Here is a 56379-nt window from a genome sequence, read left to right as displayed (position 1 = left end):
GCAGCTAGGAGCGGATATCACTCGCATAGTTCAAACGAAGACCCTCACTTACGAGGAATCAGACGCTTCTCCAGCAGTCGTGTGGGTGTCGCCCGGGGACCAGGTAGTCGTGCGTCGTGCGATCGCGGAGGAAGTCGGCGAAGAATAACTCCAAACGAGAGTGGAATTCTGAATTTCACGATTGGAATTTCACGATTGGTAGGTGGTTGCTACGACGCGTCCGCAACCCGAAATCTCAATCACGCAGTACCGTAGCTTGATCAGTTTCCAAGTCAGCCAACCCGCGACGCGAACCAACGGAAGGAAGTGTCATGGCCCGCAGAGGCACTGACAAGAAATCCGTCGCGCTCGATGACCCGGTGACGCCGGCGGGCGGTTGGCTCCGCGGCATCCGTTCGTCGGGATTCTCGCTGGTCATGATGGCCATCCTGATCCTGGCCGTCGTTGTGCTGGCACCCAGTCTGCGCATCTACGCTGAGCAGCGTCAAGAAATTGACCGGCTGAGCGCCGCCGTCGCCGAACAGAAGGCGGCGGTCGACCAGCTGAAGACCGAGCGCGAGCGCTGGAATGACCGCACCTTCGTCACCACCCAGGCACGCGACCGGTTGTCCTATGTGCTTCCAGGAGATATCAATTTTCTGGTGATCAACGACCTTCCGCTGCCCGCAGCCGGTACCCCCGGTATTGCTCCGGTCAGCGCCGAAATACAAGACACGGATGTCGACTGGCTGGCGTCGGTTTTCGCCTCAGTCATGACCGCCGGTCTCGCCCCAGAGGAACCTTCACCCAAATGAGCCGTCCCCCCTTCGAGCCCTTCACCGCGCAGGACATCGACACCGTTTCCGCGCAGCTCGGCCGCCAGGCCCGCGACGTCGTCGGCATTGCCGCGCGTTGCGTCTGCGGAGCTCCGACCGTCGTCGCCACCGCGCCCCGCCTCGCCGACGGCACGCCGTTCCCGACCACCTACTACCTCTGCCACCCCGGTGCCACTGCAGCGATCTCGTTTCTCGAAGCGAACCAGGTGATGAACGAGTACAACCAGCTTCTCGCCGACGACGAAGAGGTGCGTGCTGCGTACGCTCGCGCCCACGAGAGCTTTCTCGCCGACCGCGCCCTGCTCGGTGACGTGCCGGAAATCGCCGGAATCTCTTCGGGTGGCATGCCGGAGCGGGTGAAGTGCCTGCACGCGCTGGCCGGGCACGCCTTGGCCGCCGGCCCCGGTGTCAACCCGATCGGCGACCTCGCGCTCGCCCGGGCCGCCTGGAGCCCCGACGTCTGCGTCTGCATTGACTACAGCGCCGGCGACGACGCATCGAACGCCTCCGCCACGGACACCACGACCGCATGAGACGGCCGGGGCGCCGACTCGGCGCGGCGCTGACCCTGGGACTGGCCTCTGTGCTGGCCATGGGCAGCGTCGTCGTCGACGCGCACCCCGCCCACGCCGACCAGGTGCGCGACCTGCAGTACTGGCTGAACGACTACGGCTTCACCCAGGCGTGGAAAACCACCAAGGGCAAGGGCATTACCATCGCCGTCATCGACACCGGTGTCGATGCCAGCGTGCCCGAGCTCGCCGGGGTGGTCGTCGGTGGCACGGATGTCTCCGGCATCGGCTCGTCCAATGGTCAGACTCCCGTCGGTGAAGGAAGTGAGCACGGCACCCTCGTGTCGTCGCTCCTCGCCGGACGCGGCACCGGGCCCGGTGCCGGCGTGATCGGTGTGGCCCCTGAGGCCTCGATTTTGGCCGTGTCCGTCGCGTTCGGCGCCACCTCCTCACCCGTGAGCAACGACGACCAAATCGCCGAGGCCATCCGCTGGGCTGTCGACAACGGCGCCAGCGTGATCAACATGTCGCTCACCCGCAACACGCTCGACTGGCCGGAAAGCTGGGACGACGCATTTCTCTACGCTTTTGAACACGATGTGGTCGTCGTCGCCGCGGCCGGAAACCGGGGGAGTGGCACGACGGAAGTCGGAGCCCCCGCGACAATTCCGGGCGTGCTCACGGTGGCCGGTGTCGACCGCACCAAGAAGGCAAGTTTCGACGCGTCGTCGCAGGGCATCACGATCTCCGTCGCCGCTCCGAGTGAGAAGCTGGTCGGAGTGGTGCCGGGTGGCGGTCACGTTCAGTGGGACGGCACGAGTGCCGCGGCGCCCATCGTCACCGGGCTCGTCGCCCTCGTGCGGGCGGCCTATCCAAAGCTGGATGCAGCCGGCGTGATGGACCGGGTGATCGCGACGGCCAACGCGAACGGGCACGAAGTGCCGAGCCCGATCTACGGAAACGGCCTGATCAACGCTGCCGCGGCGGTGACCGCGAAGGTGCCGGATTCCACGTCGGAAACGCCGACCGAACTGCTCAAGGCCTGGATTCATCTGCACCGCAGGGTCAATTCGGTGGCCGAGCCGGAGCCGGACCCGAGCCTCGAAACGCCGATTCCGGCCATCGCCGACCCGGTACCGCCCGGCCCCGATCTGTCGGCCGCCTGGCTCCCGAATCCGCTCACACTGACGTATGTGACGGTGCCGCTCGCCGTGCTTGCAGGGTTTGGTATCCTAGTGATGCTGTTCGCCATTGGGGTCGCACGGTATTTCAAGCGAATTCGGCGCAAGTCGTAGAATCTCGCGTATCCGTAATCATGTAGGAGGCCTTTTCATCGTGCCCAAAATTCTCATCGTCGGTGGTGGCTACGCCGGTTTCTACACCGCCTGGAAGCTTGAGAAGTGGTTGCGGTCCGGAGAAGCAGAGGTCACCGTTGTTGACCCACTTCCGTACATGACCTACCAGCCGTTCCTTCCCGAGGTTGCTGCAGCCTCGATCGAGGCTCGCCACGCTGTCGTCGCACACCGTCGCCACCTCAAGAAGACCAACATCATCACGGCCAAGGTCACGAATGTGAACCACGCCGAGAAGACGGCAACGATCACGCCGCCGACCGGTGAGCCGTACGAATTCAAGTACGACATCGTCGTGGTCACCGCCGGTGCCGTGTCGCGCACGTTCCCGATCCCGGGTGTCGCCGACCAGGCCATCGGCCTCAAGACGATTGAAGAAGCCGTCGCCATCCGCGACCGCGTTCTGACCAACTTCGACAAGGCCTCCCAGCTTCCGGCCGGCCCCGAGCGCACCCGTCTGCTCACCTTCGTGGTCGTCGGCGGCGGCTTCGCCGGCATCGAGGTCTTCGCCGAACTGCGTTCGTTCGCCAGCAGCCTGCTGAAGAACTACCCGCAGATCACCTTCGAAGAGACTCATTTCCACCTCATCGAGGCCATGGGTCGCATCATGCCCGAGGTGTCGCTCGAGACCAGCAAGTGGGTCATCAAGAACCTCGACCAGCGCGGCGCGACCATCCACCTCGACACGCAGCTTACGAGCGCTGTCGACGGCAAGATCGAGCTGTCGACCGGTGAGACCTTCGACACCGACCTGATCGTCTGGACTGCCGGCGTCATGGCGAACCCGACGATCGTGCGCAACACCGACCTTCCGATCGAAGAGCGCGGACGTCTCCGTGTTCGCGCCGACCTGCGCGTGGGCACCGAAGACGACATCGTCGTCGACGCCTGGGGCGCCGGCGACATCACGGCTGTTCCCGACCTCAGCGGTGGCGGAGTGGGCGGCAACTGCGTACCGAACGCTCAGCACGCAGTGCGCCAGGGCAAGCTGCTCGCGAAGAACATCGTCGCCGTGCTGCGTGGCGAGGGTCCGAAGGATTACTTCCACAAGAACATGGGCGCCGTCGCCGGCCTCGGCGTGGGCACCGGTGTGTTCCAGTCGGGAAACTTCGCCATCAAGGGCTTCTTCGCCTGGGTTGCACACCGTGGCTACCACGGCCTCGCCATGCCGAGCTGGGAGCGCAAGTTCCGCGTTGTCGGCGACTGGATCGGCGACCTGTTCCTCGGTCGCGACATCGTGTCGATCGCCGCGCTGGAGACCCCGCGCGCTGTCTTCGAAGAGTTCGCCTCACGCCCGAAGCCGCCGGCTGTAGCCGCTCCGGCTCCGGCGCCAGCCGCTGAGATTGCTGCTCCGGCGAAGGCGCCGCGTGCACCGCGTGCGCCGCGCAAGACGGCCGTCACGGGCACGGAGACCACTGTTGCTGAGCCGAAGGCTGCCGCGACGAAGGCTGCTCCGAAGGCTGCCGCGTCGAAGGCTCCTGCGTCGAAGGCTGCTGCTGACTCGGCAAAGACTGCAGAGGCCGTCGCCGCGAAGTAACACCCCGCGGATGCTGCAGCCCGCTGCAGCATCCGCATCTACGCTTGAAGCGTCCGAGACTCTCGGGCGCGCCCCCGTAGCCCAATTGGCAGAGGCAGACGACTTAAAATCGTCACAGTCTGGGTTCGAACCCCAGCGGGGGCACCACTTCATCACGCTTTTGCAGAGCCTCGTACCTCGCGCCCGCCGTGGTCATACCCTTCGTACCTCGCCGAACTGTGAGTTTGTGTGGGTCTCAGGGCGATTTTCGCGCACAAGCTCACAGTTCGACGACGAGGGCTCTGTGCGGCTAGGACCGCACGTCGAGCGCCGCCCGCACGATGGCGTCGGCGTCGATGCCGTGATAGCGGTAGACCGACTCCAGGTCGCCCGCCTGGCCGAAGCGGGAGACGCCGAGGTTGCGGCTGGCCACCCGGTTGATGCCGCTGAGGAACGACAGCGTGTGCGGATGCCCGTCGAGCACCGTCACCATGGGCACCGCGCGCTCGCTGGGGAAGACCTGGTCGAGAATCCACGACGGCGCATCCCCTTGACCCTGCCGCGCCTGCACGGCCTCGAACAGCAGGCCGGGGCTTGTGATGCAGATCACCTCGACGCGCACTCCCTGGCCGGTCAGACGTTCGGCCGCAGCCAGCGCCTCCGGCACCATCGCACCCATCGTCACGATCGACAGTTCCGGCGATTCGATGGCACGCAGCACGTAGGCCCCGGCGACGACCTGCCGACGACGCCGTTCGCGCGCGGCCGGATCGGCGGGAATCTGCGCCAGCTTCTGATCCACCGGACGGGTGGACAAGCGCAGGTAGGCCGACTTGCCGCCTGGGCGGCCGAGCTGACCCATCGAAGCGAGCAGGGCCCACTCCGTGTCGACGACGAACGCCGGCTCGTAGCTGATGCACTCCGGCTGCTCGAGACCGATCGACGGGGTCTTGATCGACTGGTGCGCCCCGCCCTCTGAGGCGAGGGTGACGCCCGACGGCGTGCCGACCAGGATCGACTGCCCGCCCGCGTACATGCCGAACGACCACGGTTCCAGCGCGCGTTCGACGAAGGGGTCGTAGATCGTGCCGATCGGGAACAGGGTCTCGCCCCAGCGACTCCAGGTCGAACCGAGCTCGCTGATCAGTCCGACGAGGTTGACCTCGGCGATGCCGAGCTCGATGTGCTGACCGGATGGCCGCTGCCGCCAGTGCATGATCGTCTCGGCGTCGTCGTCGAACCAGTCGTGGCGCTCCTCGGTCGACCAGACGCCGACCTTGTTGATCCAGCCGGCGAGGTTGGTGCTCGAGCTGACGTCGGGGCTGACCGTGACCACGCGACGCGCGGCGTCCGGTGCCACCCGGGTGAGGTCGAGCAGGGCGCGGCCGAGCGCGGCCTGTGTGGTTCCGGTGCCGGTCGGGGTGTGGCCGAGGTCGTTCGGAACCGCCGGCGGGGTCGCCACCGGAACGGCCGCGCGGGCGAGACGAGCCGCGGCAGCACTGCACACCTGTCCGGCGTTCGTGCCGATGTCGAACCGTGACCAGGGGGCATCCGCCCGCTCGCCCATCGACGCGGCGAGCTGCTCGTACTGCTCGACTGTCAGGAGCGACGAGTGGTTCTGCGGGTGGCCCTCGATGGGCAGGCCATGGCCCTTCACCGTGTAGGCCAGGATGACCGTCGGCCGGGTGTCGTCGATCTCGGCGTACGCGGCGCGGAGGGCGTCGAGATCGTGGCCACCGAGGTTGCGGATGGCGGCGAGCAGCGTGGCGTCGTCGACCTCGGCAATAAGGGCTGCGATCAGCTGGCCGTCGTCGCCGACCCCGGGGAGGCGCAAGCGCAGCTCGTCGGCGTTACAGCGCAGGAGACGCTGGTATTCGGGGTTCTGCATGTCGACGATCCGGCGGCGCAGGGCGTCGCCGCCCGCCCGGTTCATCAAGCTTTCGAGCAATCGACCGAACCGCACGGTGATGACCTGCCAGCCCGCCGCGTCGAAAAGCTTCTCGATCTTGCCGGCCGCGATGTTCGGCACGACGCGGTCGAGCGACTGACGGTTGAGGTCGACAATCCAGACGACCTCGCCGAGGTCCTGCACGGCCGAGTCGAGCACGGCCTCCCAGATGGCGCCCTCGTCGAGCTCCGCATCGCCGAGCAGCGAATACTGACGCCCCCGGCTCGGCACCCCGGTCAGCGTCTCGGTGTAGCGGCGCGACATCGCGCCCCAGAGCGGTGCGGTCGCGCCGATGCCGACGGAACCCGTCGAGTAGTCGGCCGGGTCGGGATCCTTCGACCGGCTCGGGTAGCTCTGCAGCCCGCCGAACTCGCGCAGGGTCGTGAGGTATTTCTCGTCGAGCGTGCCGAGCAGGTAGTTGATCGCATGCAGCACGGGGGAGGCGTGCGGCTTGACCGAGACGCGGTCCTCGGCACGCAACTGCTCGAACCAGAGCGAGGTCATGATCGTCGCCAGCGACGCGCTCGACGCCTGGTGGCCGCCGACCTTCACTCCCGAGGTGTTCGGGCGCACCCGGTTGGCGTGGTGCACGATCGAGGTGGCGAGCCAGAGCACGCGCTGTTCGATCTCGCGAAGCGTCACGACGAGGTCGGCGGATGCCGGGGTGGCGGTCGACTGCGCGACGTGGGTGGCCAGGGCATCCGCGGCGGCCGGGGTTACCGAGAGTGAATCAAACATGAGTGTCCTTCGCGCGAGAGGGGATGCGTGCCGCAGCGCGGGAACGACTGGTCGTGTTCCGCAGCTCTGCGATGCCTCTCTTGTGAAGAAGGACGCTCGGCACGCTGCCGCGACAGGGTTTCTAAATCGGTCGGCAATTTATGCAGTGCTTGCAGATATCTGAACAGCAGCGGCCGGGATGCGCAATACGCGCTCGCCAAACTGCGCATAATGGTCAGATGGGGCCATGAGGGACCCGAGAATGGTGAGCACTATGGAGACTTCGCGTACCGCCGACTCGATCGATGCGGCCCTGCTCAAAGCCCTCGTCGCGAATCCCGATGCCACGAACCTCGCGATCTCCGAGTCGACCGGGCTCGCCCGCAACACCGTGCGTGCTCGCCTGGCCCGGTACTCCGCCGAGAAGGCGCTGCGCTCCTTCGAGCGGAGGATCGACCCGGCATTCCTCGGCTATCCGTTGCGCGCATTCATCGTCACAACGGTGAAGCAACGGAAGCTCGGCGCCGTCGCGTCCACGCTCGCCGACGTGCCGGAGGTGCTGCAGGTGCACGGCCTGTCCGGGGTGGCCGATCTGCTCGTTCACGTGGTCGCGCGCGACGCCGACGATCTCTATCGCATTGCCGGACGCATCCTGGCCATTGACGGCGTCAAACGCACCTCGACCGGTCTGGTGATGGGCGAACTCGTCGAGTACCGAGTCGCGCAGCTGATCGGCACCAACCCATAAGACACGGGCGACGGGGATCGGCCCGGAGCCCCGGAGCGTGTAGCCTCAGGGGCTGTGAACGACATCGTGATTACCCTGACCGTGCTTCTGGTGGCGGTGGTCGTTTTCGTGTGGAACAAGCTCCCCGTCGGCGTGGTCGCCATCGGCGTCGCACTGGTGCTCTACGCCACCGGCGTTTTGTCTTTCGAACAGGCGCTTGCCGGATTCGGCGACCCGGTCGTCGTCTTCATCGCCGCACTCTTCGTCGTCAGTGAGGGCCTGGACGCCACGGGCGTGACGACGTGGGCCGGCTCCCAACTCATCGATAAGGCCGGCACCAGCCGGCGCCGCATCATCACCTTCATCATGATCCTCGTCGCGATCGTCGCCGCCTTGATCAGCGTCAACGGCGCCGTCGCCGCCCTGCTGCCGATGGTCGTGGTGATGGCGATCCGCACCTCGCAGTCGCCGTCACAGCTGCTGATGCCCCTCGCATTCGGCGCCCATGCCGGATCCCTGTTGGTGATGACAGGCACCCCGGTCAACGTTCTCGTCTCCGAACTCGCCGTCAACGCCGGTGCGCGGCCGATCGGCTTCTTCGAGTTCGGGCTGGTCGGCATCCCGCTCGTTCTCGGCACGATGCTCATCGTCGTGTTCCTCGGCCCGAAGCTGCTTCCGAAGCGCAGCGCCGACTTCATGCCCCGCGACCTAAGCGATCACGCTCGCGTGCTCGCCCACCAGTACTCGCTTCCGCCCGAGGACCTGATCAGCAAGCGCTACGGTCTGACCGAGGTCGTCATCCCGCCCCGTTCTGAGTTCGTCGGCGACCGGGCGTTTCCCGGCATGGTCACCGCGAGCGGCGACCTGGTGATCGTCGCCATCCAGCGTTCAGGCGAAGACCTCGGCGAGACCCAGCTCGCCGAGGGTGATGTTCTGCTTCTCCGCGGCCCCTGGGATGCCCTCGACGTGAACACGACCGACCCCAACGTCGTGGTGATCGACGCGCCTCAGACGGTGCGCCGCCAGGCCGTTCCGATGGGCCCTCGCGCCAAGTCGGCACTCGTCGTGCTCGCCGGAATGGTCATTCTTCTCGCCACCGGGCTCGTGCCGCCCGCCGTCGCCGCGCTGCTCGCCGCCTGCGCGATGGTGCTGCTGCGGGTGCTGAGCGTGCAGCAGGCGCACCGTTCGATCTCCTGGACCACCCTGCTGCTCGTCGGCGGCATGATCCCGCTGTCCACGGCCATCCAGTCGAGCGGTTTGGCCGACCTGCTCGCCAACGGCCTGGTCGACGTGGTGGGTGCGTCGAGCCCCTACCTCCTCATTCTCGGCATCGCCGGGGTGACCCTGGTGCTCGGCCAGCTGATCAGCAACATGGCCACCGCCCTCATCGTGGCGCCGATCGCGGTCGCCATCTCGGTGGAAACCGGGATCTCGCTGATGCCGCTGCTGATGGCCGTTGCTGTGGCAGGCGCCGCATCCTTCCTCACCCCGGTGGCGACACCGGCGAACACCATGGTGATGGGGCCGGGCGGCTATCGTTTCGGCGACTACTGGAAACTGGGGCTGCCGCTGATGGCCCTGTTCCTGCTCGTCGCCGTGTTTCTCGTGCCATTCATCTGGCCGTTCTAACGCATGAACGACACTTTCGACCTCGTCACATACCTCCTGCTCGCACTGCACGTTGTCATCATCTTCGTCGCGGCAGTCTTCATCTCAGCGAACCGACGGCCGTCGACCGCCATCGCCTGGATCCTCGCCATCATCTTCATTCCCTTCGTCGGCGCAGCCGTCTTCCTGCTGATCGGGCTGAACAAGCTGCCCAAGCACCGCCGTGACAAGCAGCGCGAGGTGAACGAGCTCATGCTCGCGCGCACCCAGGGCCTCGAGCTGGTCAGCCACGGCGACGACTGGCCCGACTGGCTGCGCTCCGCGGTGCGCCTGAATCAGAAGCTCGGCGCGCTCCCGATGCTCGGCGGCAACACCGCAGAGCTCATCGACGACTACCAGGGCTCCTTCGACGCGATGAGTCGCGAGATCGACGGCGCGACCCGCTTCGTGCACGTCGAGTTCTATGTGCTCGTGCGCGACGCATCCACCGCCGGTTTCTTCGACGCCCTCGCCCGGGCCGCAGCCCGCGGCGTCACCGTGCGGGTGCTCTCCGACCACCTGTCCGGCTTGATGTATCCCAACCGAAAAGAGACCCAGAAGTTTCTGGCGGATGCCGGAATCGAGTGGTACGCGATGCTTCCGTTGCGACCGCTCCGCGGGCAGTGGCAACGGCCGGATCTGCGCAACCACCGCAAACTCGTCGTCGTCGACGGCCGCGCCGGGTTCACCGGCTCGCAGAACCTGATCGACTCGACCTACCTGAAGAAGAAGAACATCGCCCGCGGGCTGCACTGGCATGAGCTGATGGTGCGGGTCGAAGGGCCGGTCGTGCGGGAGCTCGACGCCGTCTTCGTCACCGATTGGTACAGCGAATCGGGCGTGCTCCTGCCGCTCGACACCAGCCCGGTCGTGCTGGGCGATAGTCCCGCACTGCTCGACGCGCAGGTGTTGCCGAGCGGCCCCAGCTTTGACAACGACAACAACCTCAAGCTCTACGCGATGATGATCCACAATGCGAAAACCCGGGTCAGCATCACCAGCCCGTACTTCGTCCCCGAGGAGTCGACGCTTCTGGCGATCGTGACGGCGGCGAACCGCGGCGTGGATGTCGAACTGTTCGTCTCGGAGATCGGTGACCAGGCGTTGGTCTACCACGCCCAGCGCTCCTACTATCAGGCCTTGCTCGATGCCGGGGTGAAGATCTACCTCTACCGGGCCCCGACCGTGCTGCACTCGAAGCATTTCACCGTTGACGATGACGTCGCGGTCGTCGGGTCCAGCAACATGGACATCCGCTCATTCAGCCTCAACATGGAGGTCTCGGTGCTCGTGCACGGTCGCGACTTCGTCGACCGGATGCGAGTGGTCGAGAACAGCTACCGGGCCAACAGCCGACTGCTTGACCCCGTTGCCTGGGAGCAGCGCTCGGTCGCCGGGAAGATCGGTGACAGTCTCGCGCGGCTGACGTCGGCGTTGCAGTAGACCTTCGTTGGTCGAGCTTGTCGAGACCTCGCGAGCCGATCTCGAGACCGGGTCACCGGATCTCGACAGGCTCGATCACCGGTTCGGCTCGATCACCGGTTCGGCTTGATCGCCGGTTCGGCTTGATCGCCGGTCGCTCAGAGCCGGTCGAGGTACCGCAGGATGATGCCCTCACGCAACGCCCAGGGCGACACCTCGAGCGCGGTCGCGTCGAAGGCGGCCATCGCCTCGCCGAGCACGATTCCGCCTGCCACGATCTGAAAGGTGCGATCGGCCGTGATGCCGGGCAGAGCCGGACGGGCGTCGGCGGGAATCCGGGCCAGACGCGGCACCCAGTCATTGAGCTGTGAGCGGCGCAGCAGGATGCGATCGAGCGAGCCGACTCCATCCTGGGTCGAACCGGCGAGCCGCGCCAGCGACCGGATCGTTTTCGACGAACCGACGATGTGATGTGGCTCCGGCTGGCCGGCGAACGCGCTGACGGCGTCCGTCAGCACCTGGGCGGCGTGCTCACGAAGCGCGGTCACCTCTTCGGGCAGGGGAGGGTCGTTGTGCAAGAAGCCGACGGTCGAACGGCCGGCACCGAGCGGAAGTGACACCGCCACGTCGGGAATCTCGTTCGCGCCGCTGGCGATCTCCAGCGAGCCACCGCCGATGTCGAAGAGCAGGATGTTACCGGCCGACCAGCCGTACCAGCGCCGAACGGCCAGGAAGGTGAGTCTCGACTCGTCTTCACCCGACAGAACCTGCAGGGCGACGCCGGTCTCGCGTTCCACCCGCGCCAGCAACTCGGGACCGTTCGTCGCGTCACGCAGCGCCGAGGTCGCGAACGGGAGAAGCTCGTCGATGTTGTGCTGTTTGGCGACATTCGCCGCATTCTGCACGGCGGCGATAATGGCCAGCACGCCTTCTTCGGTGATGGCGCCGTCGGGGGTGAGATAGCGCATCAAGCGCAGCACCGCCTTGTCGGACACCTGCGGCAACGGCACGGCGCCCTCATGAGCATCGACCACCAAAAGGTGAACGGTGTTGGATCCGACGTCGAGAACTCCTAAGCGCACGGTACGACGATAGTGCCGGATGGGCGGTTCATGGTGCATACTTGCGACTGGGTCATTTGACCCACTTCTTACCCGTCGGAGTGTGAGGGGGCCTCGTGCCACGCATCCCTACTGCTGAGCGCCGAGATGCGCTGATTCAGGCGGCGCTGCGCGTCGTTGCCCAGCGCGGCGTCACCGCTGCGACCACCCGCGCCATCGTGGCCGAGGCGGGAATGTCGCTCGCCAGTTTCCACTACGCGTTCGCGTCACACGACGAGCTCATGGCCGAACTGATCCGCGAGGTCGTCAGGCAAGAAGAGCAGTCCGTCGCCTTGCCAGAGACCCCGGCGGGAGCGACAGTGCGCGATGTACTGCGCGCCGGAATCCAGAGCTACCTCGATTCGATGCACGCCGACCCGCAGCGCGAGAAGGCCATGTTCGAGCTGACGCACTATGCGTTGCGCACCCCGGCGGGGGAGCACCTCGCCCGCATGCAGTACGAGCACTACTACGCCCTTGCATCGACGGCACTCGCTGCCGGCGCTGAGGCGACAAACGTGGTCTGGGATCGACCGGTCGAGGAGGTGGCGCGCATCCTCATTGCGCTCACCGACGGGCTGACCCTGGCCTGGTTGGTGAATCGGGATGACGCAGCCGCGGCATCCATCATGGATTTTGCGGCGGATGCCGTCGCAGGATTGGCGAGGCCGGCATGAGCAACAGCGACAGCATGGGTACCAGTCAGCACTCCGGCTCCGGCCACGGCACGCACGGCTCCGGTCATGACACAGCCCTCGTCGGCGTCTTCGCCGAACCGACCCGGCGCGTGCCGGGCCGCTGGATCGCCGCCTTCGCGACGGCCTGGCTCGGCATCTGGATGGCCCAGCTCACGCCGGTGCAGCTGCTGCTGCCCGCGCAGATCGATAAACAACTGCATCCCGAAAACTGGGTCGACAGCGTTGTCGCCTTCGGCATCATCTCGGGCATCGCGGGTCTCTGCGCGATCGTCGCCTATCCGCTGACCGGAGCCCTCTCCGACCGCACCACCTCGCGATTCGGCCGCCGCCGGCCGTGGATCGCGGGCGGATCCGTGCTGTTCGCGGCGGCGCTGCTGCTGCTCGGCGTGCAGCAGAGCCTGGTCGGGATCGGCGTGTTCTGGGCGCTCGCCCTCACCGGCTTCTGCGTGTTGACCGCGGCCCTGACCGCCACCATCTCCGACCAGGTTCCAGTGAACCAGCGCGGCTACGTGTCGGGGTGGCTATCCGCGCCGCAAGCCGTCGGCATCATCTTGGGGCTGTTGCTCGTGACCATGCTGTTCACCGGTACCTTCGCCGGCTACGCGGTCGTCGCCATCCTGCTGCTGCTCCTGGTCGTTCCGTTCCTGTTCCTGCCCGACGCAGTGCTGACCCCCGAGCAGCGCGAACCGATGACGCGTCGCGCCATCATCGAGAGCCTGTGGATCAGCCCGCGGGAGCACCCTGACTTCGGCTGGACGCTGCTCAGCCGGGTGCTGGTGAACTTCGGCAACGCCCTCGGCACCACCCTGCTGTTGTATTTTTTGATGTTCGGTCTGAACGACAAGAACGCCGAAGACGACTTGATCCTGCTCACCTTGATCTACATGGTGTTCGTGATCATCGCGTCGATCTTTCTCGGCCAGCTCAGCGACAAACTCGGTCGCCGCAAGGTGTTCGTCTTTGTGGCATCCGCTTTGCAGGGCGTCGCGGCGCTCATGCTGGCGTTCATTCCCGACTTGACCGCCGCCATGGTCGCGGCGGGGCTGCTGGGCCTCGGCTACGGATGCTTCCTCTCGGTCGACCAGGCGCTCGCCACCCAGGTGCTGCCCGACCCGGCCTCGCGCGGCAAGGATCTCGGGATCATGAACATCGCCACCGCCGTTCCGCAGGCCGTCGCGCCATTGCTCGGCGCGGCCGCCGTTGCCGCACTCGGCGGATTCTTCGGATTGTTCATCCTGTCGGGGGTCTTCGCATTCGCGGGTGCCCTGGCCGTAGCGAAAGTGAAGTCGGTGCGATGACCGTGACCGTGGACCTCTCCCAACGCGCGGCATCGGCCCCCTGGCTTGCCCCGGCCCGGTACTGGCCCGAGCTGACGGCTGCGACCGCGCACCTCGACGCCCCGGTCGCGGCCATCCATCTCGACGCGCTGCGGCACAACAGCCACGACATGCTGGCGCGGGCGCAGGGCACCCCGATCCGGGTCGCCACCAAGTCGATCCGGGTGCGCAGCGTGATCGAGGCGATCCTGGCCACGCCCGGCTATCAGGGCGTGCTCGCCTATACGCTCGCCGAAGCGCTCTGGCTCTCCGACACCGTCGACGACATCGTGGTCGGCTACCCGACCGCCGACCGCGCGGCGATTGAACGCCTCGGTCGCTCGGCGCAGTACGCGGCGAAGGTCACCGTGATGGTCGATTCGATTGCGCAGCTCGACTTCATCGACTCCGTGATCGCACCGGACCAGCGCGAGACGATCCGGGTCTGCCTCGAGCTTGACTCCTCATGGGATGCCCCGGTGCTCGGTCACCTCGGCGTCTGGCGTTCGCCGGTGCACACGGCGAAAGCAGCCCATGCCCTGGCCATCGCCATCGTCTCCCGTCCGGGTTTCGCCCTCGTCGGAATGATGGGCTACGAGGCCCAGATCGCCGGAGTCGGCGACAAGCCGGCCGGTAAGCCGGTCGGCGGCCGGATCAACAGTTGGATGCGCAAGCAGTCAATCCCCGAGCTCGCCGAGCGTCGCGCGGCGGCCGTCGCCGCGGTGCGCCTCGTCGCCGACCTCGAGTTCGTCAACGGCGGCGGAACCGGGTCACTGGAGAGCACCCACGACGACACGTCGGTGACCGACATCGCCGCCGGTAGCGGTTTCTTCGGCGGACACCTCTTCGACAACTACTCCGGCTTCCAGCCCGCACCTGCCGCGGCATTCGCGCTCTCGGTCGTGCGGAAGCCCACCCCGGAGATGGCGACACTTCTCGGCGGCGGCTGGATCGCATCCGGCCCGCCCGGCGTCGACCGGATGCCGCGCATCGTCTGGCCGGAACGGCTGCAGATGGTGCCCCGCGAGATGGCGGGCGAGGTGCAATCCCCGTTGACCGGGCCCGATGCCGCGCGGCTGGCGGTCGGCGACCGCGTCTGGTTGCGTCACACCAAATCCGGCGAACTCAGCGAGCACGTCAACGAGTTCGCGCTGGTCGACAACGGCACCGTCGTCGACATGATCCCCACTTATCGAGGCGAAGGAAAGGCATTTCTATGACGGCGAGCGGAGCTGTGTGGCACAACTGGGCACGCACCGAGAAGGTGCGCCCGAAACGTGTCGAACGGCCCACGAGCGCTGAGGCGGTACAACGCGCCGTCATCGCCGCCGGCAAGGCAGGAATGCGGATCAAAGCGGTCGGCGCCGGGCACAGCTTCACCGGCATTGCCGTGGCAACCGGCGTGCAACTCGACCTGAACGACATCAGCGGCGTCATCGCCGTCGACGAAGCGGCCGGACGAGTGACCCTGGCGGCCGGAACCCGTCTGCATCAGCTGCCCGCGCTGCTCGCCCCCTATGGGCTGGCTCTGGCGAACATGGGCGACATCGACCGGCAGAGCATCTCGGGCGCCACCTCCACCGGCACGCACGGCACCGGGGGAGCATTCGGCGGCCTGGCCACCCAGATCGTCGCCCTCACCCTCATCACCGGCGACGGCAGCGTGCTGCATGTGAGCGAAACCGAAAATTCCGAGCTGCTGCCCGCGGCCCGTCTCGGACTCGGCGCCCTCGGCATCCTCGTCGACGTGACCATTCAATGCGTACCGGCTTTCCTGCTTCACGCTGTCGAAATCGCCGAGCCGCTCGACGCGGTGATCGACGGCTTTCTCGAACGCTCGGCCGCCGTCGACCACTTCGAGTTCTACTGGTTTCCGCACACCCAGACCGCGCTGACGAAAACCAACACCCGGCTCCCCACGGATGCCGCCCGCGCACCGCTGCCTCGGTTCGGGCGGTGGGTCGATGACGAGCTGCTCGCCAACGGGCTGTACCGGGTGACCTGCGGGCTTGGCGCCGCGATCCCGCCGCTGGTGCCGAGCTTCAGCCGGATGGCCGAGAAGGTCTCGGGCCGCCGCGACTTCACCGATCTGTCACCGAGCGTGTTCGTGACCAACCGCACCGTGAGGTTTCGGGAGATGGAATACGCGATCCCGCTCGAGGCGGTGCCCGACGCCCTGCGCGAGGTGCGTGCGCTGATTGAGAAGCGTGGCTGGAAGATCTCCTTCCCGATCGAGGTGCGCTCCGCCGCTGCCGACGACCTCTGGATGTCGACCGCGGGCGGCCGGGCCACCGGCTACATCGCCGTGCACCGGTATTTTCGGGAGAACCCCACCGAGTACTTCATGGCGGTCGAGGCGATCATGCGTGGCCACGGCGGGCGCCCGCACTGGGGCAAGATGCACTTTCAAAACGCGGAGTCGTTGCGCACCGTGTACCCGCATTTCGACGAGTTCGTCGCGGTGCGCAACCGGCTCGACCCGGAACGCCGCTTCACCAATGTCTATCTCGACAGAGTGCTCGGACGATAAATCGGACGATAAGCAGAACGGCAGATCTCGCCGACGGCCTCGATTGTTGCCCGTCTTCTCGTCATAGTGGTTCTAACTGAGATGGAGGTCGGCCATGCCGATGATCGATGTGTATGCCACTGCCGGTACGTTCAGCGACCCGCACGCGCTTGCGGTGAAGCTCGCAGATACCCTCAAGGCGATTGAACAAGTTCCTGACATCCCGATGTTCCGGCAGAACACGGCCGGGTTCATTCATGACATGGCGCCCGGCACGATCGCCAACGTCGACGGCGAGAGCAACTACGTGCGGGTACAGGTGCTGACCAATGCCGGCGCTCTCGACCGCGACAAACAGCTCGCCGTCGTCGCGCAGTTCGTCCAGATCGTCGCCGACGCGGCGGGCGATCCGAGTCTGTCGGAACGCACCTGGGTTCTCCTGACCGAAGCCACTCCAGGCGGCTGGGGTCTGTGGGGCCACGCGCATACCAACGACGAGCTCGTGAGTAAGGCTCGTGCAGAGATAGCGCGGCTCCAGGCGGGGTAGCGGTTTCGCCGGGACCGTCACACGTGACGGTGACGATCGCGTCGTGGTTCGTGTCAGGCTTGACCCCGAGCGCCGCTTCACGAACACCGACCCGAAAGACTCCTCGACGATGACACGCAACAGCCCGGCCACCCGCGAATGGCCCCGTCGGGCTTCGGAACTCGGGGATCGCCTACCGGCCGGATTCCAGGTCGGCACCGCGACATCCGCCTTTCAAATGGAGGGCGGCGCGCGTGACGGCGGGCGCGCCGAATCGGTCTGGGACTGGTTCACTACCCAGCCCGGACGCATCGTCGACGGCTCAAACGCCTCGGTTTCGGCCGACCACTTCCACCGGCTGAGCGAAGATGTGACGTTGTTGGCCGAACTCGGCGTCGACAGCTATCGGTTTTCCTTCGGCTGGCCTCGTCTGCAGCCCGATGGCCGCGGCGCACTCAATCGGGCCGGCATCGCCTTCTACGACCGTCTGCTCGACGAACTACTCGCGGCCGGCATCTCACCGATGGCGACCCTGTTCCACTGGGACACCCCGGCCACCCTCCGCGGCGGTTGGCGCAACCGCGACACAGCCGGCCGCTTCGGCGACTACGCCTATGAGGTCGGCGGAGTCTTCGGCGACCGCATCCACTCCTGGGTCACGCTCAACGAACCGTCGACCGTGATGCTGAACGGCTACCTGTTCGGCACCCAGGCGCCGGGCGACACCCTGCTTTTCGACGCCCTCCCGACCGCGCACCACCAGCTGCTCGGCCACGGCCTGGCCGTGCAGGGCCTGCGCGCCGCCGATGTGCGTGGCCAGATCGGGATTACCCACGCGCACTCCCCGGTGCAGCCGGCCACCGACCGTGAAGAAGACGGCATCTATGCCGATCTCTATGACCTGTTGCACAACTACCTCGTCGCCGATGCGGTGCTGCTCGGGCGCTACCCGACACCGCCGGAACCGTTCGCGTCAGACGCACGGATGCTCACGGAGACCGACCCGGACGACCTCCGGGTCATCCACCAGCCACTTGACTTCTATGGACTGAACTATGTCGGGCCGTCTCGGGTCGCTGCGGGGTCCGGAGCCGCCCCGGCCGGGTCGCGCCGGGCCGCGGAGATCGACGCCGAGGCCGCCGGTTCGGGAAGACCGGTGACCCGGCTGCCGTTCCATCTTCAAACCTTGCGTGAGCATCCTGTCACCGGTGCGGGGCGCCCGAACGCGCCCGAGTACCTGGGCGTCGCGCTGCAAGAGCTCCGCGATCGGTATGCCGAGGCGCTTCCACCGGTGGTGTTGACCGCGCTCGGAGCCGGCTACCCCGACGCCGCCGACATCTACGGAGAGGTCGACGATCCGCTCCGCATCGACTATCTCGCCGAGCACCTCAGTGTCGCGCTCGACGCGGTCGGAACCGGGGGAGTCGCGCACGGCGTCGACCTGCGCGGTTGTTTCGTCTGGTCGCTGCTCGACGGTTTCGAATGGGAGGCCGGCTACACCCAGCGACAGGGGCTCGTGCACGTCACGTTCGACGATCAGACGCGCACGCCCAAGTCGTCCTATCGCTGGTTGCAGGAGGTACTCGCCAACCGCGCCTAGGGTGCGAGCTGCGACCGCTCGCCCGTCGTTTCGACGGCGAATGGGTCGTCACCGAGGAAGAAACCTCGGTGACGACCCATTCTGTGCGTTGATGCCATTCTGTGCGTTGATGTCTACCGAAACGGGATCATCGCGAGAGCGAGATTGTGGTCCGTTTCTCTGCGACGTTCGAGCTCTTCGGCGTTGAAGCCTGGTCGCTCGCGTCGCGCCGCGGCCCGAGCGGGCCGGCGACTCCAGTGGATGAGCGCAACGCCGAGATACATGGCGGCACGATCGAGAGGGCCGACACGGCGCACGGGTGTGCGTCTCTCCGGAGCGCTCTCGGGTTGGGGCGGGTGGGGGTGGAGCCCGGGCAGGGGCGCCAGATGGGTATTCATGGTGGTTGATTCCTTTGATGACTCTGAGTCAGAGGTCAGCGAATTCGGGCGCTCTGCAGAGCGTCCGGGGTCGCCGAATAGCGGGGTGGCCGCTCAAAAGCGGCCGAGACGGCTGCGCGAAGACGCGCGCCGTGAGCGGGGGTGAATGACCTGAGGCAGGCGAGTGCACAGCAGTGCGGATGCTGCCTGGTCGAGCTTCGAAAGCGTCACCACCGTCTGGACCGGTGGGCTATCTACTGGCCGATCAGGCGGTGAAGACGCCGACGAAGCCGGCGGTGGTGCGAGATGCGAATGCTTGTGCTGAAGTAATCACGATGCGGCTCCTTTCGTCAGATGGCGTATGCAATAACGTAGCGGGATCTTTTGGTGGAGTGCAACCCACTGCGCCACATTTATTGGCGGCCGCGGCGATTACGGCGTGCGACGCCGCAGCGTCACCGAACCGACCACGATCGCTCCGACGATCCAGGCGCCGAGGATGAGCAGCTCGCCGCCGATGTAGGCGGCATCGTGCGAGTCGGTCGCCACCGCCTGCATTGCGTCGATCGCATGCGAGAGTGGCAGCCAATCGCTGATCTCTTGCAGTCCGGGGGGAAGGTCGGACCGGGCGATGAAAATGCCGCCGAGCAGAATCTGCGGGAACACGATCACCGGCATGAACTGCACAACCTGAAATTCGGTGTTCGCGAACGCGCTGGCGAGCAACCCGAGCGTGGTGCCGAGGATCGCGTCGGCGACGGCGACCGCGAGCAGCAGCCAGATCGATCCCTCGATGGTGAGTCCGCAGACCCAGACCGCGAAGCCGACGGCTATCGACGATTGCAACACGGCCAGCAGCCCGAAGGCCAGGGTGTAGCCGAGGATCAGGTCACCTTTGCCGAGCGGCATCGACAGCAGCCGCTCGAGGGTGCCGGTGCGGCGTTCCCTGAGTGTGGTGATGCTCGTGACCAGGAACATCACGATGAACGGGAACAGGGCGATCATCGACGGCCCGATCACCGAAAAGGTGTCGGTGTCCGAGAAGATCCAGGCGACGAGGCCGATCAAGAGGCTCGGCACGATGAGCAGCAGCCCGATCGTGCGCGGGTCATGACGAATCTGGCTGAGGATGCGGCCGGCGGTGGCGAGCGTGCGCTGCGGGTTCACGACGCATTCCTCTCGTCGGTCGTCGGCGGCTGCGTGGTCGACGTCGGGTCTGGCGTCGAAGCCTTCCGGGTCGCCGGCCCCTCGATCAGCGTCAGGAACGCGGTCTCGGTGTCGGCCGCGCCGGTTGACGCGAGGAGTCCCGCTGGGGTGTCGTCGGCCAGAATCTCACCGTCGCGCATCAGCAGCAGCCGGTCGCACCGGGTGGCTTCGTCCATGACGTGACTCGACACCAGCAATGTCACTCCCGCATCCGACAGGCGGTGAAAGAGAGCCCAGAGGTCGACACGCAGCACGGGGTCGAGGCCGACTGTTGGTTCATCGAGCACGAGGAGCTCTGGCGTGCCGAGCAGGGCGCCGGCCAACGAGACCCGGCTGCGCTGACCGCCGGAGAGCGACGAGACAAGCTGACCGGCCTGAGCGCGCAGATCGGTCTCGTCGAGCACCCGGTCGACGTCGGATTTCGGAACCTTCAGCACCGCACGAAAATACTGCAGGTTCTGTCGCACGGTGAGGTCGTCATAGACGCTCGATGACTGGGTGACGTAGCCGAAGCGATGGCGCAGAGCGGGCGATCCGGCGTTCTGACCGAGCACCGTGACGGTGCCCGACTTCACCACCTGCACCCCCACGATCGCGCGCATCAACGTGGTCTTGCCGCATCCGCTGGGGCCGAGCAGTCCGACCACGCCACCGCGCGCGATCTCCAGGTTCAACCCGTGAAGCACAGGGGTGCGACCTCGACGAACCACCAGGTTGTCGATGAGGATGGCCGGACCCTCGTTATTCACCATGTGATGAATTATTCGCTCGTGTTTCCGGGACTGTCAAGGGGCTAGCGCCTTCGTTCGATCGGGGCCCGGACGATGGCGTGTAGTCGATCAGATGCCACTGCAATACCGGCCCGATTCGCGCCACGACATCCTCGATCGGCGCACTGGCCAGCGGCTCGATTTTCAGGATGTGCCGGGCAACGATCGTGCCGACGACCTGCGAGGCAGCAAGCGCCGCCCGAAACTCTGCGTCAGGAGCGTCGACACCGGCAGCGATGCGGTGGAACACCTCGCGCACGAGAAACTCGCGGAGCATTCGGCTCGCCGCGTTGTGCCCGATGGCGGTGCGCAACACCAGAACAGCCTTGGCTTCCGCGGCGGGGGACGAGAGCGCGGTCAGCACGAATCGGGCGAGACTCTCGCCGACGCGATCCCGCGGACCGGCCAGGATGCGCGGCACGACGAGGTCTGGTCGGAACGGCGCCTGGATGGTCTCGGCGAAGAGATCGGCCTTGTCGGTGAAATAGTGATGCACCAGGGCGGGATCGACGCCGGCCCGGCGGGCAATCGCTCGAAGCGACGCCGCCTCGTAACCCTTGTCAGCAAATTCGACTCCGGCAGCGCGCAGAATGAGCGAACGAGTGTCAGTCTCCGCACCCGCTCGGGGGCGCCCTCTCGGACGCCCGCGACCCTGCGCGCTGACCTCCGGCGACTCACTCATGCAGTGAGCATACGGCCCGTTCGGCCGCCGGGGGAGTGGGAGCGCGCCGCCACTTACCTTGGAGAGTCATGGGAAGCGCATGGGAGCCCCTGGCGCCGCAGATAGTATGGATTTTGCACCATCTACGGGCGTGTCTGCCCGCACAATCACAAGGAGTCGCTGCCATGGAATGGCTCATCCCGGTTCTCATCGTCGTTGTACTTGCCCTCATTGTCGGCATTTACTTCTGGGCAACCTACAACTCGCTCATCACGCTGAAAGTTCGTGTTGATGAGGCCTGGAGCGACATCACGGTGCAGCTCAAGCGACGTGCCGATCTGATCCCCAACCTGATCGAATCGGTCAAGGGATATGCAGCACACGAGCGTGGCGTCTTCGAGAATGTGACCAAGGCACGCGCCGAAACTCTGTCCGCTCAGAGCCCAGCCGAGGCATCCGCTGCTGAGAACCACATGCAGACCGCCCTGAAGAGCATCTTCGCCGTGGCCGAGGCCTACCCGCAGCTGCAGGCGAGCCAGAACTACCTGCAGTTGCAGGGCGAACTGGTCGACACCGAAGACAAGATTCAGGCGTCGCGCCGTTTCTTCAACGGTGGCGTGCGCGAGTTCAACACGAAGATTCAGGTGTTCCCGAACAATATGATCGCCAAGAACCTCGGCTTCAGCCAGCGCGACTTCTTCGAGGTCGCCGACTCCGCAGCAATTGCGGAGCCGCCGCGCGTTCAGTTCTAACGGCAGGCGTCGATGTATAGCGCGATCGCGCGCAATAAGCGCAACACCGTTTTCATCATCCTGTTCTTTCTCGTCATCATCGGCGGGCTCGGCTGGTTGGCGAACTATGTCTACGGCCATGGCAGCTATTCGATCCTGATCTTCACGCTGGTTTTCGCGACGGCCTACGCCGTGTTCCAGTACTTCATGGCGGGTCGTCAGGCGATCTCGATGAGCGGTGGAATCAGGGTCAACAGCAAGGCCGACCACCCCCGCCTCTGGAACACGGTCGAGAATCTGTCGATCACCACCGGCACGCCCATGCCCGAGATTTACATCATCAACGACCCGGCGCCCAACGCCTTCGCCACCGGCCGTGATCCGGAGCATGCCATGGTCGCCGCAACGACCGGGCTGCTCGACATCATGGACGACTCGGAGCTCGAAGGCGTGATGGCCCACGAGCTCGGTCATGTGCAGAACTACGACATCCGCGTGTCGATGATCGTCTTCGGTCTTGTCGTCGCGGTCGGCTTCATTTCCGACATGTTCCTGCGCATGGCGTTCTTCGGCCGCAATAACAACAACAACGGCAACCCCGTGGTGATGGTGTTCGGTCTCGTCGCGATGCTGGTGGCGCCCCTGGTGGCCACCATGGTTCAGCTGGCCGTGTCACGTCAGCGTGAATACCTGGCGGATGCGACGAGCGCGATGACCACTCGGCACCCGGATGCGCTCGCCAGTGCGCTGTTGAAGCTCGAAGCCTATGGGCGTCCGATGAGGCGTCAGAACTCGTCGATGTCGCACCTGTGGATCTCGAACCCGCTGAAGCCGGGCATGATGAACAAGCTGTTCAGCACCCACCCGCCGATCGCGGACCGGGTCGCGCGTTTGGAAACGATGGGTCGCACCTTCTAGCTGATCAGCGCAACTCAGCGGCCAATGCCCCGGCGAGTGTGCCGGTCGGCGCCACGACGATCTCGCCGAGACCCTGCCACGCGGCCGCCTCGCGCAGCACCGGGGCGAGCCGGGCGGCGGCGTCGGCGGGTGCGCCCGGCTCGGCCCACGCGGCCTGCACGCGCAAAACACCGGCCTGCCGGTCGTTCTTCAGGTCAACCCGGCCGACGATTGTGTCGCCGAGCAGCACGGGGAGCACGTAGTAGCCGAATACGCGCTGCGGTTTCGGAGTGTAGATCTCGATGCGGTAGTGAAAGTCGAACAGCCGCAGGGCGCGAGCGCGTTCCCAGACCACCGGGTCGAACGGGGAGAGCACGGTTGCCGCATCGATGGAGCGCGGCAGTCGTGCATCGCGATGCAGCCAGGCGGCCCCGGCCGTGCTGGCTGAACCTCTACTGGCGCCCCAGCCGGGAACAGTGACCGGAATCAACTCGCCGGTTTCTTCCAGCTCCTGGATCGCCTGGCGGGTCGGGGCGGTCTTCAATCGAAAGTAATCCGCGAAGTCCTTCACTGTGCCGACCCCATGAGCGGCGGCCGACCGCGCGATCAACGCGCGGTGGGCATCCTCCCGGCTGACCTCCCGGTCGAGCAACTCCGTCGGCAGCACCTGCTCCGGCAGCGCATAAACGCGCTCGAATCGGTTGCGCCCGGCGCTGACCACTTCGCCCCACCGAAACAGCACCTCGAGGCCCGTCTTCACATCCGACCAGCCCCACCAGGGGCCGCTGCGCTTGTTCGCATCGTGCTCGATCTCGCTGGCGGGCAGTGGGCCCTTCTCAGCCAGCTCGGCACGCAGCCACTCGAGCATGGCCCGGTTCGCGTGCGACCAATGCGCGGCGTCACCGGCCGCATGGTCGCGGTAAGCCTGCATGCGCCAGCGAAACAGCGGCCAGGTGTCGAGCGGCAGAATTGATGCCTCATGCGCCCAATACTCGGTGTACCGCCCGGTCTTCGCCGCGGTGAGCCGGTCAAGAACCGCCTTGTCGTAGGCGCCCAGTCGGCTGAACACCGGAAGGTAGTGGCTGCGCTCGAACACGTTGACCGAGTCGATCTGCAGCAACTGCAGACGGTTGACGAGCGAGTCGAGCTGACGGATGCCCGGTGCCCGCGCGGGAGTGCGCGCCGGAGCGCGCCCGAAACCCTGGGCAGCAAGGGCAACACGTCGAGCAAGGGCGGGGGAGAGAGTGTCAGTCATCGATTCGACCCTAACTCCTGGCGCCGACATGCGAGGGCAATGCTCGGTCCTAGACTGGGTGAGTGAACGAATCGACGGGAAAATCGGGTTGGGGAACGTGGTTTCGCGGTCGAAATCGGCCGGCTGCCCCCGACGTCGTCACGCCTGATTCCGGCACGCCGGAACTTTCGAACACTCGCATCGACGAGTCGATCCCCGGCGGCGTTCGACTGGCCGGTGCCTGGTCGTGGCGTCTGTTGCTGATCGCCGCGGCGATCGCCGTGTTCATTTTCCTCATCGTGCAGCTGCGGCTCATCGTCATTCCGCTGTTGGTTGCCGTGTTGATTTCAGCGCTCTTGCTGCCGCTCGTGGCCTTCTTGGTACGCCACCGTTGGCCGCGCGGCTTGGCCGTTGCCACATCGATGATCGGCGCCCTCGCCATCGTCGGCGGGTTGATCACCCTCGCGGCAACCCAGATTGCCGATGGATCCGCCGGGCTCTCAGATCGTCTCGCCACGTCGTACCAGGAGCTCAAAGACTTTCTCCTTGCCTCTCCCTTGCATCTGACCGACGCGCAGATTTCCGATTTTCTGAACCAAGCCTGGTCCTCACTTCAAGCCGACAGCCAGATTTTCGTCAGCGGCGCTCTCACCGTGGGAATCTCGCTCGGACATCTGCTCACCGGCCTGCTGTTGACCCTGTTCAGCCTGCTCTTCATCCTGATCGATGGAAAAGGAATCTGGTCGTGGATCGTGCGGGTCTTCCCGCGGCGTGCTCGGGCAGCCGTGAGCGGCGCCGGTATCGCGGGCTGGGCAACCCTCGGCAACTTCGTCAAGGTGCAGATCCTCGTGGCGTCCCTCGACGCCGTCGGTATCGGGCTCGGCGCGGCGATTCTCGGTGTGCCGATGGCGATTCCGATCGCCGTGCTGGTGTTTCTCGGGTCGTTCATCCCGATCGTCGGAGCGGTGGCCACGGGAATTGTCGCGGTGCTCATCGCCCTGATCTTCAACGGTCCGTTTATCGCGCTGCTCATGCTCGGCGTCGTGCTGCTGGTTCAGCAGCTCGAGGGGCACGTGCTGCAACCGTTGATCATGGGCACCGCGGTGAAAGTGCATCCGCTGGCCGTGGTGCTCGTCGTCGCCGCCGGTTCGCTGCTGGCCGGCATCCCCGGCGCCCTGTTCGCCGTTCCCGTCGCCGCGGTGCTCAACGTCATGGTCAACTACATTTCGAGCGGTGTCTGGCGGACAACTCCGCCGCAGATCCTTCTGGCCCCGAGCTCTCCGCTTTGGCGGACCGTTCCGCAGAGCCGCCCCGGATTTCGTCGCAACCTGGAAGAGAAGAACGAATGACAGACATCACCCTTGTCGGCCCCAGCCTGGCTGATTTCGAAGCTGCGCGCGCTGTCGTCGCACGAGTTGCCCGGGTCACTCCGATGGAGACGTCGCGCTACCTCAGCGACGTGCTGGGCCAGAGCGTTCACCTGAAATGCGAGAACCTGCAGCGCACCGGCTCCTACAAGATCCGTGGTGCCTACAATCGGCTGTCGCAGCTGACCGACGAGGAGAAGGCGCGCGGCGTTGTCGCCGCGTCGGCCGGCAACCACGCCCAGGGCGTGGCGTTCGCCGCGCGCGAGCTCGGCATCGCGGCCACGATCTTCATGCCGGTCGGGGTTCCCCTGCCGAAGCTGCAGGCCACGCGCGACTACGGCGCGCAGGTCATTCTGCGCGGCCACACCGTCGCCGAGCCGTTGCAGGCCGCAGCCGATTTCGCGGCCGAGACCGGCGCGATTCTGATCCCGCCGTTTGACCACATCGATGTGATCACCGGCCAGGGAACTGTCGGTCTCGAAATTGCCGACCAGGTTCCGGATGTCGAGACCGTCGTCGTTCCCATCGGTGGAGGTGGTTTGATCTCCGGTGTCGCCGGCGCACTCAAGCAGCGCGCAGCACTCGAGGGCCGTCATGTGCGGATCATTGGCGTGCAGGCGGCAAACGCCGCGCCCTACCCGCTGTCGATCGAGGCCGGAAGGGTGACGGAGATCGTCATTCAGCCGACCATCGCCGACGGCATCGCTGTTGCACGGCCCGGCATGCTGAACTTCGAAATCATCAAGGAAATCGTCGATGAGATCGTCACCGTCACCGAAGACGACATCGCCAGGGCCCTGCTCGTGCTGCTCGAACGGGCGAAGCTGGTCGTGGAACCGGCCGGAGCCGTCTCGGTTGCCGCGATCCTCGCCGGCAAGATCACCGCGTCGGGTCCGACCGTCGCCATTCTCTCCGGCGGAAACATCGACCCGCTGCTCATGCAGCGCGTGATCAGCCATGGTCTGGCCGCCTCCGGCCGGTACCTGACGCTGCGCATCATGCTGCCCGACCGCCCGGGCCAGCTCGCCCGCATCTCCGAACTTCTGGCCGAGGCGCACGCCAATGTGATCGAGGTGCTTCACACCCGGCACGGCGTCGGACTGCAGATCAGCGAAGTCGAGCTCGACATCAGCGTCGAGACCCGCGGACCGGAGCACCGCCAGAAGGTCGTCGACGTGCTGCGGGCTGCGGGTTACGACCCGCATTTCGACTAGAACCAGGCAGCGAAGGGGCCGGGCTGAGGCCGGCCTCTCGCAGCTGCCTTGCCCTTGAACGGGTGCCGAACGCGGCGTAGTCTGAGCGCGCGATGCGACGCATCCGCTTCATCTCAGTTCACGTTGCCAACGGAGGAACTCATGGCCAATCTCGTCGTCCATTTTGAAATTCACGCCTCAGACCCGCCGAAGCTTGTCGATTTCTACTCGGCGTTGCTCGGCTGGACCTTCACCCAGTTCGGCGACATGGCCTACTGGGCGATCGACACCGGTGAGGGATCCATCAACAACACGGGTGCGCCGGGGAGCGGAATCAACGGAGGACTGGCTGAACGGCGGGGGCCGAGGCCCGAGGTGGGGGCGCCGGTCAACGGCTGCAACATCGTGGTCGGTGTCGATGACATCGACGCCGTGTTCGCGAAAGGGCTCGAACTCGGCGGCACTGAAGCGCTCCCGCTCGAAGACATGGAGGGTATCGGTCGGGTCGGCTACCTGCTCGATCCCGACGGCAACGTCTTCGGTCTGATCTCGCCGGTGCTCTCCGACGGCCGGAACATGATGGAAAGAATGGGCGACAACTAACGATTGCCGCGGCCGACAGGACAAACGGGCCGGGATCCTGCTCCAGCGCAGGATCCCGACCCGTTCAGATGTGCACCACCTCAGTGGGGCAACCCTCGTGCGTCAACACTCGGTGAGGCAACGCCTAGCTGCCGGTGAAGGTCTCCACGTTCGAGATCACCACGGTGATTTCCCTGCCGTTCGGAGCGGTGTAACTGGTCGTCGCGCCGACCACGAGGCCAATGATCGCGGCTCCCAGCGGGCTCTGCTCGCTGTACACGTCGAGATCGCTGTTTCCGGCGATCTCACGGCTGCCGATCAGGAAGCGGCTCTCATCGCCGGCAATCGTCGCAGTGATGACGGTTCCGGGCTGCACGACACCGTGGCTCTCGGGTGCGTCGCCGACCTCGGCGGTGCGCAGCAGCTGGGTGAGGGTGCGGATGCGCGCCTCCATCTTTCCCTGCTCGTCTTTTGCAGCGTGGTAACCGCTGTTCTCCTTGAGGTCACCTTCCTCACGGGCCGACTCGATCTTCTTCGTGATCTCCTCGCGGCCGGTAGTGCTGAGGGTGCCCAGTTCCGTCGTGAGACGGTCAAAGGCCTCCTGGGTCAACCAGGTCACCGTTGTGTCGGTAGTCATGGGTACTCTCCTCTATTGCGAAGCCGGTCTCCCGTGCCCCGCAGATATAGTCGACGCCCCGGCGAGAACCGGGGCGAATACGCCAGTCTAGGTCAGCCAGCAGCGGTAAATCAATCCCGTGTTGCTCAATTCGGTCGTGCGTACAATCTCGGTGAATGACCGGGTGTACGCATCGGATGGCGGAAGATCGATGACCTTCCAGCCCACGATGGTGAATCCCTCGTTCAGGGCTTCGACCGCGCAGCTCGCTGCGGTCTGGGGTGGCATCGAGACCTCGAATGTCACTTTCACGCTGTTTTCGTTGAGGATCTCGTGACGGGTGTCTCTGGCCTCGATCACCGAGGACGGGGCATCGAATCCGGCCCAGACCACCCAGGCTACGAGCACGACGGCGAAGATGCCGCCGAACACCCAGAGCAGGCGGCGGTCGCGCAGCCGCCTCGTCGGGGTTCGCCCATAGCGTTCGTCGATTCCGGCGTTCACGGTCACGGGGCGACTCCACACTTCAGGTTCAACGATTAGGCTTACACCTAAGGTTATCTGGCATTCTGGAGGAGTTTCGTGACACGTCGACTACTGGCAGTGCACGCACATCCTGATGACGAGTCGAGCAAGGGTGCCGCCACCTACGCGTACTACCGCAGTTTGGGTGACCAGGTGCTCGTCGTCAGCTGCACCGGCGGCGAACGCGGCAGCATCCTCAACGAGGCTTTGGCTGACAACGCCATGGCGCAGCGCGACCTGGCCGGGCTTCGACGCCTGGAGATGGCTGAGGCGCAGCGTCACCTCGACATTGAACACCGCTGGCTCGGCTACCAGGACTCCGGCATGAACGACGATGGATCGGTGCCGCCGAACTCCTTCGCGGCGATTCCCGTCGCGATTTCGGCTGAGCCGCTCGTGCGCGTCATCCGCGAGTATCGCCCGCACGTGCTCGTCACCTATGACGAAAAGGGCGGTTACCCGCACCCCGATCACATCCGTACCCACGAGGTGTCGATCGCAGCGTTTCGCGATGCGGCGGATCCCGACAAATATCCCGACGCCGGTGAACCGTGGCAGGTCGACAAGCTCTACTACGACCGCATCTTCAACCTCGAACGCATCGACGCGATGTACCTCGAACTGAGCGTGACCGAGCCCGATTCTGACCTGCTCGAACCGCTCGGCGCGGCCCGCGAGTGGATGAAGGACTACCCGGCTCTGGCGACGACGCACGTTCCGGTCGGCGAATTCCTCGAGACGCGCGATGCCGCGCTGCGCTCCCACGCCAGCCAGGTCGCCCCCAACAGCAGCTTCTTCTTCTGGCCCAACGACCTGGTTCGGAAGGCCTGGCCGTTTGAAGACTTCCAGCTCATCGAATCGAAAGTTGACACCGTCATGCCTGAATCCGACCTCTTCGCCGGCGTGGAGCACACAGCATGAACCTCGTTCTGAGCACAGCTCTCACCGTGTGGGCCGCCGCCGGCGACCAGACTCCGCCGCCGGACGACCTGGTCACTCCGGGCGTCGTCGGATTCTTCGCGATCTTCCTCGTCGCCGTTGCCACGGTCTTCCTCGGCTTCGACCTCGTGCGCCGCATCCGTCGCACGACCTACCGTGAGCAGATTCGCGAGCGTCTGGCTGCGGAGCAGGCCGAACAGTCGGAGCACGCAGGGTCGGAGCACGCAGAGCAGAACGGCACGTCGGAGAAGTAACCTCGGCGGTCGCGCACCCTACGGGTAGAGCGGGTGCGTGGCGATGATCAGGATCGCCGTCCAGTGGCAGAGGAATGCCACCAGGGTGAGCGCGTGGAAGATCTCGTGGAACCCGAACACACCGGGCACCGGGTTGGGCTTCTTCATCGCATAGACGACGGCGCCGACCGAATAGCAGAGCCCGCCGATCACGATGAGCGTCATCATCGCCGCGTTCGCCTGGAAGAAGTCGACGATGTACATCATCGCGCCCCAGCCGAGCGCCAGGTAGAGCGGCACGTAGAGCCACCGGGGTGCGCCGATCCAGAACATCCGGAACGCGATGCCGAGGATGGCGCCACCCCAGACGAGGGAGAGCAGCAGCACGGCCTGGTTCGGCGGGAGCGCCAAGACGGTGATCGGCGTGTAGGAGCCGGCGATCAGCAGAAAGATGTTGGCGTGGTCGAAACGCTTGAGCATCATCTTCGTGCGCGGCTGCCAGTTGAAGCGGTGGTAGAGCGCCGAGATGCCGAACAACAGCATGGAACTGGCCACGAAGACGGCCGAACTCCATTTCGCCGCGGGCCCGTCGGCCATGACCAACAGGATGGCTCCGAGGATGATCGTGAGCGGGAAGGTTCCGGCGTGAATCCAGCCGCGCCAGGTGGGCTTCTGGTCTTCGGCGCGCGGCGTCTCAGTCTCGAGCAGAGGCAAAAGCGGGGGAGTGTCCGATGCGGCCATGAACCAACCCTACGCCCGGCGCACCGCTTCACTGATCGGATTCAAAGCCAGAGTGGACTACCGTAAATATGTGCAGAAACGGCAGGTTCCTTCGGGGCGCGGCATCCTTTACCAGGTATACCAGCGTCGACTGCGCCGCGGACTGACGCCGGATGTCGTGCCACGCCACGTCGCGATGATCATCGACGGAAACCGCCGGTGGGCCAAACAACTCGGCTACGACTCGGCCGCCCACGGCCATCGGGCCGGCGCCGCGAAGATGCGCGAGTTTCTCGAATGGTGTGACGACCTCGGCATCTCGGTGGTCACCCTCTACCTGCTTTCCTCCGACAACCTCACCAATCGGCAGAGCGACGAGCTCAACGCCCTCTTCGAGATCATCGCCGATCTAGCCGAAGAACTCTCGCACTACCGCGACTGGGCGGTGCAGCAGGTGGGCTCGAAGACCGGGCTTCCCGAACCGCTTGTGGCCGCGCTCGACGCGGCTGAAGCGCGCACCGCCGGTAAAAAAGGCCTGCACATCAACCTCGCCGTCGGCTACGGCGGGCGTACCGAGATCACCGACGCCATGCGCAGCATCGTTGCCACGCATCACGCGCACGGTGGAACACTCGAAGACCTCGCCGAGACCCTCACGCCCGAGCTGATCGGGCAGCACCTGTACACCGGGGGCCAGCCCGACCCTGACCTGGTCATCCGCACCTCGGGGGAGCAGCGACTGAGCGACTTCATGCTCTGGCAGAGCGCCCACAGCGAGTTCTACTTCGTTGAGGCGCTCGGGCCGGACCTGCGTCAGGTTGACTTTCTGCGTGCCCTGCGCGACTTCGCCAAACGACAACGCCGTTTCGGCGGATAAAGAAAGGGCCAGATGAGCGCCATTGAGCAGTTTGCCGAAGGATTTCTCGAAGAACCCGGCTATCTCGACTTCGCCCGGGTCGGACCGCTCTCAGCAAGCGTCGTCGCTGAATCCACCGCGCAAACCGAGCTGCTCTCCCGTGCGCGCTACGGCAGTCTGGCCCCGCTTCTGAACCAAACCGATCGGTTTCAGCAGGCCGTCGCGCTGACCACCGGATTCCGCAGCGACCAGATCGTGTTCCAGCCGAACACGTCGACCGGTCTGATGCACACGATGTTCGGGCTCACCGGCGGGCTGCTGATCTCACCCGGCGACTTCCCGAGCGGTCCGTTCGCCGCGGTGCGCGCCGCCGAGGCGCTGCACGTCGTGAAACCGACCTGGCTTGAGACCGATCACGGCCGGGTCACCCCCGGTCAAATCAAGAAGCAGCTCGCCCCCACGACCGCCGCCGTGGCAATCTGCCTGGTCGACGCCCGCACCGGGTATGTCGCCGACCTCGAAGGCATCCGTCAGGTGATCGGCGATCGCCTACTCATCGTCGACGCGATCCAGGGCTTCGGCGTCGTCGACGCACCGTTCGAGCTGGCGGATGTCGTGGCCTCCGGCGGCCAGAAATGGGCGCGTGCCGGTTGGGGAACCGGGTTCCTGGCGCTCAGCGACCGGGCCAGGGAACAACTGACTCCGGTCTTCTCCGGCGTTGCCGGCGTCGACGACGATGAGGTCTGGGACGAGGTCATCGCGCCGAGCAGCGGGGCGAAGGCTTTTCAGGTGAGCAACCCCGATGCGATCGCTCTCGCCCGCTTCTCCGCCGCGCTCGAAGAGATCGACGAGGTGGGGGTCGCGACGATCGAAGCGGCGGTGGCCGACAACGTGACCGCGCTGATCAACCTGGCCGACGAGTTCACCGTGCCGGTCGCATCCTCGCGCGATGTCAGGGAGCGGGCCGGAATTCTCGTGCTGGAGCCTCCGGTCGAGCAGCTCACCCTGCTCAGCGCATCACTGCACAACCACGGCGTGAGTTCGACGACACGTCAGGGAACGGTGCGTTTGAGTGTGCATGCAGCACTCGCACCCGAGACGCTGGACATGGTGCGCGGAGCCTTCACCTCGTATTCAAGCGCTGCCACCTTCTAGATGTCGCTCCGGTAAACGCTGGCGTGTCGTTCAACAGATTCACGGAGACGAGTCGTAGCGTCATGCTCATCAGGTACACCGCCTGATCGAGACGGCCACATTCATCGGCCTGAATAGCCAGAAGTGGTCAGCTCGCCAGCCAAATCCGCGCCTGCGGGTGCGGGGTGGGAGTGGTTGTGAATCCGAACCGAACCGGCTATCAGTTCTCGAACCAGACGAGCTCTGTCGAGAGTGCTGACGAAACGCCAGACGCCAACTCCAACACCAGCTCGGATGCCGGCCAACACCGCGGTCGGCGGATGCGGCAGGGCGAGCGCACCTATGTGCTCGACACCTCGGTGCTGTTGTCTGATCCGAAGGCGATTTTCTGCTTTGCCGAACATGCAGTCGTACTGCCCGTCGTCGTGATCGCGGAGCTTGAGGCCAAACGCAACGATCCAGAGCTCGGCTACTTCGCCCGGCAGGCACTGCGTCTGCTCGACGAGCTGCGGGTGAAACATGAACGCCTCGATTTTCCGATCCCGGTCGGCGACGGCGGCACGTTGCGAGTGGAACTGAACCACTCGAACATGGGCGTGCTGCCCTCCGGTCTGCAGCTCGGCGACAACGATTCGCGCATCCTCGCGGTGGCGATGAATCTGGCGGCCGACGGGCTGGATGTCACCGTCGTCTCGAAAGATCTCCCGCTGCGGGTGAAGGCGTCGTCGATCGGTCTCTCCGCCGACGAGTACCGGCACGAACTCGCCGTGGACTCCGGCTGGACCGGCCTCGACGAGATCACCCTGAACGGCACGCAGATCAACGAACTCTTCGACGCCGAGAAACTGCAGACCCGACTCGTGCAGGACATGCCGATCAACACCGGGCTGGTGATCCATTCGGAGCGCGGTTCGGCTCTCGGCCGGGTCGTCAGTCGCGGCGAGATCAAGCTGGTGCGCGGCGACCGGGAGGTCTTCGGCCTCCGCGGCCGATCCGCCGAGCAGCGGCTGGCGATCGATCTGTTGCTCGACCCGGAGATCGGCATTCTGTCGCTGGGAGGTCGAGCCGGGACGGGGAAGTCTGCGCTCGCCCTCTGCGCGGGCCTGGAAGCCGTGCTGGAGCGTCAGCAGCACCGCAAGATCATGGTGTTCCGCCCGCTCTACGCGGTCGGCGGCCAGGAGCTCGGCTACCTGCCCGGCGATCAGGGCGAGAAGATGAACCCGTGGGGGCAGGCGGTGTTCGACACGCTCGGCTCCGTCGTCTCGGAGAACGTGCTCGAGGAGGTGGTGGAGCGCGGTCTCCTGGAGGTGCTGCCGCTGACCCACATCCGCGGCCGTTCCCTGCACGACGCCTTCGTGATCGTCGACGAGGCACAGTCCCTCGAACGCAATGTGTTGCTCACCGTGCTCAGTCGCATCGGGCAGAACTCGCGCGTGGTGCTCACCCACGATGTCGCGCAGCGGGACAACCTGCGGGTCGGCCGCTTCGACGGGGTCGCGTCGGTGATCGAAACGTTGAAGGGGCATCCGCTCTTCGCCCACATGACGCTCACCCGCTCGGAGCGGAGTGCGATCGCCGCGCTCGTCACCGAGATGCTGGAGGGCAACGAACTGGCCTAGCCGAGCCGGCCCGCAGACGACAACGCCGCGTACGACCTGAACGGTCGCACGCGGCGTTGGTGTGGAACTGAGTTGGAGCTACTTGGCCTGCGGCGGACGCGTCATGCTCAGCACGTCGAGTGCGACGTCGAGCTGCTCGAGGGTGACCTCGCCGCGCTCAACGAAACCGAGGTCGATGACGGCCTCGCGCACGGTCATGCTCTGCTTGACCGAGTGCTTGGCAACCTTGGCGGCCGCTTCGTAACCGATGACCCGGTTGAGCGGGGTGACGATCGACGGCGACGACTCGGCGAGGGCGCGGGCACGCTCGACATTGGCCTCGAGACCGTCGACGGTCTTGTCGGCGAGCACGCGCGAGGCGTTGCTGAGCAGACGGATCGACTCGAGCAGCGCGGTGCCCATCACCGGGATGGCGACGTTGAGTTCGAACGAGCCGGAGGCACCGGACCAGGCGATGGTGGCGTCGTTGCCGATGACGCGCGAGCAGACCATGAGCACGGCTTCCGGGATGACCGGGTTGACCTTGCCGGGCATGATCGAGGAGCCCGGCTGCAGGTCGGGGATCGACAGCTCGCCAAGACCGGTGTTCGGGCCGGAACCCATCCAGCGCAGGTCGTTGCAGATCTTGGTGAGGCTGACCGCGATGGTGCGCAGGGCGCCCGACGCGTCGACGAGGCCGTCGCGGTTCGCCTGGGCCTCGAAGTGGTCCTTGGCTTCGGTGATCGGCAGCTCGGTCTCGGTGACGAGCAGTTCAATGACGAGCTGCGGGAAGCCGGCCGGGGTGTTGATGCCGGTGCCGACCGCGGTGCCGCCGAGCGGAACCTCGGCGACGCGGGGGAGTGCGGACTGCACGCGCTCGATGCCGAGGCGGATCTGGCGGGCGTAGCCTCCGAATTCCTGGCCGAGCGTGACAGGCGTCGCATCCATCAGGTGGGTGCGGCCGGCCTTGACGACCTCGGCCCAGAGCAGCGCCTTGGTCTCGAGCGAGACGGCGAGGTGGTCGAGGGCCGGGATGAGGTCGTCGATGAGCGCGCTGGTGACGGCGATGTGAACGGATGTCGGGAAGACGTCGTTCGACGACTGCGAGGCGTTGACGTGGTCGTTCGGGTGAACCGGCGAGCCCAGGCTCTGGGTGGCGAGGTTCGCGAGAACCTCGTTCATGTTCATGTTCGAGCTGGTTCCGCTGCCGGTCTGGTAGACGTCGATCGGGAACTGGGAGTCGTAACGGCCGGAGATGACCTCGTCGGCAGCGGCGGAGATCGCGTTGGCGATGGCGCCGTCGAGCACACCGAGGCGCGCGTTGGCGAGGGCTGCCGACTTCTTGATGCGGGCGAGGGCGGCGATCTGAGCCGACTCGAGCACGCTGCCGGAGATCGGAAAGTTCTCGACGGCCCGCTGGGTCTGCGCGCTGTACAGCGCGTCGATGGGCACGCGAACCTCGCCCATCGTGTCGTGTTCGATCCGGAAGCCGGCGTCTGCGGAGTTCTCCACCACGGTGTGATCCCTTTCAATTCTGTTTTGTGTCATGTTGTGCGTCGTGTTGTTATGCGGTGTGTAGTCGTGAGTAGTGCTGTCGTGCGCGTGCCGTTCGGTGTGTTGCGTGCGCGGTTCGCGCAGAGTCGAGAGGGCGTCGATCGGAGCCGACGAATGCTGACGAGTGCGAACTAGACAGACCCGACAACGATGTCGGGCTCGGCGCGCCCTTCAAGCAGCTTGTAGTTCGCGCCGACGATAGCCAGGGTACCGGCTGCCACCGCGTCGCTGATCATCTCTGAGCGTTCCAGCATCTCGGTGACCGTGTCGCGCAGGTGCTCCCGGCCGACTGCCGACGCGTCGACGGCCTGCGGATCGAAAGGGGCGGCATCCGTGTGGGGGCTGACCCGGCGCACGGCGGGAACGATCTTCTGGATCATCCGATTGATGTGCGGCGGCAGCAGCGGCGCGTCGTCGGCCTGGGATTCGATCGCGGCGGCGACCGCGCCGCAGGTGTCGTGCCCCAGTACGACGATGAGCGGAACGTTCAACACGCCGACGGCGTACTCCAGAGATCCGAGCACCGAGGAGGAGATGACCTGGCCGGCGTTGCGGATGACGAACAGGTCGCCGAGCCCCTTGTCGAAGATGATCTCTGCGGCCAGACGCGAGTCACTGCAGCCGAACAGCGCGGCATGCGGCGTCTGTGCGCCGGCAAGTTCGGCTCGCCGGTCGACGTCTTGCCGGGGATGCTGCGGGTCGCCGTTGACGAAACGCTCGTTGCCGCGCACCATCTCCTGCCATGCCTTGGCCGGGCTCGGTCGGGTGTCGGGCATCAGTTTCCGTTCGTTTGGATCTGCGGGTCGAGCACGGTCGCGAGCTCAGCGAATTCTGCTTCGGATGCCGTGCCGACCAGCACATAGGTGCTGGTTCCGGCCTCTGTCGCGAGGGCATAGTCGAAATTGCCGCGATCGTCGGCGGGAGCCGTATTGCGGTAGACATCCCAGGTGACCCCGTCGATGGTGACCGTGTCGCTGGCCGCCTGATTCTTCAGCTCGGCGGCCAACCAGGTGGGGTTCGCGTCGAGGGCCTGGGTCACGCCGATGAACTGGTCGGACGGGGTGAGCAGGCCGAAGTACCAGGAGGCGATCTTGTCGCTGCCGCCGGAACGCCAGGTTGCGGCGTTGGCACGCCAGCCGGCGGGCAGCTCGGGGTTGAGCAGCGTCTGGTCGACACCGACCTGTGCCTGCGTGGCGACCTGCTGCAGATCGACGTTGCGGTCAAGCGGGGTGTCGCTGCGGGGCACGATCAGCACGATGAAGAGCACGGCCGCCAGGGTGGCGAGCAGGGAGAGAACCAGGTTGTTGACGGTCTTGCGGGCGCGGTACTTGCGCGAGTTCTCGGCGAGACGTGACGCAGTTTCCTCCGGCGTCTCCGGCCGCCCGAGTTCGGCGACGACGCGGGGCGGCTTTGCGGCGCGGCTCATTCGGCATCGCCTGCTGGGGCTGCGCCGGCCGTGTGCCCGGCGCGCGCGGCATCGAGTCGGGCCTTGGCGCCGATCAACCATTCCTCACAACGGCGCGCCAGAGCTTCGCCGCGCTCCCAGAGCGCCAGTGAATCCTCGAGGGTCGACGAACCCTGCTCGAGTTCGTTCACAACCCTGACGAGTTCGTCACGCGCCTGCTCGTAGCTGAGGGCGGAGAGGTCGTCTGCGGGCGTCGTCATGGTGTCCATTCTATTTCGCTAATTCGAGGAAGCTGTGGTCGGGCCGGTTGCGGCAACGGCGCCGACGATCGGTGCCGCGGCCCCGTTGCTCGTCGCCGTGAGGCGGCCCTCGGCCACCGTGAGCACCAGCGCTGTTCCCTCGGGGGCGTCGGCCGCCGATCGGAGCACGGCGCCGCCCGGCAGCTGAGCGATGGCGTAGCCGCGGTCGAGCGTGCCCTGGGGTGACAGCGCGCGCAGCTGGCTGCGCAGTTCGGCGAGTTGCGAGCCTGAGCGTTCGAGCATCCGGCCGGTGAGCTCTACGCCGCGCGCGACATACCGGGTGAGGTCTTCGGAGCGGGAATCGATGATCCAGTCGGCACCGCTGAGCACCGGGCGGGTGCGCAGCTGGCCGATGCGGTCCACCTCATGCGAGAGGATGCCGGTGAGCCGGGTGCTCAGACGCGCCCGGGCCTGCTGCACCCGGTTGAGCTCGTCGGACACGTCGGGAACGACGCGCTTGGCGGCATCCGTCGGTGTCGACGCACGCAGGTCGGCGACGTCGTCGAGCAGCGGCCGGTCGGCTTCGTGGCCGATCGCGCTGACCAGGGGCGTGACGCAGGCGGCTGCGGCGCGCACGAGCGACTCGTCGCTGAACGCGAGAAGATTCTGAAAGTCGCCGCCACCGCGGGCGACGATGATCACGTCGACCTCTGGATCGGCGTCGAGGCGCTGGATGGCGGCGGTCACCTCGCCGACGGCACGCTCACCCTGCACCGCGGCATGAGCCACGCGAAAGCTCACCGCCGGCCAGCGCAACTGGGCATTGCGGATGACGTCTTTCTCGGCATCCGAGTCTTTGCCGGTGACCAAGCCGATGCAGTGGGGGAGGAATGGCAGCTGTTTCTTGCGGCTCGCGTCGAAGAGTCCTTCGGAGGCGAGTTGCTTGCGCAGTCGCTCGAGGCGTTCGAGCAGGTCGCCGAGACCGACGTGGCGCAGTTCGAACACCTGCATGGTGAGGGTGCCGCCCTTGACCCAGTAGTTGGGCTTGACCAGTGCGATCACGCGGTCGCCCTGCTTGAAATCGGAGGTGAGGCGAGACTTGACGGAGGACCAGACGGTGAAACTGACCGTTGCGTCTTCGTTCAGGTCTTTGAGTTTGCCGTAGACGTTGCCGCCGCTGACGCCCCACTGCGTGACCTCGCCCTCGACCCAGGCCGTGCCGAGTCGCTCGATGTAACCGCGTATCTTCGACGACAGCAGGCCGACCGGCCACGGCGTGTCGACGGTGGATGGGGCATCGGTCGCGACGGCGTCGCTCATCACGGTCTCCTTCTGGGGGACTCTCAGGTGGCTGCGCCGTAGACTGAGGGGGTGACCACTCGTACGAATTCGCCCGTGATCGGCCTCGGCATGCCTCGAATCCCGAGCCTGCGCAACAGGCTCAAGGATACCCCCGTCAATGGGCCGAAGAAGGTGCTGCTCGCCGCGCCCCGCGGCTACTGCGCCGGTGTCGACCGCGCCGTGATTGCGGTCGAGAAGGCGTTGGAGCACTACGGTGCACCGGTGTACGTGCGCAAGCAGATCGTGCACAACATCCACGTGGTCACTGAACTTGAGGCCAAGGGCGCCATCTTCGTCGAGGAGGTCGACGAGGTTCCGACCGGCTCGCACCTCGTCTTCAGTGCGCACGGCGTCTCGCCGGCCGTCGTCAACGCGGCCGCTGAGCGCGGCCTGCAGGCCATCGACGCCACCTGCCCGCTCGTCACCAAGGTGCACCGCGAAGCCGTGCGCTTTGCCCGTGACGACTACGAAATCTTGTTGATCGGCCACGAAGGCCATGAAGAAGTCGAAGGCACTGCCGGTGAGGCTCCCGAGCACACCACCATCGTCGGTAGCCCAGATGAAGCCGACACCATTGAGGTGCGCGACCCGAACCGGGTCGTCTGGCTGTCACAGACCACGTTGAGCGTTGACGAGACGATGGAGACGGTGCGCCGCCTGCGTGCCCGCTTCCCGAACCTGCAAGATCCGCCCAGCGACGACATCTGCTACGCCACCCAGAACCGCCAGGTGGCGATCAAGAAGGTGGCCAAGGATGCCGACCTCGTGATCGTCGTCGGCTCCGCCAACTCCTCGAACTCGGTGCGCCTGGTCGAGGTGGCCCTGGAGTACGGCGCGAAGGCCGCCTACCGGGTGGACTACTCGAGTGAGGTCAAGCAGGAATGGCTCGACGGCGTGAACACCGTCGGCGTCACCAGCGGTGCGTCAGTGCCCGATGAGCTCGTGCAAGAACTGTTGGCCGATCTGGCGGATGCCGGCTACGGCGATGTGCAGGAAGTCAAGACGGCCGAAGAAGACCTGATCTTCTCGCTGCCGAAGGAGCTGCGGAAGACGCGCTCGGGTACGACCGACGAGCGTGCGCTCGGTGGGCGCAACACGGTGTCGTCAGAGCCTGGCTGCAACGACCTGTAGGCGTTGAGGCCGGACAGGCTCGACCGTTGGTCGAGCCTGTCGAGACCCCGCGACCTGGTCCTGAGATCAGGTCACGTGATTTCGACAGGCTCAATCACCGAACGGCTACTGCGTTTGGTAGAAGTTCAGCAACGTCGGGTCGGTCGTCAAGACGATCGACAAGAAGACGAAGATCGCGACAACCGACAACACGCCGCCGATCAGCGGGATGTAGAACGCGCGGCGACGCCGACGCATCACCAGGGCTGAGACCACTGCGGTCACGACCCAGATCGCGCCCTGCGTGAGCTTTCCCGCCAGGATCAGGCCGGCCACCCCCGCAGCGGGAGTGTAGGTGCCGAGTTTCTCCTGCGTGTAGAGCATCTGAACCGCTTCGGGCACCGAGCTCAGAATGGCGAGGGCGGAGAAAAGTCCGAGTAGCCCCACCACGAGAAGAGCAATGGTGATCGGGCGATCCCAGGCGGGAGCGCTGCCCTGCGGCTTCGTCGACAGATCGCCGAGGTGCGGCGACGGGGCAGGAGCCCCGAACCCCTGTCGGCCCGAATTCGTCGCCGGGTTCGCCGCTGACGTCGCGTCGGAGGAAGGGGCGGGCGTGATCTGGCTGTGCGGGTTCGCACCCGGGGGCGGACTCCAGGTCCACCCCTCGGGGGCGAGTTCGCCGTACTTGGGTCGTGGCCGTTGATCTCCGGGCGGTGTCGTCGGTTGAGGTTCAGCGGGTTCGGAACCTGCCGGGGGCGTACCCAGGTTGTCGGCCATCGTCATCCTTCGTACTAGCTGTTCGAGTGCCCGGCGGAGCCGAGCTGGCGGGTCGACTCGACCACGCGTGCGGCCATGGCCGACTCGGCGACCTTGCCCCAGGCGCGCGGGTCATAGAGCTTCTTGTTTCCGACCTCGCCGTCGACCTTGAGCACGCCGTCGTAGTTCTTCAGCATGTAGTCGGCGATCGCGCGGGTGAAGGCGTACTGGGTGTCGGTGTCGATGTTCATCTTCACGACGCCGTTGGCGACGGCCTCGGCGATCTCGGCATCGGTCGAGCCGGATCCGCCGTGGAAGACGAGGTCGAGCGGCTTGGCGGCGGTGCCGTACTTCGCCTGCAGGCCATCCTGGATGTCCTTCAGCAGCTCCGGGCGCAGCTTGACGTTGCCGGGCTTGTAGACGCCGTGCACGTTGCCGAAGGTGAGTGCGGCCATGTAGCGGCCCTGCTCGCCGAGGCCAAGCGTGTCGACCATGGCGATCGCATCGTCAAGGGTCGTGTACAGGTTGTCGTTGATGTCGTGGCTGACACCGTCTTCTTCGCCGCCGACGACGCCGATCTCAACTTCGAGGATCGCGTTGATCGCCTTCGTGCGCTTGATCATGTCCCTGGCGATTTCGAGGTTCTCGCCGAGCTGAACCGAGGAGCCATCCCACATGTGCGACTGGAAGATCGGGTTGCGGCCGGCCTTCACCTCTTCTTCGGAGGCTGCGATGAGCGGCATCACGAAGTCGTCGAGGGCGCCCTTGGGGCAGTGGTCGGTGTGCAGTGCAACGGTGACGGGGTAGTTGTCGGCCACCGAGTGCACGAAACGAGCGAAGGCCAACGCACCGGATGCGCGGTTCTTGACGGTGTGGCCGGCGAAGTAGTCGGCGCCACCGGTGGTGACCTGAATGATGCCATCGGAGCCGGCCTCGGTCAGGCCCTGCAGAACGGCGTTGATCGACTGCGAAGAGGAGACGTTGAACGCCGGGTAGGCGAAGCCCTTGTCTTTGGCCTTGTTCAGCATTTCTGCGTACTGGTCGGGGGTTGCGATGGGCATTGCTTCTCCTCGTGACGTGCGGATGGGGCTGCCTGATCAGGCTAGATAGTGAAAGTCTATTGACACTTGTGAACTTGTGCCCGCTGGCCAGTCCGCGGCGAGCAGTTCCGCCACAATTGAGCCGTGCTCCCACTCACTCTGACCGACGACCTTCTGCAGCAGATTCTTTGCGTGACCGGGGCGGCGGCGCTCGCCGCCACGCCGCTCGCCGCCACGCCGCTCGTCGGCGCGGGCGACCGCAACGCCGTCGACGGGGCAGCGGTGGCCGGGATGCGACAGGCATTCTCCCGCGTGCCGATCGACGGGGTCATCGTGGTCGGCGAAGGGGAGAAAGACAAAGCCCCGCTGCTCCACACCGGCGAACGCGTGGGAACCGGGGCCGGACCCCGCGTCGACGTGGCGGTCGACCCGGTCGACGGAACACGGCTCGCCGCAGAGAATCGCCCCGGCGCGATCGCGGTGATGTCGGTGGCCCCGCGGGGCAGCCTGTTCGACCCGGGACCCGTTTTCTACCTCGACAAGTTCGTGACCAGTGGGGCTGCTGCCGGCCTTCGCCTCGACGCGCCGACCGTCGACACGCTTCGCGAACTCGCCGCCCGACTCGATCGGTCGGTCACCTCGCTGCGGGTCGCGATTCAGGACCGGCCACGCAACCAGGCCTACGCGGATGCCGTGCGCTCGGTGGGCGCCTCGGTTGTCAGCTTTCGAGATGGTGACGTCATCCCCGCCCTGCACGCCGCCCACCCCCGGGGTTCGATCGACCTGCTGCTCGGCGTCGGCGGGGCGCCGGAGGGGGTGCTCACCGCGGTGGCGGTGCGGGCGCTCGGCGGAATCATGCAGGCGCGTCGGTCGCCGCAGACACCCGCAGAACAGGGCCGCACCCACGCCGCCGGACTCTCGACCGTCGAGGTTCTGGAGCTCGCCGATCTCGCCGCGGCCGACGGCTACTTCTTGCTCACCGCCGTCACCGATGTCACGGGGATGCGCGAGTTGGGGATCGACGACCTCCCGGGCGTGCGACAGCTCGCGACCGGCTCTGAAACCGTTTCGCTGCTCGTGTCGCCGGGCGGGGGAATCCGGCGACAGTCAGATGTGCACAAGCAGGCAGATGTGCACAAGCGTGCAGCCGATGCTGACCCTGCCGGGCCTGGCCGACCGGCAACACGCGAGTAGGCTGAAGCCGGCGGCACTGGGATTCCAGCGCCGGCCCGATGATGGGCCTCGCCACTGCCACACGACTCGTCCGGGAAGGACCATTTAGTGACCAGCACCGATTCCGCCAACCTCTTCGAGCACCCTGATCGCAACCTTGCGATGGAGCTCGTTCGCGCCACCGAAGCCGCGGCAATTCGTGCCGTGCCGTTCATCGGACGCGGCGACAAGAACGCCGCAGACGGCGCTGCCGTCGACGCCATGCGCAAGTTTCTCGGCACCGTCAACTTCGACGGCGTCATCGTCATCGGCGAGGGTGAAAAAGACCACGCGCCGATGCTCTTCAACGGCGAGCACGTCGGCAACGGCCGCGGTCCGGCCTGCGACATCGCCGTCGACCCGATCGACGGGACGAGCCTGACCGCGACCGGTCGCCAGAACGCCATCTCGGTGATCGCCGTCTCCGACCGGGGCACCATGCTCGACGCCTCGAGCGTGTTCTACATGGACAAGATCGCCACCGGCGCGGTCGGCCGCGGCGTCGTCAGCCTCGACCAGTCGATCGGCGACAACATCCGTGAACTGGCCAAGGCGCTCGGCAAGCCGGTCGGCGAGATGAGCATCGCGGTGCTCGACCGCCCGCGTCACGAAGGTTTGATCGACGCCATTCGCACCGCCGGCGCCGGAACCCGGCTGATGCTCGACGGCGACGTCGCCGGTGGCATCAATGCCGCCCGCTACGAGACACGCATCGACATGTGCGTCGGCATCGGCGGAAGCCCGGAAGGCATCACCACCGCCTGCGCGTTGAAGGCACTCGGCGGATTCATGCAGGGCCGCCTCGCTCCCGGCAACGACACCGAGCGCGCCAACGCGGTAGCCGCCGGTCTCGATGTCGACAAGCTCCTGGAGATTGACGACATGGTCAGCGGCGACAACACGTTCTTCGTCGCCACCGGCGTCACCGATGGCGGGCTCGTCGACGGCGTGCGTCGCAAGGGTCCGATGATCCGCACCGAAAGCATCGTGCTGCGTTCGCGTTCGGGCACCGTGCGTCGCGTTGTGGCCGAGCACCTCGCCTCGAAGTGGTACTAGCCACACTCGCGCTATCCACGACGGCTAGACGAAGAACCTGAATTGAGAGAGTGCCGGTGCGAGTAGCCGATCTGCTGGAGCGCCCAGACCTGGGCTTGAGCGTCGTCTGGGCGACTCCGGACATGCTCGAACGCTCGGTGGAAGGCGCGTACATCGTCGACCTGCCGAGCCCCGGTCACTTTCTCTCGGCACACAACCTCGTGCTCACCAGCGCGCTCTGGGCACAAGGTCCGGAGAGCGCCGAGGTTTTCATCTCGGAGCTGGCCGGAAAGAACGCTCCAGCGGTCGTCGTCGGCCGCATCGTGATCGGCGAGATTCCCGACTATGTCGAGGCTGCCTGTCGTCGCTGGGGCGTGGCGCTTCTCACCGTCTCGAAAACCGTCTCGTTCAAGTCGATCGCCCAATTCATCGAGTCGTCGGTGGCGACCGGCGAGTGGCCCGAAATCTCCCGCAGCATCGGCTTCGACCGCAAGCTCCTCGACACGCTGGCTTCCGGGCCCGGTGCGCAGGGCGCGTTGAGTTTGTTCCATCAGGAGTTCGCCGTCGGATGCTGGGTGCTCGATTCCGGGGGAGCGCTCACCGCGGTCGTCGGTGCGGATCCCAGCATCGAATGGCGGGCCGCGGTCTGGAACCGGATGCTCGGGGCCGGCCGGTCAGCCGCGGTCGTGCCCGATGAAGAGGGACGCCCCTCCTCGGTCTGGCCGATCCTCGGCGACGGGGATCATCCGGTCGGTTTTCTGGTCTGTTCCGGCGACCACCGTGAGTGGCCCGCCGACCTGGAACGCGTCATCCGAACCCTGATCGCCGTGGTGCGGGTCGAACTGGAACTCGCGAACTACCGCCGGGCGACCGAACTCGAACAGGTCGGCGAGCTCGTCACGATGCTCATCGACGACGCGGTGTCTCCGGGGGAGGCGTCGGCGCGACTGCGTCTGTTGGGCGTCGACCCGGCCCGCCCGCTGATCGTTGTCGCCGCCACCATCGACGACCACAACTATCCGCCGCTCGCCGTGCTCGGCGCCGTCACCGCGCTGGTCGGCGACGGTACGAACACGGTGCTCGGCACGCAGCGTGACGCCGAGGCACTGGTTCTGATCAGCGGCGACGATGCGAAGCCGGAGCGGTTGATCGAACTCGCCGGCAGCCACAGCGCGGCCCAGGGTCTGATGCTCGGCTCCCGCCGGCTGCGCCTCGGACTGAGCGAACAGATCAGCTCGGTCGACCAGCTCGCTCTGGCTGTGACCACCGCTCGGGCACGGATGCTGTCGGTCACCGGAACGGGCCCGATCACGTGGGGAACCGGATCCACGCCGCCGTCGCATGAGGCGCTGCTCTCCATGCTGCCCGAGCGCGTGCGCGGCTCGTTCGCCGAAAGCCTGCTCGCGCCGCTCACCGACTACGACGAGCGCCACGGCTCAGACTTCGTGCTGACCTTGCGCGTCTTTCTCGATTCCGGGGGAGCCTGGCAGCAGGCTGCCGGCCAACTGCACGTGCACGTCAATACCCTGCGCTATCGGATCGGGAGGATCGAAGCGCTGACCGATCGCGATCTGTCGAGCATGAAAGACCGGGTCGACCTCTATCTGGCGCTGTCGATCATGCAGTGAAGCGGAGGTTCGCGATGCCGCGCGCAGCGGGGTCCGGCACCCGGCTGAACCGGGGCGAGACGACTTCTTCGACGACGATCTCCGTCACGTACTGAACGGTCGCGGCCAGGAGATGGCCGGCGTAGGCGGTGGCTGAGTACGACTTGAGGCCGACTGCCACGTGCAGGTGCGGCAGGACGCGCGCTCCGTCGCCATCCCAGGCGATGGTTCCCGAGCCGATTCCCTCGACGTTGGTCAGGTGCACCGACTTCGGCATCGGCTCGAACTCGTCATCGACGGGCTCACAGGTGCCGATCAGCGACAGTGTGCTGAACGCACCGAGGAACACCGGAAGGTAGCCCTGCTCGACGCCGTTCTCGCGGCAGAACCGGGTCAGGCTCTCGGTCACGTCATCGCCCGGCTGCAGCACGAGAGCGAACCGGCGACCGGCGGTCAGCTCAGCGCTGAACATCAGTGATCCCGGCGAGCAGGTGGGCGTGGAGCGGCGTGACAAGTTGAGACAACGGTACGAGTTCCTCTGAATGAGTGAGGCACAGGGTGTGCGGATGAATGCCCAGCACATCACCGTTGATGAGGCATCCATTTGAGCTAATCACAGGGGTCTCAGCACGTACACGGAGGATCCGCCAAGGTTCGGTGCCCGCCGGGGGCGGCGACACTGGCGGTTCCCACAAAAGGCTTCTTCTCAGGCAGTTCTTGGCACACTGGTAGCTGGCTTTCGGATGATCCACCAATGTCAGGGGGTCATCGGCGCCCGATTCTTTGTAGTCGCTGTCGTAGAGATTGAATCCCACGCCAGCTTTACTAAAGAGTGACCGTTTGGTCAGTGTCACACACCCCTTTTTCGCGGCAACGTCGCCGTCACACGTTCCCACACTGTGTCAGCAGGCAAACGCGGAAGGTTCTCTCCATGCTCTCCAACACGTCACTCACGCGCTCCAACGGACCGCGCTCATGAGCGCCGCCCACGCCGCTTCCGCCACTCATGAGCTTGAGGGCATCCAGATCTGGGACGGCCACAGCGCGCTCGGTGCGAGCACCCTGCGTTGGAGCGATGACAACATCGTCTCGGTTGAGCCGGCGGATGCCGCTGCCGAGTTCAGCGAATACAGCATCATTCCCGGCCTCGTCGACACCCACGTGCACCTCGGCGCCTACGCCGGGCAGCGCAAGGTCGACTGGTCGAGCTGGCCGCTGATCACACCCACCGAAGAGCGGGTCTTCCACATCGCCGCGAACGCCCAGCGTGCCGCCCGCGCCGGAGTCACCACGCTGCGCGATCTCGCCGGCGACGAGCGTCAGCTGGCCGTGGCTCGCGTGTTCAACGAAGGAATCCAGCAGGGTCCCCGCATCGTGGTCAACGGTCAGGTCGGCATGACCGCCGGGCACGGCGATCTCTTCATCCCGCCGCACTACCCGCACCGTGACCCCGTTGCCGACAGCCCCGACGAGTGCCGCAAGCGCGTGCGCGAGTGGGCCCGTGCCGGCGCCGACGGCGTCAAGATCTACACCAGCGGCGGCGTGCTCTCAATGGGTGACAAGGTGGGCTGGCGCAACCAGACCAACGCCGAAATCAGCACCACCGTCGACGAGGCACACGCCCTGGGGATGCTCGTGGCCGCTCACACGCACACCGAGATCGGCGTCGACATTGCCCTCGACCACGGCGTCGACTCGCTCGAACACGGCACAGGCATTGTCGAATCGCACTTCGCTCGCCTGCTTGAGCGCAACATCCCCGTCGCCCCGACCTTGATGATCAACGATGTGATCGCCGAAGGCCGCGTCGATGTCTCGGCCGAAGCACAGGAGAAGGCGCAGGATGTTGTGGCCGAGCGCAACCGCAACTTCACTCGGGCAGGCGAGGCCGGGGTGCGTTTCGTGCTCGGCACCGACGCGAACGGCGTCTTCGTGCAGTTCGGCGACCAGCTCGAAGAAGTTCGACTGATGAAGGAGATGTTCGGCTGGACGGCCGAGCGCGCCCTCATCGCCGCCACCTCCGATGCCGCAGATGCGATCCGGATGGGCAGCACCGTCGGAACCATCGCCCCCTCGTTCGGCGCCGACTTCGTCGTGATCAAGGGCCGCCCGTGGGAGCAGCTCGACACGCTGCGCCCCGAGAACATCGTGGCCGTCGTCTCCCGCGGCGCCGTGATCTCCGGCGCACTGCCGGTGCGCTCCACGCTCCAGAGTTCCTAACCACCCGCACCACCCGCCGCGCAGGGGGCAATGCGCGGCCTCACCCCTGCACCACCTCCACACAGCGAGCAGTACCTTGAAGGGATCCACAGTGAGCAGCAAGACCACCCGTGCAATGCGATGGGCGGCCGCACCGATCGGTGCACTGGCAGCAGTCAGCCTCCTCGCCGGCTGCGCCGCCGGTATTGAATCGGCACAAGACAACGTCATCTTCGCCCTCAAGGAAGACCCGACCTGTCTTGACCCGCAGCAGACCACCGTCACGACGGCGCTGAACGTCGGTCGTCAGGTCGTCGACTCGCTCGTCGACCAGAACGCCGAAACCGACGAGATCGTGCCGTGGCTCGCAGAAACCTTCGAGACCAACGCCGACCTCACCGCCTACACGTTCACGCTGAAGAAGGGTGTCACATTCAGCGATGACACCGCGCTGACCAGTGACGTCGTCAAGGCCAACTTCGACGCGCTCTACGCGATGGGCGCATCCGCTTCGCTCGCTTCGCAGTACCTCGCCGGCTACGACAGCGTCGACGTGACCGACGACCGCACCTTCACCGTCAACTTCACGCAGCCGAACGCCCAGTTCCTGCAGGGTGCCTCGACGATGACGCTCGGACTCGTCTCCGAGGCGACCACCGTCTTGACGCCGGAAGAGCGCTGCCAGACGGTCATCGGCGCCGGACCGTTCACCTATAAGTCCTACGTGCCCAACGACTCCGTCGTGATCGAGAAGCGCGCCGGCTACGACTGGGCGTCCAGCCTGCGTGAGCACTCGGGCGAGGCACTCGTGAACACCATCGAGTTCCCGATCATCGTTGAGAACGGCGTGCGCACCGGCGGTCTCGACTCCGGTGAGTTCGACATCATCCAGGACCTCCCGTATGCCGATGAGGCGCGCTTCACCACCGGCGACTTCAACATCTACTCGAAGGCCAACCCGGGAATCCCGAACAGCCTCATCCCCAACACGTCGCGCCCGATCGTCTCGGACGACGCCGTGCGTCAGGCGATGCTGCTCGGCACCGACCGTGGCGAGATCAACGAGCTGACCGGTGCCTCCAGCGGTGTGCCGCCGACAAGCGCGCTGACGTCGACGACGCCGGGCTTCGCCAGCCAGGAGAAGGCGATGGAGTACAACCCGAAGGCCGCCGAAGCGCTGCTCGACAAGGCCGGCTGGACGATGGGCGCCGACGGCATCCGTGAGAAGAACGGCACCAAGCTCTCGGTCACCGTCACCGGTTTCTACGCCCAGGATGTGCTCGAGGCCACCTCGATGCAGCTCGCGAAGATCGGCATCGACCTCAAGCTGAACATGGTCACCGCCGGCGACTTCTTCGGCGCGATCGCCACCGGAGACTACGACTTCCTCGGTGCCGGCCTCGCCCGCACCGACCCCGACGCACTGCGCGTGCTGTTCTCGAAGGACAGCAAGGCACGCTGGGGCATCGTCGACAACGCTGAGCTGGAGTCCGTGCTCACCGAGCAGGTGAAGACCGCCGACCCCGAGGCGCGCGCGAAGCTCGTCGCCCAGGCGCAGAAGCTCATCGTCGACAACGCCTACCTCATCCCGACCCTCGAGACCGTGCAGCTTCACGCGTCGCGGGCCGGCGTCGAAGGCGTCGAGTTCGACTCGGCCTCCCGCGTGCTGCTCTACGACGTGCGCGTCGCCGAATAGTCACACGCCCTCCCTCAAGGTCATCAGTTCGTGGAATCAGTAGGAACGTCACCCGTGCAGAGAACTCTGGCGGTGCTGCGCTTCGTGGCACCCAAGCTCATCCAATTCGCCTTCGTGATTTGGGCGACCTACACAGTGACGTTCCTGCTGATCCACCTGCTTCCCGGTGACCCGCTGCTCGCCGCGCTCTCGGTCAAGGGCGGGGATGCGACGACCACCGATCCCGCGACGCTCGCCGCGATGCGCGAGAAGTTCGGTCTCGACGGCACGCTCTGGGACCAGTACCTCGGTAACTTCCTCGCCGCCTTGCGCGGAGACCTCGGCGTCTCGATCGCAACCGGCCAGCCGGTCGACGCGATGATCGCCCGGGCGCTGCCCAATACGGCATCCGTTGCCGTGCTCGCCCTGATCTTTGGTGTTGTCACCTCGGTGGTGCTCACCTTCTTGGCGTTCCTCACGCCATCACGCTGGGTGCGTCAGACGCTGCTGCAGATCCCGCCGCTCGGCGTGGCAATTCCCGCGTTCCTCAGCGGACTTGTGCTCGTCAGCGTCTTCTCGTTCGGCCTCGGCTGGTTGCCGGCCTCCGGCACGCGCAATCCGGCCGCGGTGATCTTGCCCGCGATCACCCTCGCGCTGCCGATCGGTGCCATCTTCTTCCAGGTGTTCTCCTCCGCCGTGATGGAGGCGATGCGCAGCCCCTACGTCTTCACGGCCGTCGCCAAGGGTGTCTCGCCGCGCAGCATCTTCCTGCGGCACGTGTTGCGCAACTCCCTGCTGCCGTCGATCACCATCCTGGGCCTTTTGATCGGCTATCTCGCCGGCGGAACCGCCGTTGTCGAGACGGTGTTCTCCCGGGATGGCATCGGCCGGCTCACGGTGGACGCCGTGCTGGCCCGGGACGCCACGGTCATTCAGGGCGTCGTCATCGTCGTCGCCCTCGTCTACTCGGTGGTGAACCTGATCGTCGATATCTCCTACGGCATCATCGATCCGCGCACCCGGGGGTCGTTCGGTCGCCGCGCGAAGTCGGGGAAGCCTGCTGCTGCTGCTGCCGTGCCCGTCGCTGCCGTTGGTGCATCCGTCGCCCCTTCCGTCGAAACCGCTCTGACTGAAGCGGGGATTGAGTCATGAGAAACCTGCAGAAACCCGGCGTGATCGTCGCCGGACTCATTCTCCTGGCTGCCGTCGCCGCCATGGTCCTTCCGTCGCTGTTCGCCACTCACGACCCATTCGTGGGCGTGGCCGCCGACAAACTGTTGCCTCCGTCGGCGACCTACTGGTTCGGAACCGACCACCTCGGCCGGGACGTCTACTCCCGGGTCGTTCACGGCGCGTTCCTCTCGCTCTCCTCGGCCGGAGCCGCCGTGCTCGTCGGTGTCGTCGTCGGCGCAGTCGTCGGACTGATCTCCGGATTCGTCGGCGGCAAGCTCGACTTCGTCGTGATGCGTTTCGTCGACGTGCTGATCGCCGTTCCCGGCGTGCTGCTCGCCCTCATCGTCGTCGCCGGTCTCGGCTTCGGCCCCTGGTCGGTCGCTCTCGGCGTCGGGCTCGGTGCCGCGGGATCGTTCACGCGCATCATGCGGTCGCAGGTCGTACGCATCCGCAACGAGGAATATGTCGAAGCGGCTCGCACGCTCGGCGTGAAGTGGCCGTCGATTCTGCTCGAACACGTGCTGCCGAACTCGGCGAAGCCGGTCATCGCGCTGGCCGCACTCGAACTCGGAACCGCGATTCTCGCGGTCTCTGCCCTGAGCTTCCTTGGCTTCGGCGCCCAGCCGCCGACCCCGGAATGGGGAGCTCTCGTCTCATCGGGCCGTGACTTCGTCGCGACAGCCTGGTGGCTCAGCATCATCCCCGGTGCCGTGATTTTGGTCGTAGTACTCGCCGTCAATCGTTTGGCGCGCCTGATCGGAGAAGAACGATGATCGTGCACCAGAGTGATGTCCTGCTTCGCGTCAGCGACCTGCAGATCGACTACGCCAACGGCCGTGACGTCACACACGCCGTGCGCGGCCTCGACTTCACGGTGCTGCGCGGTGCCATCGTTGCGATCGTCGGAGAGTCGGGTTCCGGCAAGAGCACCCTCTCGCAGGCGCTCATCCGTCGGTTGCCCGAGGGGGGCCGCGTCGTGTCGGGATCGATCAGTTTCGACGGCCAGGACCTCCAGGCAATGCCCGAGCGGATGCTTCGTCGCATCCGTGGTGCCGAGATCGGTTTTGTGCCGCAGGATCCGAGCAACTCGCTGAACCCCCTGCTCAAGGTCGGGGAGCAGATCGCCGAGACCCTGCGGTTGCACCTCAAGCTGAGCAAGCAGGATGCCGCCGCTGAGGCCGTGCGCATCCTCGACCAGGTAGGCATTCCGGATGCCGTCAGCCGCGCCGCGCAGTACCCGCATGAGCTTTCGGGAGGCATGAAGCAGCGCGTGCTGATCGGCATCGCCTGGGCGTGCACCCCGCGCCTGGTCATCGCCGATGAGCCGACCAGCGCGCTCGACGTGACCGTGCAGCGCCAGGTGCTGGACCGGATCGAGAGCCTGGCCCGCGATCACGGCACCTCGGTCATCCTGGTCACCCACGACCTCGCGGTCGCCGCCGACCGGGCCGATCACATCATCGTGATGCAACAGGGTCGCATCGTCGAGCAGGGCACCCCCGCCGCCGTGCTCGGTTCGCCCAGCCACCCCTACACGCAGGAACTTGTCGCCGCCGCACCCGGCCTGTCGAGCAAGCGCTTGGTGCCGAGCATCGTCGATGCGGACGATGTCGAGGCTGCCGCCGCCCGTTCCGGGCTGACCCTCGGGTTCCGGTCGTCAGCGGAGTCGGTCCCGGTTGTGTCATCGGTGCCGGCAGGATCGGGGTCGCCGACCTCTTTCCCGGCCGACAACATCCTGCTCGTCGACCAGCTGACCAAGACCTACACGCTGCGTCCGTCGGGCGGCGTGGCGTCAACGCTCACTGCGGTCGATTCCGTCTCGTTCGCGGTGCCGCGTGGCAGCACATTCTCGATCGTGGGGGAGTCGGGTTCCGGCAAGACCACCACGGCACGGATCGCCGCGCGGATCATCGCCCCGGACTCCGGTCGCATCCAGTTCGACGGCGTCGACATTACCGGTCTGCGCGGCGAGGAGCTGCGCCAGCTGCGTCGTCGTGTGCAGGTCGTCTATCAGAACCCGTTCGGCTCGCTCGACCCGACCATGTCGGTTGAGCGCATCATTGCCGAGCCGCTGCGCGCGTTCGGAATCGGCTCGCGGGCCGAGCGCTCCGAGACGGTGCGGGCGCTGCTGAATGCCGTGCGCCTCGACCCGGCCGTTGCCGAGCGCAAGCCGACGCAGCTCTCGGGCGGTCAGCGTCAGCGCATCGCGATCGCGCGCGCCCTCGCCCTCGGGCCGGAGTTGTTGGTGCTCGACGAGCCGGTGTCGGCACTCGATGTGTCGGTGCAGGAGCAGATTCTGCAGCTTCTCGTCGATCTTCAGGTTGAGTTCGGACTGAGCTACCTCTTCATCTCACACGACCTCGGCGTCATCCGGCAGGTGTCGGACCAGATCGCCGTCATGCGGTTCGGCAAGCTGATCGAGTTGGGCACTGCCGACCAGATTCTGTCGAACCCGGCCGAGCAGTACACGCAGGAGTTGTTGGAGGCGATCCCTGGTCGTCGGGTGGCATCCGAACTCGTGGGTGTGCGCTAACCGGAGCTGGCGCGACTCGACGTGCGTCTGTCGACGTGCGTCGATGTGCGCCGACGTAGGTGGACGTGGCCCGATTCGCTCGCTCAACCCTTCGCCGAACCGTGTCAATTGACCATTTCGTAAGCCCACAAGTGGTGATTCGCCACGGTTCGGCGGCTAGACCGTCTCGGACTCGGCGATCCGCAACGCATCCTCGTGACTGCGCTCGTCACTTCGCTCGTCTCCGCGCAGGCCGTCGCGCAGGTCGCGCTCCGCCGCATCCAGCTGCGCAACCTCGCGCTCAGCAGCCTCTAGCTCGGCCACGAATTCGTAGGCCACCAGCTCGCGCGGGGCATCTTCGATGCCCACCAGCGGCGCCAACACCTTCGATTCGTCGAGAGCGTTGAGCTTGCGGGCGGTCGGGAGTACCTGGCGTTCCATGGAGCCGACGAAACCGTTGTAGTCCTTGACCGTGCGCTCGATCGACCGGCCGAGCTTCTCGATGTGCGTGGCGGTGGTGCCGAGCCGCGAGTACAACTCCTTGCTGAGGTCGAACAGAACTTGGGCATCGTGCGTGAGCACGTCTTGCTGCCAACTGAACGCGACGGTCTTCAGAACCGACCAGAGGGTGACGGGGGAGGAGAGGGCCACTCGCTTGCTGAACGCGAACTCCATGATCGACGGGTCGGCCTCGAGAGCCGAGGAGACGAGCGATTCGCTGGGAATGAAGGCGATGACCAGCTCGGGCGAGGCATCCAGGCCCTGCCAGTAGGCCTTGCTGCCCAGCGTGGTGATGTGGTCACGCACCGCCTTCACATGCGCCTTCATCAGCTCGGTGCGCTGTGCGCCCAGGGCGCCGGTCGCCGAGGCGGGAATCTGGCTCGCCTCCAGGTACGCGGTGAACGGAACCTTCGCGTCGACGGCAATGTTCTTGCCGCCCGGCAGGTGCACGACCATGTCGGGGCGACCGGCGCCGGCGTCAGAGGTGATGCTCGATTGCAGGTCGAAGTCGACGCGTTCGATCAGGCCTGCCGCTTCGACGACGCTGCGCAGCTGGGTTTCACCCCACACCCCGCGGGTATTGTTTGCGCGCAGGGCCGACGCCAGGGATTCGGCGGTGCTGCGCAGACGCTCTTCCGACTCGGTGGCCGAACGCAGTTGCTGGCTCAGCTCGCCATGCTGCAAAGTTCGTTGGGTCTCCAGCTCGGCGACCTTCTTCTGCATATCGTGCAGACTTTCGCGCACCGGGGCGAGCGCCTGCAACACGCGGCTCTCCTGGCGCTCCCGTTCGGTGTGCTCTTCCTGGTCGGCGCGATGGCGCTCGGCCAATTCGCGGTACTGACGCTGGGCATCCAGAACCTGCGCACGCAGCGCGTCGGTCGTCGCCTGCACCGACGCCAACTCTTCGCGCAACAGTGACGCGGCAGCGGCCTCGCGGGAGCGCACGTCGGCCAGTGCCAGTTGGTGGCGCGACTCGACCACGGCCGGGTCGTCCCCGAATGAGCGCGCAGAGGTGCGGCGCTGCAGCACGACGACAGTCAGCAGAGCGCCGACGAGTGCGCCGAGAAGCAGACCGAGGATGAGCATGAGCACGGGTTCCATGTTTCAATCCTCGCAGTGGCCACCGACACAGCTCGGCAAACCACCGCGATGGCAACGCGACGGCTGGTTAGCTCAGCGCCATCGGGCCGTGCGTCGACGCGTGTTCCTTTGTCGCGACCGGGCCGATCACGCCCACCTTGACGCGGGTGACATGCGCGAGCTGCTCGATCGAGTCGACCTCATGCCGAGCTGCCGAGTGGATCATGATCGCGGCGCACGCTTCGGCGTCGGCCAAGGCGTCGTGGTGCGAGAAGTCCTCGAAGCCGGCGGCCATCGCCACGACCGGCAGGCGGTAGGAGTCGAGGTGGTAGGTGGCGCGGGAGACCTGCAGGCTGCAGACGTACTGGAAGTCGGGCACGACGAGCCCCGAGACCGTGGTGGATGTCTTGATCACGCCGAGATCGAAGCCGGCGTTGTGGGCGACCAGGTGGTCGCCGTCGGCGAACGCGACCAAATCGGGGAGTTGCTGGGCCCAGGTTGACGCACCGATGACATCCTCGGCTCGGATGCCGTGAATCTTCGTATTCCATTCCAGGAATGCGTCGTGTCCGGAGGGTGGCTGAATCAACCAGCCCACCTTGTCGACCACCCGGCCGTCGCGCACCTTGACCAAACCGACCGAGCAGGCAGAAGCGCTCGACGAGTTGGCGGTCTCAAAATCGATGGCAGTGAAGTTCAAAGGCACGCCTTAATGCTCTCACGCGTGGCTGAAGACGTCGCCCGAATCTGCTGCAGAGAGCTGAAAGCGTGGCCGGTGGCGTCCGCTCAGCCCACATGCAGCCCCCGCACATCGATGAAGCCGGTACGATTGACCCTCGTGGCTCTCACTATTGCAATCGTCGGTCTGCCCAATGTCGGCAAGTCCACCCTGTTCAACGCACTCACCAAGAACAACGTGCTCGCAGCGAACTACCCGTTCGCCACGATCGAGCCGAACGTCGGTGTGGTCAACCTGCCGGACAAGCGTCTCGCGGCACTCGCCGAGGTCTTCGGCAGTGAGCGTCTGCTCCCGGCTCCGGTGTCGTTCGTCGACATCGCCGGCATCGTGCGGGGTGCGAGCGAGGGCGAAGGCCTGGGCAACAAATTCTTGGCGAACATCCGTGAAGCGGATGCGATCGCTCAGGTCATCCGCGGATTCGAAGACGAAGACGTCGTTCACGTCGACGGTGCAGTCAACCCGGCCGGCGACATGGAAACGATCAACACCGAGCTGATCCTCGCCGACATGCAGACCCTCGAGAAGGCGATCGCGCGCTTCGAGAAAGAGGTCAAGGGCAAGAAGGCCGACCCCATCGTGGTCGAGACGGCCAAGAAGGCACAGGAGTTCCTCGACGCCGGCAAGCCGCTGTCGGCCTCAAACATCGACCTGGAGCCCATCAAGGAGCTCGGTCTGCTCACTGCCAAGCCCTTCATCTACGTCTTCAACGTCGACGAGGCCGTGCTGCAGAGCCCCGACAAGCTGAAGACGCTCGCCGACCTCGTTGCACCGGCCCACGCTGTCTTCCTCGACGCCAAGCTCGAGTCGGAGCTCGCCGAACTCGATGACGAGGATGCCGCCGAAATGCTCGCCTCCACCGGCCAGTCCGAGAGCGGGCTCGACCAGCTCGCGCGCATCGGCTTCGACACCCTGGGTCTGCAGACCTACCTGACTGCTGGTCCGAAAGAGACTCGCGCCTGGACGATCCCGAAGGGTGCCACGGCGCCCCAGGCTGCCGGTGTCATTCACACCGACTTCCAGAAGGGCTTCATCAAGGCCGAGATCATCTCGTTCGATGACCTGATCGAGACCGGTTCGGTTGCCGAGGCTCGTGCCAAGGGCAAGGCCCGCATGGAGGGCAAGGAATACGTCATGCAGGATGGCGACGTGGTGGAGTTCCGCTTCAACGTGTAATCGAG

At 65.9% G+C, this 56379-nt stretch carries 54 protein-coding genes and 1 tRNA gene (1 of these 55 running past the window's edge); 35 read left to right on the top strand and 20 right to left on the bottom strand.

Annotated features, from left to right (window positions below):
* The 6 genes from AC1DCF_RS02395 to AC1DCF_RS02370 form a co-directional block, all read left to right on the top strand.
* A protein-coding gene (locus AC1DCF_RS02395) for a hypothetical protein (protein WP_477209613.1) crosses the window boundary here: on the top strand, window positions 1-148 show its 3' end. 257 nt of this gene lie to the left of the window's left edge; only the last 148 of its 405 coding nucleotides appear in the window; its start codon lies beyond the left edge, outside the window; the stop codon is at window positions 146-148.
* A 163-nt stretch (window positions 149-311) separates the two neighbouring features.
* Window positions 312-794 (top strand): FtsB family cell division protein, encoded by a 483-nt coding sequence (locus AC1DCF_RS02390; RefSeq protein WP_441792625.1) that lies wholly within the window; start codon window positions 312-314, stop codon window positions 792-794.
* A complete protein-coding gene (locus AC1DCF_RS02385) occupies window positions 791-1348 on the top strand; it encodes a DUF501 domain-containing protein (protein WP_477209612.1) in 558 nt (185 codons plus the stop codon). Before AC1DCF_RS02390 ends, AC1DCF_RS02385 begins: the two co-directional genes overlap by 4 nt.
* Window positions 1345-2622, top strand: coding sequence for a S8 family peptidase (locus AC1DCF_RS02380; protein WP_477209611.1), 1278 nt, complete (start codon window positions 1345-1347; stop codon window positions 2620-2622). The genes AC1DCF_RS02385 and AC1DCF_RS02380 overlap by 4 nt, the downstream gene beginning before the upstream one ends.
* Window positions 2623-2662: 40 nt before the next feature.
* Complete coding sequence (locus AC1DCF_RS02375) at window positions 2663-4216, top strand: NAD(P)/FAD-dependent oxidoreductase (RefSeq protein ID WP_477209610.1); 1554 nt, start codon at window positions 2663-2665, stop codon at window positions 4214-4216.
* Window positions 4217-4286: 70 nt separating this feature from the next.
* Window positions 4287-4363, top strand: a tRNA-Leu gene (locus tag AC1DCF_RS02370).
* Window positions 4364-4505: 142 nt separating this feature from the next.
* Here the strand turns inward: AC1DCF_RS02370 and AC1DCF_RS02365 are convergent.
* Entirely contained in the window at window positions 4506-6881 is a 2376-nt protein-coding gene (locus tag AC1DCF_RS02365; protein ID WP_477209609.1) for a transketolase-like TK C-terminal-containing protein, read from the bottom strand.
* 253 nt (window positions 6882-7134) lie between these two features.
* Between AC1DCF_RS02365 and AC1DCF_RS02360 the strand changes: the two genes are divergently transcribed.
* From AC1DCF_RS02360 to cls, 3 genes are read left to right on the top strand one after another with little or no spacing between them, the layout of a single operon-like run.
* Window positions 7135-7608, top strand: coding sequence for an Lrp/AsnC family transcriptional regulator (locus AC1DCF_RS02360; RefSeq protein ID WP_477209608.1), 474 nt, complete (start codon window positions 7135-7137; stop codon window positions 7606-7608).
* Between the two features lie 54 nt (window positions 7609-7662).
* Entirely contained in the window at window positions 7663-9216 is a 1554-nt protein-coding gene (locus tag AC1DCF_RS02355; RefSeq protein ID WP_477209607.1) for an SLC13 family permease, read from the top strand.
* Window positions 9217-9219: 3 nt separating this feature from the next.
* The gene (cls, locus tag AC1DCF_RS02350) at window positions 9220-10677 is read left to right on the top strand and encodes a cardiolipin synthase (protein WP_477209606.1); all 1458 of its coding nucleotides are present in this window, start codon (window positions 9220-9222) and stop codon (window positions 10675-10677) included.
* 137 nt (window positions 10678-10814) lie between these two features.
* On the opposite strand, the gene AC1DCF_RS02345 is transcribed toward cls, so the two are convergent.
* Window positions 10815-11738 carry a Ppx/GppA family phosphatase gene (locus AC1DCF_RS02345; RefSeq protein ID WP_477209605.1) on the bottom strand — a complete coding sequence of 308 codons (924 nt, stop codon included), beginning with the start codon at window positions 11736-11738 and terminating at the stop codon, window positions 10815-10817.
* Between the two features lie 95 nt (window positions 11739-11833).
* On the opposite strand from AC1DCF_RS02345, the gene AC1DCF_RS02340 reads away from it, so the two are divergent.
* From AC1DCF_RS02340 to AC1DCF_RS02315, 6 genes are all read left to right on the top strand, one after another.
* The gene (locus tag AC1DCF_RS02340) at window positions 11834-12433 is read left to right on the top strand and encodes a TetR/AcrR family transcriptional regulator (RefSeq protein ID WP_477209604.1); all 600 of its coding nucleotides are present in this window, start codon (window positions 11834-11836) and stop codon (window positions 12431-12433) included.
* Window positions 12430-13752 (top strand): MFS transporter, encoded by a 1323-nt coding sequence (locus AC1DCF_RS02335; protein ID WP_477209603.1) that lies wholly within the window; start codon window positions 12430-12432, stop codon window positions 13750-13752. Before AC1DCF_RS02340 ends, AC1DCF_RS02335 begins: the two co-directional genes overlap by 4 nt.
* On the top strand, window positions 13749-14990 hold the full coding sequence (locus AC1DCF_RS02330) for an alanine racemase (RefSeq protein WP_477209602.1): 1242 nt from the start codon (window positions 13749-13751) through the stop codon (window positions 14988-14990). The genes AC1DCF_RS02335 and AC1DCF_RS02330 overlap by 4 nt, the downstream gene beginning before the upstream one ends.
* Entirely contained in the window at window positions 14987-16300 is a 1314-nt protein-coding gene (locus AC1DCF_RS02325; protein ID WP_477209601.1) for a D-arabinono-1,4-lactone oxidase, read from the top strand. Before AC1DCF_RS02330 ends, AC1DCF_RS02325 begins: the two co-directional genes overlap by 4 nt.
* A 94-nt stretch (window positions 16301-16394) precedes the next feature.
* Window positions 16395-16826 carry a tautomerase family protein gene (locus AC1DCF_RS02320; protein WP_477209600.1) on the top strand — a complete coding sequence of 144 codons (432 nt, stop codon included), beginning with the start codon at window positions 16395-16397 and terminating at the stop codon, window positions 16824-16826.
* 43 nt (window positions 16827-16869) lie between these two features.
* Window positions 16870-18405, top strand: coding sequence for a glycoside hydrolase family 1 protein (locus AC1DCF_RS02315; protein WP_477209599.1), 1536 nt, complete (start codon window positions 16870-16872; stop codon window positions 18403-18405).
* A 788-nt stretch (window positions 18406-19193) separates the two neighbouring features.
* On the opposite strand, the gene AC1DCF_RS02310 is transcribed toward AC1DCF_RS02315, so the two are convergent.
* The 3 genes from AC1DCF_RS02310 to AC1DCF_RS02300 are packed head-to-tail and all read right to left on the bottom strand — an operon-like array spanning window position 19194 to window position 21419.
* A complete protein-coding gene (locus AC1DCF_RS02310) occupies window positions 19194-19928 on the bottom strand; it encodes an ABC transporter permease (RefSeq protein ID WP_477209598.1) in 735 nt (244 codons plus the stop codon).
* Window positions 19925-20719 carry an ABC transporter ATP-binding protein gene (locus AC1DCF_RS02305; RefSeq protein WP_477209597.1) on the bottom strand — a complete coding sequence of 265 codons (795 nt, stop codon included), beginning with the start codon at window positions 20717-20719 and terminating at the stop codon, window positions 19925-19927. Before AC1DCF_RS02305 ends, AC1DCF_RS02310 begins: the two co-directional genes overlap by 4 nt.
* Window positions 20709-21419, bottom strand: coding sequence for a TetR/AcrR family transcriptional regulator (locus AC1DCF_RS02300; protein WP_477209596.1), 711 nt, complete (start codon window positions 21417-21419; stop codon window positions 20709-20711). The genes AC1DCF_RS02305 and AC1DCF_RS02300 overlap by 11 nt, the downstream gene beginning before the upstream one ends.
* A 164-nt stretch (window positions 21420-21583) precedes the next feature.
* Between AC1DCF_RS02300 and AC1DCF_RS02295 the strand changes: the two genes are divergently transcribed.
* Both AC1DCF_RS02295 and AC1DCF_RS02290 read left to right on the top strand, forming a co-directional pair.
* Window positions 21584-22150: a LemA family protein gene (locus tag AC1DCF_RS02295; protein WP_477209595.1), complete on the top strand. Its 567-nt coding sequence runs from the start codon at window positions 21584-21586 to the stop codon at window positions 22148-22150.
* Between the two features lie 12 nt (window positions 22151-22162).
* On the top strand, window positions 22163-23047 hold the full coding sequence (locus AC1DCF_RS02290; protein ID WP_477209594.1) for a M48 family metalloprotease: 885 nt from the start codon (window positions 22163-22165) through the stop codon (window positions 23045-23047).
* A gap of 4 nt (window positions 23048-23051) precedes the next feature.
* On the opposite strand, the gene AC1DCF_RS02285 is transcribed toward AC1DCF_RS02290, so the two are convergent.
* Window positions 23052-24281 carry a winged helix-turn-helix domain-containing protein gene (locus tag AC1DCF_RS02285; protein WP_477209593.1) on the bottom strand — a complete coding sequence of 410 codons (1230 nt, stop codon included), beginning with the start codon at window positions 24279-24281 and terminating at the stop codon, window positions 23052-23054.
* Between the two features lie 62 nt (window positions 24282-24343).
* Here AC1DCF_RS02285 and AC1DCF_RS02280 point away from each other — a divergent pair, with 62 nt between their 5' ends.
* The 3 genes from AC1DCF_RS02280 (at window position 24344) to AC1DCF_RS02270 (ending at window position 27423) form a co-directional block, all read left to right on the top strand.
* Window positions 24344-25609 (top strand): AI-2E family transporter, encoded by a 1266-nt coding sequence (locus AC1DCF_RS02280; protein WP_441792414.1) that lies wholly within the window; start codon window positions 24344-24346, stop codon window positions 25607-25609.
* Window positions 25606-26841 (top strand): threonine ammonia-lyase, encoded by a 1236-nt coding sequence (gene ilvA / locus AC1DCF_RS02275; protein ID WP_477209592.1) that lies wholly within the window; start codon window positions 25606-25608, stop codon window positions 26839-26841. Before AC1DCF_RS02280 ends, ilvA begins: the two co-directional genes overlap by 4 nt.
* 141 nt (window positions 26842-26982) lie before the next feature.
* Window positions 26983-27423, top strand: coding sequence for a VOC family protein (locus AC1DCF_RS02270; RefSeq protein ID WP_477209591.1), 441 nt, complete (start codon window positions 26983-26985; stop codon window positions 27421-27423).
* Between the two features lie 124 nt (window positions 27424-27547).
* On the opposite strand, the gene greA is transcribed toward AC1DCF_RS02270, so the two are convergent.
* Together greA and AC1DCF_RS02260 are read right to left on the bottom strand one after the other, a co-directional pair.
* Entirely contained in the window at window positions 27548-28039 is a 492-nt protein-coding gene (gene greA, locus AC1DCF_RS02265; protein ID WP_441792417.1) for a transcription elongation factor GreA, read from the bottom strand.
* A gap of 87 nt (window positions 28040-28126) precedes the next feature.
* Window positions 28127-28528 carry a DUF4307 domain-containing protein gene (locus AC1DCF_RS02260; protein WP_441792418.1) on the bottom strand — a complete coding sequence of 134 codons (402 nt, stop codon included), beginning with the start codon at window positions 28526-28528 and terminating at the stop codon, window positions 28127-28129.
* Window positions 28529-28600: 72 nt separating this feature from the next.
* Between AC1DCF_RS02260 and mca the strand changes: the two genes are divergently transcribed.
* Both mca and AC1DCF_RS02250 read left to right on the top strand, forming a co-directional pair.
* Window positions 28601-29464, top strand: a complete 864-nt coding sequence (gene mca, locus AC1DCF_RS02255) for a mycothiol conjugate amidase Mca (protein ID WP_477209590.1) — start codon at window positions 28601-28603, stop codon at window positions 29462-29464.
* Complete coding sequence (locus tag AC1DCF_RS02250) at window positions 29461-29736, top strand: hypothetical protein (RefSeq protein ID WP_477209589.1); 276 nt, start codon at window positions 29461-29463, stop codon at window positions 29734-29736. Before mca ends, AC1DCF_RS02250 begins: the two co-directional genes overlap by 4 nt.
* Before the next feature lie 18 nt (window positions 29737-29754).
* Here the strand turns inward: AC1DCF_RS02250 and trhA are convergent, their stop codons facing one another.
* Window positions 29755-30456 carry a PAQR family membrane homeostasis protein TrhA gene (gene trhA, locus AC1DCF_RS02245; RefSeq protein ID WP_441792421.1) on the bottom strand — a complete coding sequence of 234 codons (702 nt, stop codon included), beginning with the start codon at window positions 30454-30456 and terminating at the stop codon, window positions 29755-29757.
* Window positions 30457-30526: 70 nt separating this feature from the next.
* Between trhA and AC1DCF_RS02240 the strand changes: the two genes are divergently transcribed.
* From AC1DCF_RS02240 to AC1DCF_RS02230, 3 genes are all read left to right on the top strand, one after another.
* Entirely contained in the window at window positions 30527-31312 is a 786-nt protein-coding gene (locus tag AC1DCF_RS02240) for an isoprenyl transferase (RefSeq protein WP_441792468.1), read from the top strand.
* A gap of 12 nt (window positions 31313-31324) precedes the next feature.
* Window positions 31325-32446, top strand: a complete 1122-nt coding sequence (locus AC1DCF_RS02235) for an aminotransferase class V-fold PLP-dependent enzyme (protein ID WP_477209588.1) — start codon at window positions 31325-31327, stop codon at window positions 32444-32446.
* Between the two features lie 299 nt (window positions 32447-32745).
* Window positions 32746-34044, top strand: coding sequence for a PhoH family protein (locus tag AC1DCF_RS02230; RefSeq protein ID WP_477209823.1), 1299 nt, complete (start codon window positions 32746-32748; stop codon window positions 34042-34044).
* A 78-nt stretch (window positions 34045-34122) separates the two neighbouring features.
* Here AC1DCF_RS02230 and AC1DCF_RS02225 read toward each other — a convergent pair whose 3' ends face one another.
* The 5 genes from AC1DCF_RS02225 to xseA form a co-directional block, all read right to left on the bottom strand.
* Window positions 34123-35538, bottom strand: coding sequence for a class II fumarate hydratase (locus tag AC1DCF_RS02225; protein WP_477209587.1), 1416 nt, complete (start codon window positions 35536-35538; stop codon window positions 34123-34125).
* Between the two features lie 170 nt (window positions 35539-35708).
* Window positions 35709-36353, bottom strand: coding sequence for a carbonic anhydrase (locus tag AC1DCF_RS02220; protein ID WP_477209586.1), 645 nt, complete (start codon window positions 36351-36353; stop codon window positions 35709-35711).
* Complete coding sequence (locus tag AC1DCF_RS02215; protein WP_477209585.1) at window positions 36353-37003, bottom strand: DUF4245 domain-containing protein; 651 nt, start codon at window positions 37001-37003, stop codon at window positions 36353-36355. The genes AC1DCF_RS02220 and AC1DCF_RS02215 overlap by 1 nt, the downstream gene beginning before the upstream one ends.
* Entirely contained in the window at window positions 37000-37242 is a 243-nt protein-coding gene (locus tag AC1DCF_RS02210; RefSeq protein WP_441792426.1) for an exodeoxyribonuclease VII small subunit, read from the bottom strand. The genes AC1DCF_RS02215 and AC1DCF_RS02210 overlap by 4 nt, the downstream gene beginning before the upstream one ends.
* An 18-nt stretch (window positions 37243-37260) precedes the next feature.
* The gene (xseA, locus tag AC1DCF_RS02205; protein ID WP_477209584.1) at window positions 37261-38541 is read right to left on the bottom strand and encodes an exodeoxyribonuclease VII large subunit; all 1281 of its coding nucleotides are present in this window, start codon (window positions 38539-38541) and stop codon (window positions 37261-37263) included.
* A gap of 90 nt (window positions 38542-38631) precedes the next feature.
* Here xseA and AC1DCF_RS02200 point away from each other — a divergent pair, with 90 nt between their 5' ends.
* Entirely contained in the window at window positions 38632-39693 is a 1062-nt protein-coding gene (locus AC1DCF_RS02200) for a 4-hydroxy-3-methylbut-2-enyl diphosphate reductase (protein ID WP_441792470.1), read from the top strand.
* Window positions 39694-39798: 105 nt separating this feature from the next.
* Here AC1DCF_RS02200 and AC1DCF_RS02195 read toward each other — a convergent pair whose 3' ends face one another.
* Complete coding sequence (locus AC1DCF_RS02195) at window positions 39799-40449, bottom strand: DUF6264 family protein (RefSeq protein WP_477209583.1); 651 nt, start codon at window positions 40447-40449, stop codon at window positions 39799-39801.
* Window positions 40450-40463: 14 nt separating this feature from the next.
* Window positions 40464-41489 (bottom strand): class II fructose-bisphosphate aldolase, encoded by a 1026-nt coding sequence (gene fbaA / locus AC1DCF_RS02190; RefSeq protein WP_477209582.1) that lies wholly within the window; start codon window positions 41487-41489, stop codon window positions 40464-40466.
* A 123-nt stretch (window positions 41490-41612) separates the two neighbouring features.
* Between fbaA and AC1DCF_RS02185 the strand changes: the two genes are divergently transcribed.
* From AC1DCF_RS02185 to AC1DCF_RS02175, 3 genes are all read left to right on the top strand, one after another.
* Window positions 41613-42662 carry a fructose-bisphosphatase class II family protein gene (locus AC1DCF_RS02185; RefSeq protein WP_477209581.1) on the top strand — a complete coding sequence of 350 codons (1050 nt, stop codon included), beginning with the start codon at window positions 41613-41615 and terminating at the stop codon, window positions 42660-42662.
* 141 nt (window positions 42663-42803) lie between these two features.
* Window positions 42804-43736 carry a class II fructose-bisphosphatase gene (gene glpX / locus AC1DCF_RS02180; protein ID WP_477209822.1) on the top strand — a complete coding sequence of 311 codons (933 nt, stop codon included), beginning with the start codon at window positions 42804-42806 and terminating at the stop codon, window positions 43734-43736.
* Between the two features lie 56 nt (window positions 43737-43792).
* Window positions 43793-45343: a helix-turn-helix domain-containing protein gene (locus AC1DCF_RS02175; RefSeq protein ID WP_477209580.1), complete on the top strand. Its 1551-nt coding sequence runs from the start codon at window positions 43793-43795 to the stop codon at window positions 45341-45343.
* Here AC1DCF_RS02175 and AC1DCF_RS02170 read toward each other — a convergent pair.
* A complete protein-coding gene (locus AC1DCF_RS02170; protein ID WP_477209579.1) occupies window positions 45333-45794 on the bottom strand; it encodes a PPC domain-containing DNA-binding protein in 462 nt (153 codons plus the stop codon). The two genes, AC1DCF_RS02175 and AC1DCF_RS02170, sit on opposite strands and share 11 nt — an antisense overlap.
* The gene (locus AC1DCF_RS02165) at window positions 45781-46176 is read right to left on the bottom strand and encodes a hypothetical protein (protein ID WP_441792433.1); all 396 of its coding nucleotides are present in this window, start codon (window positions 46174-46176) and stop codon (window positions 45781-45783) included. Before AC1DCF_RS02165 ends, AC1DCF_RS02170 begins: the two co-directional genes overlap by 14 nt.
* A 121-nt stretch (window positions 46177-46297) precedes the next feature.
* Here AC1DCF_RS02165 and AC1DCF_RS02160 point away from each other — a divergent pair, with 121 nt between their 5' ends.
* The 5 genes from AC1DCF_RS02160 (at window position 46298) to AC1DCF_RS02140 (ending at window position 52902) form a co-directional block, all read left to right on the top strand.
* A complete protein-coding gene (locus tag AC1DCF_RS02160) occupies window positions 46298-47542 on the top strand; it encodes an amidohydrolase family protein (RefSeq protein ID WP_477209578.1) in 1245 nt (414 codons plus the stop codon).
* A 91-nt stretch (window positions 47543-47633) separates the two neighbouring features.
* Window positions 47634-49217, top strand: coding sequence for an ABC transporter substrate-binding protein (locus AC1DCF_RS02155; protein WP_477209577.1), 1584 nt, complete (start codon window positions 47634-47636; stop codon window positions 49215-49217).
* A 54-nt stretch (window positions 49218-49271) separates the two neighbouring features.
* A complete protein-coding gene (locus AC1DCF_RS02150) occupies window positions 49272-50348 on the top strand; it encodes an ABC transporter permease (RefSeq protein WP_477209576.1) in 1077 nt (358 codons plus the stop codon).
* Complete coding sequence (locus tag AC1DCF_RS02145) at window positions 50345-51142, top strand: ABC transporter permease (RefSeq protein WP_477209575.1); 798 nt, start codon at window positions 50345-50347, stop codon at window positions 51140-51142. Before AC1DCF_RS02150 ends, AC1DCF_RS02145 begins: the two co-directional genes overlap by 4 nt.
* On the top strand, window positions 51139-52902 hold the full coding sequence (locus AC1DCF_RS02140) for a dipeptide ABC transporter ATP-binding protein (protein WP_477209574.1): 1764 nt from the start codon (window positions 51139-51141) through the stop codon (window positions 52900-52902). Before AC1DCF_RS02145 ends, AC1DCF_RS02140 begins: the two co-directional genes overlap by 4 nt.
* Before the next feature lie 156 nt (window positions 52903-53058).
* On the opposite strand, the gene AC1DCF_RS02135 is transcribed toward AC1DCF_RS02140, so the two are convergent.
* Window positions 53059-54483, bottom strand: a complete 1425-nt coding sequence (locus AC1DCF_RS02135) for a DNA recombination protein RmuC (RefSeq protein WP_477209573.1) — start codon at window positions 54481-54483, stop codon at window positions 53059-53061.
* 67 nt (window positions 54484-54550) lie between these two features.
* Window positions 54551-55168, bottom strand: coding sequence for an exonuclease domain-containing protein (locus AC1DCF_RS02130; RefSeq protein ID WP_477209572.1), 618 nt, complete (start codon window positions 55166-55168; stop codon window positions 54551-54553).
* Between the two features lie 132 nt (window positions 55169-55300).
* Here AC1DCF_RS02130 and ychF point away from each other — a divergent pair, with 132 nt between their 5' ends.
* Complete coding sequence (gene ychF, locus AC1DCF_RS02125; RefSeq protein ID WP_441792441.1) at window positions 55301-56374, top strand: redox-regulated ATPase YchF; 1074 nt, start codon at window positions 55301-55303, stop codon at window positions 56372-56374.
* Window positions 56375-56379 lie beyond the last annotated feature (5 nt).

Source organism: Leifsonia sp. 10L418 (assembly GCF_056395445.1).
Note: the sequence above shows the minus strand (reverse complement) of the source record. Positions and strands in the feature narration are given on the sequence as shown.

Coding starts and splice junctions, on each gene's coding strand:
- AC1DCF_RS02230 (WP_477209823.1), top strand. CDS start 32,746: ATGCGGCAGGGCGAGCGCACCTATGTGCTCGACACCTCGGTGCTGTTG.
- AC1DCF_RS02290 (WP_477209594.1), top strand. CDS start 22,163: ATGTATAGCGCGATCGCGCGCAATAAGCGCAACACCGTTTTCATCATC.
- AC1DCF_RS02385 (WP_477209612.1), top strand. CDS start 791: ATGAGCCGTCCCCCCTTCGAGCCCTTCACCGCGCAGGACATCGACACC.
- AC1DCF_RS02210 (WP_441792426.1), bottom strand. CDS start 37,242: ATGACGACGCCCGCAGACGACCTCTCCGCCCTCAGCTACGAGCAGGCG.
- AC1DCF_RS02140 (WP_477209574.1), top strand. CDS start 51,139: ATGATCGTGCACCAGAGTGATGTCCTGCTTCGCGTCAGCGACCTGCAG.
- AC1DCF_RS02300 (WP_477209596.1), bottom strand. CDS start 21,419: ATGAGTGAGTCGCCGGAGGTCAGCGCGCAGGGTCGCGGGCGTCCGAGA.
- AC1DCF_RS02215 (WP_477209585.1), bottom strand. CDS start 37,003: ATGAGCCGCGCCGCAAAGCCGCCCCGCGTCGTCGCCGAACTCGGGCGG.
- AC1DCF_RS02285 (WP_477209593.1), bottom strand. CDS start 24,281: ATGACTGACACTCTCTCCCCCGCCCTTGCTCGACGTGTTGCCCTTGCT.
- fbaA (WP_477209582.1), bottom strand. CDS start 41,489: ATGCCCATCGCAACCCCCGACCAGTACGCAGAAATGCTGAACAAGGCC.
- AC1DCF_RS02365 (WP_477209609.1), bottom strand. CDS start 6,881: ATGTTTGATTCACTCTCGGTAACCCCGGCCGCCGCGGATGCCCTGGCC.
- AC1DCF_RS02335 (WP_477209603.1), top strand. CDS start 12,430: ATGAGCAACAGCGACAGCATGGGTACCAGTCAGCACTCCGGCTCCGGC.
- ilvA (WP_477209592.1), top strand. CDS start 25,606: ATGACAGACATCACCCTTGTCGGCCCCAGCCTGGCTGATTTCGAAGCT.
- AC1DCF_RS02305 (WP_477209597.1), bottom strand. CDS start 20,719: ATGGTGAATAACGAGGGTCCGGCCATCCTCATCGACAACCTGGTGGTT.
- greA (WP_441792417.1), bottom strand. CDS start 28,039: ATGACTACCGACACAACGGTGACCTGGTTGACCCAGGAGGCCTTTGAC.
- AC1DCF_RS02325 (WP_477209601.1), top strand. CDS start 14,987: ATGACGGCGAGCGGAGCTGTGTGGCACAACTGGGCACGCACCGAGAAG.
- AC1DCF_RS02295 (WP_477209595.1), top strand. CDS start 21,584: ATGGAATGGCTCATCCCGGTTCTCATCGTCGTTGTACTTGCCCTCATT.
- cls (WP_477209606.1), top strand. CDS start 9,220: ATGAACGACACTTTCGACCTCGTCACATACCTCCTGCTCGCACTGCAC.
- AC1DCF_RS02135 (WP_477209573.1), bottom strand. CDS start 54,483: ATGGAACCCGTGCTCATGCTCATCCTCGGTCTGCTTCTCGGCGCACTC.
- AC1DCF_RS02145 (WP_477209575.1), top strand. CDS start 50,345: ATGAGAAACCTGCAGAAACCCGGCGTGATCGTCGCCGGACTCATTCTC.
- AC1DCF_RS02360 (WP_477209608.1), top strand. CDS start 7,135: ATGGAGACTTCGCGTACCGCCGACTCGATCGATGCGGCCCTGCTCAAA.
- AC1DCF_RS02160 (WP_477209578.1), top strand. CDS start 46,298: ATGAGCGCCGCCCACGCCGCTTCCGCCACTCATGAGCTTGAGGGCATC.
- AC1DCF_RS02330 (WP_477209602.1), top strand. CDS start 13,749: ATGACCGTGACCGTGGACCTCTCCCAACGCGCGGCATCGGCCCCCTGG.
- AC1DCF_RS02220 (WP_477209586.1), bottom strand. CDS start 36,353: ATGCCCGACACCCGACCGAGCCCGGCCAAGGCATGGCAGGAGATGGTG.
- AC1DCF_RS02235 (WP_477209588.1), top strand. CDS start 31,325: ATGAGCGCCATTGAGCAGTTTGCCGAAGGATTTCTCGAAGAACCCGGC.
- glpX (WP_477209822.1), top strand. CDS start 42,804: ATGGAGCTCGTTCGCGCCACCGAAGCCGCGGCAATTCGTGCCGTGCCG.
- AC1DCF_RS02380 (WP_477209611.1), top strand. CDS start 1,345: ATGAGACGGCCGGGGCGCCGACTCGGCGCGGCGCTGACCCTGGGACTG.
- xseA (WP_477209584.1), bottom strand. CDS start 38,541: ATGAGCGACGCCGTCGCGACCGATGCCCCATCCACCGTCGACACGCCG.
- AC1DCF_RS02320 (WP_477209600.1), top strand. CDS start 16,395: ATGCCGATGATCGATGTGTATGCCACTGCCGGTACGTTCAGCGACCCG.
- AC1DCF_RS02250 (WP_477209589.1), top strand. CDS start 29,461: ATGAACCTCGTTCTGAGCACAGCTCTCACCGTGTGGGCCGCCGCCGGC.
- AC1DCF_RS02170 (WP_477209579.1), bottom strand. CDS start 45,794: ATGTTCAGCGCTGAGCTGACCGCCGGTCGCCGGTTCGCTCTCGTGCTG.
- AC1DCF_RS02195 (WP_477209583.1), bottom strand. CDS start 40,449: ATGGCCGACAACCTGGGTACGCCCCCGGCAGGTTCCGAACCCGCTGAA.
- AC1DCF_RS02390 (WP_441792625.1), top strand. CDS start 312: ATGGCCCGCAGAGGCACTGACAAGAAATCCGTCGCGCTCGATGACCCG.
- AC1DCF_RS02200 (WP_441792470.1), top strand. CDS start 38,632: ATGCCTCGAATCCCGAGCCTGCGCAACAGGCTCAAGGATACCCCCGTC.
- AC1DCF_RS02270 (WP_477209591.1), top strand. CDS start 26,983: ATGGCCAATCTCGTCGTCCATTTTGAAATTCACGCCTCAGACCCGCCG.
- trhA (WP_441792421.1), bottom strand. CDS start 30,456: ATGGCCGCATCGGACACTCCCCCGCTTTTGCCTCTGCTCGAGACTGAG.